The following is a 46,135-nucleotide window of genomic DNA, read 5'->3' as shown; positions in this document are numbered from 1 at the left end:
GTCCCGTACCAACTGTCCGGCGGAATCGCGGCGCTGATGTCGAACGCCTTCGTCTCCAGACCCGGCAGGAAGCGCGCCTCCTGCAGATCGTGGAAGCCGTACGCCAGCCTGGCGCCATCGAGCCCGCGACCCGCGCCGACGGCAGCAGCACCGACGTCACCAGCGGCTCGACGAAGACCTCGCCGTCGCTGGCGGCCAAGCGCTACCAGCTGTTCACGGGCCACCGCAGCGAGGGCAATCTGCGGCTCTACCGCAAGTACGGCTATGCGCCGGTCGCCACGGAGCAGGTGTCGCGCCGACTGAGCCTGATCACTCTGGAGAAGTCGGCGTCGGCCGACTGGCCCTTGACCACGGCGGCGGCGAGCTTCTGGGCGTCGGCGTTACGGCCGTCCTTCTGCTCTGTCTCGGCCATCTCGATGGCGCCGTTGTGGTGCTCGATCATCATGCGGGCGAACTCGCGGTCGAAGTCCGTGCCCTTGGCGGCCTCGAGCTTCTTCATGTCGTCGTCGGACATCATGCCGGGCATGCCCCCGCCGCCATGGCCCGCACCGTGGTCCATGTCGGCCGATTCCGGCTTGCCCCAGGCCTTGAGCCAGCCCTGCATGGTCTTGATCTCGGGGTCCTGGGCGTCCTCGATCTGCTGCACCAGCTTCTTGATCTCTGGGTCCGACGCCCGGCCGTCGGCCAGCTCGGACATCTCCAAGGCCTGCTGGTGGTGCGGGATCATGCCCTGGGCGAACGTCACATCGGCGTCGTTGAAGGCGCCGGCGCCGGTCGAGTCGCCGGACTCGGCGGGCGCGGAGGAGCTGCTGCCGTGGTTCATGCCCGGCATGCTGTCGTCGCCGCAGGCGGCGAGGAGGAGGGCTCCGGAGGCGACGACGCCGGCAACGGCGAGACGGCGCCGCGGGGCACGGCGGGACGTGCGCAGATACGCGTTCATGGTGGATGTACCTCGTGATGTCTGGTGTGCGGATTGATTGACTGCGTGATCGAGTCCGCGGACGGGCACGCCAGGCGCGTCCGCGGTGGCCGAGCGGCCTATATCCGCAGCACAGACAACTGAGCGAGGCTGGGCCCGCTGGGCCCGCGAGGCGGTGGCGCCTCGGGCCGGAGTGACGCGAGGACCGCAGCGGTCAGGTTCGTCCACCCGAGGCGCTCCCGCGCCAGGGCCAGGCGGAGAAGGACGGCCAGCAGCAGAGAGCTGAGCACCGCCAGGCACACCGACATCGAGTCCATTCCGTCGCTGGGCACCTGAGTGTTCAGCGACGCTGCCCCGTGCTCCCGCTCCTCCATGGTGAGGACGAACGAGTGAGCATCCCCGGTCTCGGTGGAGTGGTCCGGTCCCATCGCCTTGGGCTCGGCTGCGGCCGAGTGGGCGGAGAGGGCACCGGCATGTGCACCGGATTGGTCGTCGGGATGCCCGAGGGTGTGCATCGCGAAGACGGAGAACGCGAGCACGAGCATCAGCAGCAGGTGTCCCCAGGCACCTGCTGCTCTCGTGTTGCGCTTCGTTCTCACGCGTCGACCTCCGCCATCGACTGTAACGGCACTCCCGAGGACGCGGGGGACGAGTCGCCCGGCGGGCGGGTACAGGGCGGCGAAAGGTGCCGGCGCGGCGTGCACGATCGTGCGAGTGAGTGCGTCTTGCGTCGTCGACGTCAACGCACCAGGCACAACAACGACGTTATCGACGTTGGCCAATTCGCATACTGTTCAGCGAGCTGTGCGCGAGCCGTGGTCCGGGTGCGGTTAGGATCACGGCATGGTCACGGTCCGGCCGACATCCAGCCTGTCGCGGACCCGCCGCACGGCGGCGGGTCTGTTGCGCATGTCATGGCTGGCCGCGTTGTTGCTGGGCCTGTTGTACACGCACGGCGTCAGCGGTGAGAGCGCCGCCGCGCACATGGCCACCGGCCCGGCCTCGACGGCCGCTGCCGCCCCGCATGCCGTCCCCGCGCATCCGGTGGACGGCGGGACAGCGTCCGAGCACTCCGACGACCGTCACGAGCGTGCTCCCGCCCATCACGACGACGAGGCGGGGCATGCGGGGCCGAGCTGCCTGTCCGGGAAGCCCCAGCAGGGGGCCGACCTGCCGGTGCCCTGCACCACCCCGAGCGTCGTCCCCGCCACGCAGGCTCGGACCGGGGCGCTCGAGCGACCGGTCGAGACCGGGTCGGTGGTGCCACGACCCGAGAGAGCATCTGCGATTCTGCGGATCTAGAGGCCCGGCGTCTCCGAACTGGCCAGGGCCGAGTCGGCAGCACGCTGCGTCTGCCGGTCACTGATCGGGTGCGGCCAGTTCCGATGCCTGTCGGGCCGCCGTCCCATGCTCCTTGACGCGGAGCGAACGGCCCTTCCCGGCACCTTTCCGTTGCCCGTCTGCCTCCCCCAACTATCGCTGGGTGGGGGTACCCCCCGGGCGTTAGTCCCCCTGGGCCTGGCGGCCCGGGCGGGGGTCCCCCCGGCGGTAGCTGGGGAAGTGCCCCCAGGGGGAGTACCCCCAGCCCGCCGCGCGTCCGGGTCCACCCGCCGCGGCTGTCGTACGGAGCATCCGTGACGTCTACCTCCCTTGTTCCTTCCGGCCCCGCGGCCACTTGCATCCAGACCCCGCCGGCGCGGCCACAGAATCCGGCCGCACGAGATGAGCATCTGCACCTGCATCCCGTACAGACGACCGAGAGCGAATGATGCACTCACCTACCCCCACAACCTCCCCCGTCCGCTCGACCCGTTCCGGGTCCGCCGCACCCGCGTCCACGCAGTCCGGACACGGCATGTACGGCCTGTCCGGGCTGGTCGGCAACACCCCGCTCCTTCGGGTGTCCGAACCGCTCGCCCCTGCGGGACGCGGCTTCTGGGCGAAGCTGGAGGGCTTCAACCCCGGCGGCATAAAAGACCGTCCCGGCCTGCACATGGTCGAACGTGCCCGCGCGCGCGGCGACTTGCGCCCCGGCTGCCGGATCATCGAGTCCACCAGCGGCACCCTCGGCTTGGGGCTCGCCCTCGCCGGCATGGTCTACGGCCACCCGGTCACCCTGGTCACCGATCCCGGACTCGAGCGGTCCATGACCCAGCTTCTGACGGCGTACGGGGCCCAGGTCAACGTCGTCTCCGAGCCGCATCCCGCCGGCGGTTGGCAGCAGGCCCGATGCGACCGCGTGACGCAGTTGATGGCGCAGCACCCGGACTCCTGGTGCCCGGACCAGTACAACAACCCGGACAACGTAGCCGCGTACACCCCGCTCGCCCTGGAACTGGCGTCGGAACTCGGCCACATCGACGTCCTGGTGTGCAGTGTGGGCACCGGTGGGCACTCGGCGGGGGTCTCCCGCGTCCTGCAACAGCTGTATCCCGAGCTGAAGTTGGTCGGGGTGGACACCATCGGCTCGACGATCTTCGGGCAGCCGGCTCGTACGCGCCTGATGCGCGGGCTCGGCTCCAGCATCTACCCGCGCAACGTCGCGTACGACAACTTCTCCGAAGTGCACTGGGTCGCTCCGTCCGAGGCGGTGTGGACCTGCCGGCAACTCGCCGCCTCCCACTACGCCACCGGCGGGTGGAGCGTCGGCGCGGTCGCCCTGGTCGCCGGATGGCTGGCCCGCACCCTGCCCGCGGACACCCGGATCGCGGCGATCTTCCCCGACGGGCCGCAGCGCTATCTCGGGACGGTGTACGACAACGACTACTGCACCGCGTACGGGCTGCTCGACGTCCCGCCGCCCCTCGAACCAGAGGTGATAGGCCGCCTGGACGATAAGGAAGTCACCCGCTGGACCCGATGCAGCACCGTCGTCGACCCCCTCACGCTGTCCGATGTGCAGGTGGGAGAGACGGACGCGGTCGATCTGCTCGCCGAACCCGATGTCCCGGAAGAGATCGAAGCGGTCGAATCCTGCGCCCAGTCCGGTTCGGAGGAGGAGAACAAGTGAAGGGCACCATCGCGCAGGTGCGCTCCTACCCAGGCAGCGTCCAGCTGCTGATGGCGAACCAGTTCACGATCAACCTGGGCTTCTACATGCTGATGCCGTATCTGGCCGCCCACCTCGCGGGGACCCTGGGGCTGGCCGGATGGCTGGTCGGTCTCATCCTGGGCGTACGGAACTTCAGCCAGCAGGGCATGTTCCTGGTCGGCGGCACGCTGGCCGACCGGCTCGGCTACAAGCCAATGATCGTCGCCGGATGTGTGCTGCGCACCGCCGGCTTCGCGACCCTCGGCCTGGTGGACTCGACGCCCGCCCTGCTGGCCGCCTCCGCGGCCACGGGTCTGGCGGGGGCGCTGTTCAACCCGGCGGTGCGGGCCTATCTGGCGGCGGATTCCGGCGACCGGCGGGTCGAGGCGTTCGCGCTGTTCAACGTCTTCTACCAGGCCGGGATTCTGCTCGGCCCGCTGGTGGGCATGGTGCTGACGGGCGTCGACTTCCGCGTCACCTGCCTGGTTTCGGCCGGGATCTTCGCGCTGCTGAGCATCGTGCAGATCCGCGCCCTGCCCGCTCGCCGAGCCGACGACGCGCAGGACCGGAACGCCGGCGGGCGGGAGAGCGTGCTGTCCCAGTGGCGGAGCATCCTGGTCAACCGGCCGTTCCTGCTCTTCTCGGCAGCCATGATCGGCTCGTACGTCATGTCCTTCCAGGTGTACCTCGCCCTTCCCCTGGAGGTCCGACGGGTAGGCGGTGAGGGAGAGTTCGGCACGGCCGCGGTGGCGGTGCTCTTCGCCGTCTCGGGTCTGAGCACGATTCTCTTCCAGACCAAGGTGACCGCCTGGTGCAAGGCCCGCATGGCGCCGGGGCGTGCGCTCACCTGGGGGCTGGTCACGATGGGCGTCGCCTTCGTACCCCTGCTCGTGGCGACGGCGGTGCCCGTGCCGGACGGCGGAGCGGGCCGGTGGCTGCTCGCGGCGGTGCCGCCGACTCTCGCTGCGCTGCTGTTGGCGGTGGGCACGATGATCGCCTACCCCTTCGAGATGGACACCATCGTGCGGCTCTCCGGCGATCGCCTGGTCGCCACGCACTACGGGCTGTACAACACCATCTGCGGCATCGGCATCACCCTCGGCAACCTGCTGACCGGAGCCGCTCTGGACGCGGCCCGCGCGGCGGGCATGTCCGCAATGCCGTGGGTCGCGCTGCTCGCCCTCGGCCTCGTCTGCTCCGCCGCCCTGTACGGACTGCACCGCACGGGCCGTCTGGCGCCGCCGGCGGACAAGGTACGGCCGGAGCCGGAGTTGGCCGCGGCCTGACCCGACCGGTCCAGGGGCGGGCGTCGTGCCGACGCCCGCCCCTCCGGGGCCGCGCTGGGCGCCCACTCTCCAGAACAGCGCGGATCGCCGTCGGCGCCGATCCGCGCGGACCGCTCGTTCCCAGCGTCCATGTATCCGCGGCAGCTTGACGCTGCATCAGGCGGCGCTGATCGTCAGGTCGGAGGACGCGTCAGTAGTAGCCCTTTTCGCCGTCGAGGAGTTCCCGGATGGCATCCGCGTGACCGGCGTGCCGGGCGGTCTCCTCGATCATGTGGAGCAAGATCCACCGCAGGGTCGCGGCAGAAGCACCGAAGTCCGGGTGCCGGCCCACATCATCCAGCGAATGCTCCGCAATGAGCTCGTTCGACACCGCACACTGCCGTTCGTACTCCTTGAGGAGTTGCGCGAGCGGGACGCCTTCGACCCTCAGGTCGGCGTCCTCGGTCGTCTCGTCGAATTGCGGGCCCTTGGCCGGCCTGCCCAGCAAGATGACCTCGAACCAGGTGTGTTCCACCCACCGCATGTGGGAGACGAGGCCCGCCATCGTCATCAGGGGCGAGGCCGGAAGGACGGACCGGTGTGCGTCCGCATCTGACAACCCTGCACATTTCCAGTGGATGATCGCGCGCTGCATGTCCAGCCAGCCGAGCAGCTGAGTTCGCTCGTCGGCACGGTAAGGAGGGCGATTGCGGGGAGGGGTCATGAGCGCCGAAGCTACCGCAGCGGCCATCGTGGAGCACGGGAATTACCGGCCGGTGAAACGGGCGGGCGGGGTGTCGGCGCGAGGGGGACGCGGTCAGTGGGGCGCCGAGGGGGAACTGCCGCGCAGGCCGTGGCGCAGTCGGGCACCCTGCCGCCGCAGCTCGGCCTGGACCGAGGCATGCGGCACGTCCCGCGGGGCGCGCCCGAGGCGTAGGGCCAGGGCGGCGCAGACCCCCGCGGCATGGCCGGTCGCCATCGAGACGGGCATCACGCGGTACGACGAGTGGGCCACGTGCGTACCCGAGATGCAGCGGCCCGCGACGAGCAGACGATCGATGCCCCGGGGCAGCAGACAGCGCAGCGGAATGTCGTAGAAGGTGCCGGGGGGCAGGCGCCTGAGGAGAGTGCCGGTGCCCTGCGGGTTGTGGATGTCGATCGGGTACGCGCCGTGCGCGATGGCGTCCGGGAAGTGCCGGCCCGCCAGAATGTCGTTCCCGGTCAGCAGGTAGTCGCCCATGATGCGGCGGGTCTCCCGGACCCCGATCTGCGTACCGCTCTGCACGACGTAGGACTCCTCGAAGCCGGGTACGTGCGTGCGCAGGAAGCGGTCGATCTGCGCGAGTTGGCGGCGGGCGGTGCACTCGGCGCGGCTCAGGTCCCAGACGTTGGTCCCTACGGCCCTGGTGACGCGGGTGCTGTTGACGCTGACCTCGCCGGGGTGCGGGGTGGCGAAGAACAGGATGTCCTCGCGCGGCAGCTCCAGTTCACCGTCCGCCGTCGCCTCCCTGATGAGGTCCCACAGACCGTGGACGCCGCGCCACTGCTCCGGGTGCCCACGGACGTACTCGGCGAAGCGCGGCTGGAGGAAGTCGACGACCCGGAACATGAGCGTCATCGGCTGGACGAGTCCATCCTCGGGCCGGCCGATCTCGTACGGGGCCCCGGTGGCCGCTGCGATGTCGCCGTCGCCGGTGCAGTCCACGACCACATCGGAGTCGATCACCACCGGCCCCGACTTGGTCTCGAAGACCACCCGTCGGCCGTCGTCGAGCAGCAGCGCCGAGGAGGCGAAGGCGTGGAACAGGAGCCGCACTCCGGCCTCGTCCAGCATTTCCAGTGTGACCAGCTTGAAGATCTCCGGGTCGAACGGCACCGTGTAGCCGGTCTCGAGGGAGGGCGGCACGCAGCCGCCGCGCTCGGTGAGCCGGTCCAGCAGCCGCCACAGGACGCCGGCGACCACCGGGTCGCCCTCGCCGTGATCGGTGGGCAGCAGCCGGAGCTCGTCCCCGGGCAGGGCCTGCTTCTTCTCGTTGTGGAACGACATCAGGGGCATCACCAACGCCACGGTCGCGTTGCCGCCGACGAATCCGTAACGCTCGACGAGGACGACCTCGGCCCCGGCATCGGCGGCGCCGAGCGCGGCTCCGATGCCGGCGGGTCCGCCTCCGACGACGAGTACGTCGGTCCGCCCGCCGAACCGCGCCGACCGCGGTGGCAGCGTGACGGTGCGCTGTTCGTCCGGCGGGCCGAGGATGGGCATCTGCTCCGTCGCCTCCGCTCAGCGCGCCCCGCCCGGGACGGGGCGCAAGTGGGGCCGCCGCTCCTGGATGTCCGCCAGCAGCGCCCCACAGCGTTCGCCGGTCTCCAGGGCGAGCTCGCGCAGCGCCTGGACCCGGCAGTGCAGCTCGTCCCGTCGCTCGGGGTACTCGTCCCACAGCCGGTCCACCTCCGCCAGCAGCAGCCCGGCCTGTTCCCTGGCCACCCCGACGAGCGCGGGAGCGCCCACCCGGCGCGCGAAGTCGAAGACCTTCCCCGCGTAGGGAAGCGGCAGGAGCGGTACGCCGGAGACCGCCGCGAAGATCAGGAAGTGCAGCCGCATGCCGACGGCCAGGTCCACATGGCGCATGAAGCCGAGGATCTGCCCGGGGCTGTAGGCGCCGTTGAGGATCCGTCCCCGGTCCGGCGAGGTCATGTGCGAGAGGACCGCATGTGCGTGGCGCACATCCTGGCGCTCCATCGGCATGAACACCACGCAGGCGTCGAGACGGTGCACGAGGAAGTCCGCCACGTCCGCGAGCAGCGCGTGGTAGTCGCTCTCGTCCAGGCGCTCGGCCGCCCGGCCCGGTTCGCGTACCGACATGGCCACCAGCCGGGTCCCGGCCGGAATGCCCTCCTCCCGCATCATCCGGTCGGTGAACTGCTCCGCGGAGAGCAGCAGTGCGGGATCGGCGGTGACGGTGACCTCGCGCTCGACGCCGACGTCCTCCAGGACGAGCCGGGACTCCTCGTCCCTGACCACCACCTCGTCCATCTGCGGCAGCACCTTGCGCAGGGCCTCACGGTCGTCGGCGTCGTGCAGCGGGCCGACCCCGACCGCGTAGGCGAACGTCGGGATACCACGCGTGTGGGCGGCCCCCACCAATCGCAGGTAGCGGCGCGCCTGGCCGTCGTAGAGGACTCCGCCGCCGCCGAGAATCAGCAGGTCGAGGCCGGAGAGGGTGGCCAGCACCTGGTTCTGGCTCACGCCTTCCCAGTCCACCACCTCGTCGGCCCGGCGGTGGTTGGCCCGAGTGTGCCTGGCGTCCCGGCTGAAGACGACCACGTGCGCGTCCGCGCATCGGGCGCGCAGGCAGCCGAGCACGCAGGCGAGGATGGACTCGTCACCGATGTTGAAGCCGCCGTACGAGCCGAGCACGCCGACGCGCAGCCCGGGCCTGTCGGCGGGCGGGAACCGGTCGTCTGTAGCGATCACCGTGCCTCCCGGCGCATCGGAGTCGGTCCGAGGCGGCTCGCCGGTGCGGCCGAAGCCGGCACTCGGTGCGCCCCCGCCCGACTGCCCGAGCCCCGGCAGGGCAAACACCGAAGCCGCTCGTCGACGGCCGATCCGCGTGCCGGGCACGGTCCGCCGGGTTCCGGGTACCCGTCTGAAAGACCCGCGGGTATCGAGCCGAGGAGGCCGCTCATGGCGCAGGAGACCGATGTCGTGGTGGTCGGGATGGGAGTGGGCGGCGAGCACGTCTGCGAGCGGCTGGCCGAGGCCGGTCTTGGCGTCGTCGGGGTGGAGGCCGAGCTGGTGGGCGGGGAATGCGCGTACTGGGCCTGCATCCCGAGCAAGATGATGATCCGCGGCGGGAATCTGCTCGCCGAGGCCCGGCGGATCCCCGGCATGGCAGGGCAGGCCCAGGTCGCCCCGCACTTCGGGCCGGTCGCGGCGCGGATCCGGGACGAGGCGACCGACGACTGGAACGACCAGGTGGCCGTGGACCGATTCACCGGCAAGGGCGGGCACTTCGTGCGCGGGCGCGGGCGGCTGACCGGGCCCGGCCGGGTGGAGGTCGACGGTGCGGTGTTCACCGCCCGGCGGGGGGTGGTGCTGGCCACTGGCAGCCGTCCGCGGATCCCGCCGGTGCCGGGTCTTGACCGGGTGCCGTACTGGACGAACCGCGATGCGGTCGCGGCCAAGGAGCCGCCCGGCTCGCTGATCGTGCTCGGTGGCGGCGCGGTCGGCCTGGAGCTCGCCCAGGCGTTCGCCCGCTTCGGCTCCGCCGTGACCGTCGTCGAGGCGACGGAGCGGCTGCTGCCCGCTGAGGAGCCCGAGACCGGCGCGCTGCTCGGCGAGGTGCTGGGCGCGGAGGGGATCACCGTACGCACCGGGGCGCGGGCAGCCGGCGTACGCCATGCCGGGAACGCCTTCCTGGTCGCACTGGACGGTGGCGAGGAGGTCACCGCCGAGCAGCTGCTGGTGGCCACCGGGCGGCGCGCCGATCTGACCGGCCTCGGCCTGGAGACCGTCGGCCTGGACCCGGATGCCCGCGCTCTGGACGTCGACGGGCAGCTGCGGGCCGCGGCCGGTCTGTGGGGCGTCGGCGATCTGACCGGACGTGGCGCGTTCACGCATGTGGCGATGTACCAGGCCGAGATCGTGGTACGCGCCATCCTGGGAAAGCCCGGCCCGGACGCGGACTACCGGGCCCTGCCCAGGGTCACCTTCACCGACCCCGAGGTCGGCTCTGTCGGCCTGAGCGAGCAGGCCGCCCGGGAGCGAGGACTGCGGGTGCGCACCGGCACCGCGCAGGTGCCGTCCTCGGCGCGCGGCTGGATCCACAAGGCAGGCAACCAAGGCCTGATCAAACTGGTCGAGGACGCCGACCGCGGCGTGCTGGTCGGCGCCACCTCCGCCGGGCCGACGGGTGGCGAAGTGCTGTACGGGCTCGCGGTGGCGGTGCAGGCCGACGTCCCGGTCGACCGGCTGCGGCACATGATGTACGCCTACCCCACCTTCCACCGCGGCGTGGAGGACGCCCTCGCCGCGCTGGACCGGGACTGACACCACCTCAGGGCGGCCCGGCCAACGAAGCCAGGACAGATCCAGGCCGCTCGTCGGCGTCAGCTGCCGATGCCGAGGCCGCTCAGCAGCACCAGGACCACAGTGGTGACGCCCTCAGCCCGTGCGCCGCGACCACGGGCTGCCGGGTTGTTCGCGTACGCGGGGAAGTCCCGGCCAGTGCCGGAACGGCCACTGATGCAAGCCGCACGAGTGATTCCTGCCTGCCGGTCGGGTCGGGCTCAACGTGCCGCCGAAGGATCGATGCACCTTCTCGCTACGTTCCATCAGACGCCGATCATCAGGCGCCACCTTGTCCATGCAGTAACGAGGAGTTGATCATTCATGGCCGTGTGCGAGGTCTGCCACAACGACTATGAGATGGCGTTCGAGGTACACGCCGCGGGAGCCGTCCACGTTTTCGACAGCATCGAATGCGCCGCCCAGAGGATGGCGCCGATCTGTGAGAACTGTCAGTGCCGCATCCTGGGTCACGGACTTCAGGCGGACGGACAGTTCTTCTGCTGTGCGAACTGTGCGCGCCAGAGAGGTGTCGCGCAACTCGTGGATCACGCCTGAGCCGCACGTCCGCCGGACCTGAACTCGCACGGCGGGCATGAACCCGGCGGAAGCGGGTACCCCCGCGGCCGGAGGGCGATGCAGCGGCACCGCGCGACCGATCAGGTGTACCCGCGACCGCACCGAAGGCCGTATCGCCGTACGCGGAAGGACGGATCGTGACCACCCCGCAGCCGCCGGGGCGCCCCGGCCCCGCCGATCCGGATCCCGTACCGCCCACACCCGGCCCTACGCCTGGGCCCCCGGCGCCGGAGCCCGGTCCAGGGCCCGGACCGGTCCCGTCCCCCGGGCCCGACCCGGTGCCTCCGTCGCCGCCCGGACCAGGCCCCGATCCCGTACCTCCGAGCCCCCAGCCGCCCACTCCGGGACCCGGGCCCGGTCCCGCACCTGATCCCGTGCCGCCTCCTCAACCTGACGTGCGCCACCACGAACAGACCCGCGGGGCCCGCAGCCCGACGTAATCGCCGCCCGGGTCGCCGCCCGGTTTGTGGGCGCGCTCTGCGGAAACTCGCTGGACGCCGGCTGCTCGGACCGTCCAGGAGGAGAGCATCATGAGGCAGGTCGCCGATTTCGTGCTGGAGCGTCTGCGGGCCTGGGGGGTCCACCGGGTGTTCGGGTATCCGGGCGATGGCATCAACGGCTTGCTCGGGGCATTCGACCGGGCGGACGGAGATCCGGAATTCATCCAGGCGCGGCACGAGGAGACCGCGGCGTTCATGGCCTGCGGCCACGCCAAGTTCACCGGTGAGGTCGGCTGCTGCACGGCCACCTCAGGCCCCGGCGCGATCCATCTGCTCAACGGTCTGTACGACGCCAAGCTGGATCACCAGCCCGTGGTCGCGCTCGTGGGCCAGCAGAAGACGCTCTGTCTGGGCTCGCACTACCAGCAGGAAATCGCCCTGGAGCAACTGTTCGCCGATGTCTCCGAGTACTGCCAGATGGTGGTGCACCCCGGCCAGGCCCGGCACGTCATCGACCGTGCCTTCAAGACCGCGCTCACCACGCGCGGCGTCGCCACCGTCGTCATACCGGAGGACATCCAAGAGGCGAAAGCCCAGCCCTCACCGCCCAAGGCGCACGGCTCCGTGTTCTCCAGCGTCGGCTGGAGCCGGCCGCGGATTCTGCCCGACGAGGACGAGTTGCGCCGCGCGGCGGGCATCCTCAATCAGGGCGAGCGGGTCGCCATGCTGATCGGCCAGGGTGCCGCGGATGCCGAGAGCGAGGTCGTGGAGACCGCGGAGCTCCTCGGGGCCGGCGTCGCCAAGGCACTGCTGGGCCGAGCCGTGCTGCCCGACGATCTGCCGTGGGTCACCGGCCCGATCGGCCTGCTGGGCAGCAAGGCCAGCGACGAGATGATCCAGCACTGCGACACGCTCTTCATGATCGGCACCAGCTTCCCGTACGCCGAGTGGCTGCCGGACGAGGGGCAGGCCAGGGGAGTGGAGATCGACATCGACGGCCGGATGATCGGCATGCGCTACCCCATGGACGCCCACCTGGTCGGTGACGCCAAGGAGACGCTGCGCGCGCTCATCCCGCTGCTGCACCGCAAGGAGGACCGCAGCTGGCGGCGGCGGATCGAGAAGGACGTCCAGGAGTGGAACCGGATCTGCGACAAGCGTGCCGAGCAGCACTTCGGAGGGGTCATCAATCCGCAGGCGGTCGCGGCAGAGCTGTCCTCGCGGCTGCCCGACGGGGCCATCGTGACCGCGGACTCCGGGTCCGGCACCAACTGGTGGGCCCGCAACCTCAAGCTCCGTAAGGGCATGAGCGCCTCCCTCTCCGGCACGCTGGCCACCATGGGCCCGGCGGTGCCGTACGCCATCGCCGCCCGGCTCGCGCACCCCGACCGGCCGGTGATCGCCTTCGTCGGCGACGGCGCGTTCCAGATGAACGGCATGAACGAGATGATCACCGTCAAGCGGTATCTGGACCGCATGACCGGACGGGCACCGCTGATCTTCTGCGTCCTGAACAACCAGGACCTCAACCAGGTCACCTGGGAGCAACGCGCCATGGGAGGCGACCCCAAGTACCCGGCCTCCCAGGAGATTCCCGACGTCCCCTACGCCGCCTTCGCCGAGCTGATCGGTCTCGGCGGAATCCGGTGCGACTCCCCGAAGCGCGTCGGCAGCGCGTGGGACAAGGCGCTGGCGGCGGACCGACCCGTCGTCCTCGAGTTCGCCGTCGACCGGGAGATCGCTCCCATCCCCCCGCACATCACGCTGGAACAGGGCAGGAAGGCGGCGAAGGCCGCGGTACGCGACCCGGAGCGGGCCGGCGTCGCCGCACGGGGAGTGCGCCAGAAGCTCACGGAGTACGCCGAGCACCTGCCCGGCCGTACCCGTGCGAACGTATGATCCGCGCCAACCTCCGGCTCGGGAAGGGGCGAACGAGACGCATACGGCGGCGCCGGCGCGCCGGGCCGCGCGGTACGCGCGTCGGTACGGCGCGCAGCGCGGGCTGACCGGCGGCACCCGAGGAGCTCGTTCGTGACCCGTCACGGCGGAGGTGCGGGCCGTCGGCCGCAAGATCGTGTGTCGCGTCGTCAGACCGGCCTCGAACGAAAACACGGCGGTTCACACTCGCATACGAGGCTAGTTAGACTCCCCCCTCATGCGAACCACCCCCCACAGTAATAAGTTTCGCGTGCAGCACAACCGTCCGATATTCATGGAGAGTTCAGGTCGACGCAGAAAGTTCCTGCGGTTCGCGGCAGTGGCCCTGGGAGGCGCGTGCACCGGATATCTGCTGCTGGTCGCGGTACTGATCGGAGGGCTGCAACAGCCCTCCGGGAAGCAACCGCCGAATACGAAGGAGCCGCTGCAAACCGGACCCGCCCGACACGAGACCGGCGCCCCGACGGGTTCCGCCTCCCCTGATTCGGCTTCCCGTCCCGACACCGGTCGTCGCGGCTCCCCACCGTCCGCCCCTGGGCGGACGCCGCACGAACGCGCGGGCAGGTGAGTCCCCGGCACGCGCTGCGTCGTCCTCCACGCGGGCACTGGCTGCTGTTGGTGCTCATCCTTCCGGCGGTCACCGCTGCTCTGCTCTTCGAAGGCTGGATCACTCATGAGGTCGACGCCGCGCGGACGAAGCGTCCGTGCAGCAGACCCATACCGAAGTCCGCGGACACCGGAGAGCCGGTGCTGCGCCTCACCGCTGACCGGATCGAGACGGCGGGCATGCCTGCCCGTACCGCCGCGCTCACCTTCGACGGGGGCCCCGACCCCGTATGGACGCCGCGCCTGCTCGACCTGCTGCGCAAGTACCGGGCGCAGGCCACCTTCTTCGTCTACGGGGCCCAGGTCGCCCGCCATCCCGAGCTGGTGCGGCGGATCCGCGACGAAGGCCACGAGATCGGCTCGTACACCTACTCCGGTGGCGATCTGGGCGCGGCGTCGCTCATCCGCTCCCGGATGGAACTGTCGCTCACGCAGACGGCATTGGCGGGCACCGCGGGCGTCAACACCAGGCTGCTCCGGCTGCCGCACACCACCGCGGCCGACACGCTGTGCGGCGCCGAGTGGACGGCGGCGCGGCGCGCGGCCGCGCAGGGATACCTCATCGTCGCAGCCGACCGAAAGTCCCGCAGACCGTCAGAGGGTGTGGTGCGGCAGTACAGCCATACCGACCTCGGGTACCACGAGGCGGAGGCGCTGCTCCGCAACCGGAACGTCCATCGGTTCACCACGGTCACGGCCGGGCTCGGGCGGCTCTCCTTCGTCACTCCCGTTCCGCTGGCCCAGCGTCTGGAAGGCGAGGGGCTGATCTGGGCGCAGGCTCTCGGGCACGCCTTCACGCGCATGATGGCCTGGGCACTGGGGATCGTGGGCGCGTTGGGGGTGCTGCGGCTGGCCCTGCTCGCACTCTTCGCGCGCACGCATGTGCGGCGCCTGGCCAGCTATCGACCCGGTGCGCCCCGGCTGAGGGAGGTGACCGAGCCGGTGACGGTGCTGGTGCCCGCGTACAACGAGGAGGCGGGCATCGCCGCCACTGTGCACTCGCTCCTCGCATCCACGCACCGGTACCTCCAGATCGTCGTCATCGACGACGGGTCGACGGACCGTACGGCGGACATCGTCGACGCCATCGACGACCCGCGGGTCACGGTGGTGCGGCAGCCCAACGGCGGCAAGCCGAGAGCCCTCAACACCGGCCTGGCTCATGCGCGTTATGACATCGTCGTCATGGTCGATGCGGACACCGTCTTCGAACCGGAGGCGCTGTACCGGCTCATCCAACCGCTCGCCCACCCCGCGATCGGCGCGGTCAGTGGGAACACCAAGGTCGGCAACCGGCGCCGGCTGCTGGGCAGATGGCAGCATCTGGAGTACGTCGTCGGGTTCAACCTGGACCGGCGGATGTTCGACGTCCTCGAGTGCATGCCGACGGTCCCCGGCGCCATCGGCGCCTTCCGCCGGGACACGCTGATGGGTATCGGCGGCGTCAGCGACGACACCCTGGCCGAGGACACCGACCTCACCATGGCTCTGTGGCGGGCGGGCTGGCGGGTGGTCTACGAGGAGTCGGCGGTCGCCTGGACCGAAGTGCCCGGCAGCCTGCGTCAGTTGTGGCGGCAGCGGTACCGCTGGTGCTACGGCACCCTGCAGTCCATGTGGAAGCACCGGCGCGCCGTGATCGAACTGGGCCCGGCCGGGCGCTTCGGCCGCCGCGGGCTGGCCTATCTCGCCCTGTTCCAGGTCGTCCTGCCGCTGCTCGCTCCGGTGGTCGATGTCTTCGCCGTCTACGGGGTGTGCTTCCGCGATCCCACCCAGGCGATCGCGGTCTGGCTCGGCTTCCTCGCCGTGCAGCTGATCACGGCGGGGTACGCGCTGCGGCTGGACGGCGAGCGGCTGCGCGCGCTGTGGCCGTTGCCGCTCCAGCTGTTCGTCTTCCGGCAGTTGCTGTATCTGGTGGTCATTCAGTCCGTGGCCACCGCTCTGCTCGGCACCCGGCTGAAGTGGCACCGTATGCGCCGCTCCGGCATGGCCGACCCGAACCTGTTCGAGGAGCCGGACCCGCAGCGGAGCCTGTCGTCGAAGCAGCCGAAGGGAGTCGGATCGTGAGGGATCCGCTGAACCGGTGGGTCGAAGGTGACCCATACGACACCGCGGGGGCCGGATACGACGGGTTCGCGGTCTTTCAGTCCGGCTCTCCGGACCGCGCGGCGACCGGGGCCGGCCCGGACCCTGCGGACGCACTCGCTCCGCGACCCGGCAGCGACGCCGAGTACAGCGATCACGGCAACGCCTCCCGCTACGGCCCCAGGGGTTCTCGCGCCCGCCGGCCCAAGCGGCGCCGCCCCGTGCGGCGGACGGCGATCGCGCTGCTCACCGTGGTCCTGGGCACCTCCCTCGGCACGTATTCCTGGGCCGACACGAAGCTCGACCGCGACGTCGACCTCAACACGTTCGGTATCCGGCCCCCGGCCGGCGAAGGCACCAACTACCTCATCGTGGGCTCCGACAGCCGCGAAGGCCTCTCCGAGCAGGACAGGAAGGAGCTGCACACCGGCTCGCCGGGAGGCCGCCGTACCGACTCGATGATCGTGCTGCACACCGGCGCCCACGGCACCACCATGGTCAGCCTCCCGCGCGACTCCTGGATCACCATCCCCGGCTACACCAGCCCCGCCACCGGCAAGCGTTCGGCGCCGACGAAGGACAAGCTGAACGCGACCTTTGCGTACGGCGGTCCCCAACTGCTCGCCCGCACGGTCGAGCACAACACCGGGCTGAGGATCGACCACTACGCGGAGATCGGCTTCGCGGGCTTCGTGAACATCGTCAACGCCGTCGGTGGCGTCCCGATCTGCCTCGACAGGGACATCAAGGACGAGAAGTCGGGCTCCGACTTGAGGAAGGGCTGCCAGGTCCTCGACGGCACCGAGTCGCTCGCGTTCGTCCGCCAGCGTCACCAGGAGGCCCAGGGCGATCTGGGCCGCACCCGGAATCAGCGGAAGTTTCTGTCCGCCCTCGCTCACCGGGCCGCCGCACCGGACACCGCGCTCAACCCGTTCGAGCTCTACCCGGCCCTGAGCGCCGGTCTTGACACCCTCATCGTCGACCGCGGAATGAGCCTCAGGGACCTCATGTCGATGTTCCAGGCGGTCCAGAGCGCAACCGGCGGACGCGGACGGCAGGTCAGCGTGCCCGTGGCCGACCTCGGTTTCTCGACGCCCAAAGGCAGCGCCGTGCGGTGGAACATGGCACAGGCGAGAAAGCTCTTCGGTGAGCTGAAGCACGACCGGCCGGTGAGCCTCACCGAGAAGGGATCTGCCGGCCGGTCATTCGCCCATCACGCGGCGGAGTAGCCGTATGGAGGGGATGTCGGGGATGTCGCCCCAACGAGGTGTCAGGCGGAGGGCGGGGGCACCGGGGTGATGAGCGCGAAGGGCGCTCCCTGGGGGTCCTGAACCACGGCCATCCGTCCCGCCATCATGTCGAAGGCGGGCTTGAGCACCGTGCCGCCGAGGGAGGTCAGCTTCGCCACGGCGGCATCGGTGTCGTCGACGGCGAAGTAGACCATCCAGTGCGACGGGGTGCCGGGCGGTACCCCCTCGGGCATGTCCTGCATCCCGCCGACCGTACGGCCGTTCACGGTGAGGGCGAAGTAGCCTTCGGCGCCTTCCATGGGAGAGGTCTCGATGCCGAGTGCGCGGGAGTAGAACGGCATGGCCGTGCCGCGGTCGGTGGTGTTGAGCTCGTTCCAGACCATCGCACCGTTCTCGCCGGTGACTCCGGCGCCGGGGAAGTCCTTGGCCTCCCAGACGCCGAAGACGGCTCCTGCAGGGTCGATGGCCACCAGCATCCGCCCCAGGGTCATCACATCCATGACCGGCATCATCACGGTGCCGCCGTTGCGGTCGATCGCCTCTTGGGTGGCGCTCGCGTCCGAGGAGGCGAAGTAGGTGGTCCATACGGTCGGTGGGACGGGCTCGTCCTCGGGCATCGACTGCGCGGACATGATCCCGCCGACCGGCATGCCGCGCAGGGAACACACCGAGTATCCGCCGGTCTCGGGTGGTCCGATCTCACCGGTCCAGCCGAGCAACTGCCCGTAGAAGTCGAGGGCGGCCTGCTGGTCGGGGACGACGAGATCGACCCAGCAGGGTGTGCCGGGCTGGTAAGAGTCGGTGACTTCGGGCATCGGTGCCTCCGGGGCGCGTCACGGCTGTCGGGTCCGTCGTAAAGGAACCCCCTGCCGCCACCCTCTCCGTGAGAGCTCGCTCCCGCCACTCGGCAGCCCCCGCGCGGTACCCCTGCGGGGTCACATCTGCGGCGTCAGGCGCGTGCGGGAGCAGATCTTGATGTCGAACGCATGGCCTAATGCACTTCCGGTCTTTTACGTACTGAAGGCTGTTCGGCATACCCCGGCGGGGTATATGGCCAGATCAGATCCCGGCGGGAACCGGGGTTGGGGAAGCGGCTGGTCAACCCTTGGGCCCCGGTCGGCCGGTGCTCGCCAGCGCGTCGATCGGACTCCCGGCGCACCAACTGCAGGTCTAGACCTGGGCATTGGGGTCCACGAGAATGTCGCCGACCGCGAACCGAGTGAGAGGGTGACCATGAAGCGACTGAGCGCCATCCTCACGGCCCTGCTGGTGGTTCTGTTCTGCGTGCTGCATACGGCACCCGCCGGAGCGGCGGCGTCCAAGCGCGTCGTCACGTACTACCAAACGCAGTACTCCAACAACCAGTACGTCTCACCGCTGGGCCTGACCGAGCACAAGACCGGGGTCACCAACCTGATCGTGGGAGCGGTCCACCTCAACGACATCAACGGGCCGTACAAGCCGGTGCACCTCAACGACGACCCGCCGAACGCGCCGAAGTTCGACCAGATGTGGCGCGACCTGAAGACCATGCAAGGCCAGGGCGTCAAGGTACTGGCCATGGTCGGCGGCGCAGCGGCCGGCAGCTTCACCCGCCTGGACACCCAGTTCGACACCTACTATCCGCTGCTGCGGGACTTCATCCGGACCTACGGGTTGGACGGCGTGGATCTGGATGTGGAAGAGCGGATGTCGCTGGCCGGGGTCGAGCGGGTGATCGACAGCCTGCGTGCCGACTTCGGTGCGGGCTTCCTGATCACGCTCGCACCGGTGGGCACGGCGCTCAGCGGCGGCGGAAACCTGTCCGGCTTCGACTACGAGCAGCTCTACCGGGATCGTGGCCGGGACATCGCCTGGTTCAACGCCCAGTTCTACAACGGGTGGGGCAGCATGTCCTCGACCGCCAGCTATGACCGCATCGTCGGCCGCGGGCTGATCCCGGCGGACAAGGTGGTCGCCGGGGTACTGACCAATGCCGCCAACGGCGGCAGCGGCTATGTGGACCTCCCCACGCTCAAGTCGACCCTCGCCAACCTGGTCAAGAAGTACCCGGACTTCGGTGGGGTGGACGGGTGGGAGTATTTCAACTCCCAGCCCGGTGGCACCGCCGCGCCGTGGCGGTGGGCAGCCGAAGTCTCCGGCGCCATGGCGAGGTAGCGGGACGTCCCTCGCTCCTCAGACGCTGCCGGAAACCGAGCATCAGGACGGAGGCAACGGCTGCGCCACCACCACACCTTGGGCAGGGCGCTCGTCGCCGTGACGGCACCCCCGCGGACACCCCGTACCCCCTGCTGATGCCCACACCAGGCGTCCGCTCCGGACCGTGACTCCGAGGCCGCTGACCGCGTAGTCCGGGGTGACTTCCACTGGCTCGCACATCTTGGAACACGAGAGCATGTTCGGTACCGTGCGGGCCTGTTGATTCTGGAGCGCGATTCACGCCCGCAGAAGGGTGGACCACCAGATGCCCCGACTCCGCCGAACATTCCGTGGGCTTGCCGTGCTGGCCCTTGCCGCGGCGCTGGCGGCGCCCATCCCCTCAGCGGAGGCGATCGGCGCCGCGTCTCCTCCCGGGGACGTGTACAAGCTGCTGGAGGACCCCGAGGCGACCGGGATCGGACAGGAGCCGGCACACGCCGAGCTGACTCCGTACGCCGACACCAAGAGCGCGCTCGAGAGCGGGGCGGACAGCCCATGGACCGAGTCGCTCGACGGCACGTGGAAACTCCACCTCTCCGACCGCCCCGAGGACGTCCCCAAGGGATTCCCCGCGGAGGGCTACGACACGGGTGGGAGCGGTTGGCGCAGCGTCCGGGTACCGCACACATGGCAGTCCGACGGCCTCGACCACCCGATGTTCCGCAACATCCCAACTGAGATGTACCCGGACGACCCGCCGAAGGTCCCGCACGACGTCAATCCCACCGGGGCCTACGTCCGCACCTTCGAGCTACCCGAGAGCTGGCAGAAGCGGGAGACGTTCCTGCGCTTCGAGGGCGTCACCAGCGGCTACCTGGTCTGGGTCAACGGCGCGTACGTCGGCTACGACCAAGGTGGCTACACACCCGCCGAGTTCGACATCAGCGAGCACCTGCACCCCGGGAAGAACACCATCGCCCTTCAGGTCCACCGCTGGGGCTCGGGAGCCCACCTGGAGGACTACGACCAGTGGCGATTCGCGGGCATCTTCCGCTCGGTCGGTCTGTACTCGACTCCCGCGACCTACATACGCGATGTCACCATCAAGACCGATCTGGACGCCGAATACCGTGACGCCCGGCTCTCGGCGGACGTCGAGGTGGCTGCCAAGGGTGCGTCCGGAGACCGCAAGCGGAAGGTCACCGGCACGCTCTACGACCAGCGCGGACACAAGGTGACAACGATATCCGGCACGGTGGATCCCAGCGACGGTGCCGCGTCCGCCACTCTCAGCGGCAAGGTCACCGCGCCGGCCAAGTGGACCGACGAGACGCCCAACGTCTACACCCTGGTCGTCCAACTCGCCGATGCCGACGGCAAGGTCACCCACACGACCGCTCAGCCGGTCGGCTTCCGCGACATCGAGATCAAGAACGAGCAACTCCTCGTCAACGGCGAGCGCATCCTGATCAAGGGCACCAACCGCGCCGAGACGGACCCCAAGACCGGCCGTCACGCGACCCGCGAGCGCACCGCGTCCGACGTCTCCCTGATGAAGCAGCTCAACATCAACGCGGTGCGCACGTCCCACTACCCCTCGGACCCGTATCTGTACGAGCTGGCCGACAAGCAGGGCCTGTGGATCGACGACGAGGTGGACATCGAGACCCACCACCACGACGGCTGCCCGGACAATTGCCTGGCCGAACGGCCCGAGTGGCAGAAGGCGTTCATGGACCGCTTCACAGCGATGTACGAGCGGGACAAGAACCACCCCAGCGTGTTCATGTGGGACACCGGCAACGAGGCGGGGCTCGGCAAGGCGCACTACGCGATGGCCGACTTCCTCGAGAAGAACGACCCCGACCGTCCCGTCTACCACCAGCCCAACTCGCCGGACGGCGACGCCCCGTTCGCCGACGTGTGGGGTCCGCGCTACCCCTCGCCCACGGGTCTCGAGGACAAGGCGAAGTCCACCCGCAAGCCGATCATCATGGGCGAGTACGCCCACGCCATGGGCAACTCGCTCGGAAACTTCCGGGAATTCTGGGACGTGGTCCGCAAGTATCCTCAAGTCCAGGGCGGCTTCATCTGGGACTGGGCGGAGCAGAACATGGCCCAGCCGATCGTCACCACCCCCGACGCATCCGGTAACGACATCCTGGCGTCCGTCATGGGCAAGCCCGACCACGTGGACGGGGATGGCGGAGGCAAGGCGCTCGACCTGTCCGGGCTCGACGACTGGGTCGAGGTCTACCGGGACCCGAAGCTCGACGCGGTCTCCGACGCCCTCACCGTGGACGCCCGGGTCAAGCCTGGCGACTGGACCGGTATGTTCACCATCGTCGCCAAGGGTGACCACAACTATGCGCTGCAGATGAAGGACAAGGACACCCTGGAGTTCTTCGTCTACGGCGACGGCGGCTGGCACACCGCGTCCGCCGATGTGCCGGGCGACTGGTACGGGTCGTGGCACCGCGTCTCCGGCACCTTCGACGGCACGGCGGTGAAGCTGTTCATCGACGGCAAGGAGGCGGCCTCCACCGCCTGGAGCGGCACCATCAGCTACTCCGCCCAGCCGGTGAACATCGGCCGCGACGCCGAGAACGACCTGGAGAACATCCAAACCCGGATGTCGCACGGCACCATCGACCAGGTCCGCATCTACCACAGGGCGCTGACGCCCGATCGACTCGACGCCGATCCGAAGACCGACGCCGAGCTCGCGCTCGACTTCGACACGCTCAAGCAGGAGGGCGAGTACCTGTCCTTCGGGGCCGGGCCCGGCGGTGTCGACGGCGTGGTCTCCTCCGACCGCACCGTGCAGCCCGAGGCCCGCGCCATGGCCGCCGTGCACGCACCGCTGCGGATCTCGTCCGCCGTGCCCGCGACCGGCCGGATCAGCGTGCTCAACGAGCGCTCCTTCACCGGCACAGGCGACCTGCGGCTGCGCTGGCGGGTCACGGAAGGGGACAGGAAGCTGGCGGACGGCACCCGGGCGCTGGACATCGCACCCGGTGAGCGCAAGGAGATCGCCCTGCCCAGGCCGCCCGCCAACCCCAAGGACGCGGACCGGCAGCTGACCGTGGAGGCGGTGGCCGAGGACGGCGGGCACCTCGTCGCCGTCGAGCAGTTCGACCTCGGCGGCAGCCAGCTCGCGGGCGTGGTGCAGGCGCAGGCGCCCGGCAAGCTCACGACGAAGCAGGACGGGTCACGGCTCACCGTGTCCGGCGACGGCTTCTCGTACTCGTTCGACCGGGACAGCGGTGCGCTGGTGTCCGCGAAGGCCGCCGGGCGCGAGCTGATCTCCGCAGGTCCCGAGCTGGACGCCTGGCGGGCGCCGGTCAGCAACGAGATGTGGGGCGAGGGGGGCGAATGGCGGGCCGCCGGTCTCGACCGGCTCCGCACCAAGCCCGGCAGGGTGACGGTGGACGAGAACGGGCCCGGCCGCACTGTCGTCGTCACCGTGCCCGCCACCGTGGCGGCACGCGGTGTCGAGGGGTCCTCGTTCGAGCAGACCGTCCGCTACACCGTGGGCGGAGCCGGGGAACTGCAGGTCGACCACCGGGTCGAGGCGCAGGGCAAGGCCCGTGACGTCCCGTACCTCCCCAGGATTGGCCTCTCGCTCCAGGTGCCGGACCGCTACGACCGGTTCACCTGGTACGGGCGCGGCCCGCACGAGAACTACAACGACCGCGAGGACGGGGCACCGGCCGGGGTGTGGTCCACGGACGTGGACAAGCAGTTCTGGAAGTACACCCCGGTGCAGGACTTCGGGAACCACGAGGAGGTGCGCTGGGCGTCGCTGTCCGACGGCACGAGCGGGCTGCTGGTCTCGGCCTCCGAGCGCTTCTCGGCCTCGGTGACGCCGTTCGCCGACATCGACCGCGCCGCGTACCCGTTCGCCGTCCAGCAGAATCCCGACGGCAACACCCTGCACCTGGACCACGCGGTCAGCGGCGTCAGCGAGACGTTCCACACCGTGCTGCCCGAATACCAGGTGAAGCCGAACCGTGAGTACGCGTACTCGTTGCGGCTGCGCCCGCTGACCGCCGCCGAGGCGCGCAGCGGCAAGCCCGGGGGGCCGGTCGTGTGCGCCCCGGAGGCGAAGCTGACGGCCGAGGACACCAGCCTCGCCGCGGGCGATTCCACCCCGGCCGAGCTGACCGTCAGCAACCCGTGCGACACCCCGCTCAAGGGCGTCTCGGCGGCGGTCGACGCGCCTGCCGGCTGGACCGCGGAGCCCGGCTCCGCCACGCTCGGCGACCTGGCGGCCGGGGGGTCGAGGACCGTCAAGACCCGGATCACCCGGGGTGAGGGCACTCCGGACGGGCTGCGGCCCGTCGTCGCCCGGGTCTCGGCCTCGTCCACGGGCGGCGCCCGGGTGGGCACCCAGGCGAGGGCGGTCGTCGACGGCACTCCACCCCCGCCACGCGGAAACGTGCCTGTGTCCGGGCTGGACTTCATCACCGCCGACAACGGCTGGGGCCCGGTCGAACGGGACACCAGCAACGGCGAGTCCGCCGGCGGCGACGGCAAGACCCTCAGCATCGGTGGCAAGACCTACGAGCGGGGACTCGGCGTCCACGCCGACTCGACGGTGGAGGTCTACCTCGGGAGCAACTGCTCGACATTCACCGCCGAGATCGGCCTGGACGACGAAGTGGATCCGAACGGAAGCGTCGTCTTCGAGGTCTACGCCGACGCCAAAAAGGTCTACACCAGCAAGGTCCTCACAGGCCCGGACACCGCCGTGCCCATCGAGGCCGCGGTCACCGGCGCGCAGCGGCTCACGCTTCGCGTCACCGACGGTGGCGACGGCAACGCGCACGACCACGCAGACTGGGGGGCGGCCGTGGTGCATTGCGGAACGAGATGAAGCGGCGCTCGGGCCTCGCCCGCCGTGCGGACGGGGCCTGCGGTGACCGACCGAGGACCGGTGAGGCCGGCTGGGCCTAGGGCCTGTCCGGCCGCCACGTCAACTGGTCGTCGACCCAGTTCTCCTGAGGGTGCCCGACGGCCAGCGCGTGGAACGGGGCTCGCTCACGGGCCACGGACAGGGCCTCCCAGGAGTCGCGATCCCGTAACTACCTGGTGGACGCCTCTCGCGAGGGCATTGAGATCCGGGTCGCGCAGAGCCTGCCGCTGCGCCTCATGGTCTTCGATGAGAGCACCGCGCTCATGGCCATCGACCCCAAGGACAGCTCCGCCGGTGCCATCGCCATGTACGGCAAAGACCTCGTCCGGTCCTTCCAGGCCCTCTTCGACTTCTGCTGGTTCACGGCGGACCCCCTCGAGAGCCTGACGTGCGAACAGGAGGACCGGCCGGTGATTCATCTGACCCCGCAGCAGCACGTCATCCCGGATGCTGGCGGAAGGTGTCAAGGACGAGGCCATCGCGCGTCAGCTGGGGGTCTCCGCGCGCACCCTGAGCCGCATCACCTCCACGCTCCTGGAACAGCTCCAGGTGGAGACGCCCTTTCAGGCCGGAATGAAGATCGCCCAGTTGGGACTGCTCAATGGGTCCTCGCCCGCGGCTTCAGTGGCATCGGCGGCGTCGTCGGCAGTCCCGGCGCGGGCAGCGGGTCGGTGCCGTACCTCTTGATCTCGCCGAAGCGGGTCCCGGTCATCCCTTCCGAACCGGCCTAGTCGATCTCCTCGAGAGGGCCACGGATCCCGAAACGGGTGAGACGGGATGTCATGAGTAGCTCAGCTGCTCTTCCCAGTCGGTTCCACGCCCTTCCGGGGTGAGATCGAACAGGTTCCAGAGGGGTTCGAGCGTGCCGACGTGACGGGGATCCTGTCCGGGGTCCATGGGTGCGTACAGCAGCTCCGAGCCCCAGAAGTGGCGGATCTGTTCGCCATCGCGCCGGAAGACATTCAGCATCGGCATCGACAAACCCTCTGCCGTCTCGGCGAGGTAGTCGCGGCTGTAGGTGTTGTCTGCGGCGGACAGCAGGCGCAGTCGTCGCCAGCCACGCTCCTGGGCAAAGGTGAGGAGGCGCGGCAACGGCGCCCTGGCGACGACCGCGAAGTTGACATGCTGGACGACATGCTCTGCAGCGCCGTCGAGCTGATCGAGCAGCGTCGTGCACGACGGGCACGGGCCCTCTTCGAGCTTCAGCTCCGCCGTCCGACCACTCTTGGGCCCCGGCCGCTTGTCACCGGGGTGACGCGGGAACATGAAGCTGTAGATCACCAGAGAGTCCTTGCCGGGCGCGAAGAGCTCGGACAGCCGCACGTCGGTCGGGGTGCCGTCCGGCCCTGCTCCCTGGAACACGTAGTCCTCGGGGATCAACCCGCCCGGCGGCAGCCTGCGCCGGGCGGCAGCCACCGCCTCGGTGGCACGGCGCAACTCGATCTCCTGCTCGAGAAGCCGATTGCGCGCCGCCCGGTATTCCGCCGACTCTCCTGGAAAGGTCATGCTCACGGGTCCACTTCCCTCTCGGATTCGCCTACAGCGTGCGGCTTGCAGAGATCCCCGGGATCATGACCAGCCCTCCTGCCGCGGCGGATCTGCAGGCGCCGGTGGCGCCGTTATGCCGCGGCTGCGGCCGGCCGGAGGTCAGCCGCCGTCTTGGTCCTCGCCTTCGCCTTCACCGTCGCCTTCGACCTTGTTGCCGTCCGCGTTGAGCACGAACCACTCGGCGCCGAACTGGTCGAGCTCCTGGCCGGTGGTGTCGCCGGGTTTCTCGTCGCCCTGGTAGTAGTACAGCGGGTGGCCGTTGTAGGTCACTTCAGTGGTGCCGTCGTCGCGGGTGGTCATCCCGAGGAGGTCGGCCTTGACGCCTTCGCCCGCCTTCGGTTCGCCGGACGTGGTCAACGGAGGCCAGGCTCGCGCGCAGGCGTCGTTGCAGGTGGACTTCTCCGATGTATCGGCCTCGAACAGGTACAGCGTCCGGCCTTCCCCGTCGACCAGGACCTGGCCGAGGTTGCTTGAACGCACGGCCACGGTCGCCTGGCCCGCGGGCGCACGGGTGCCTGGTGCGGTGGTTGTGGGGGTCGGCGTCTTCTCGGTCGGGCTCGGGACCGCGGGTGGGGTCGTCTCCTCGTCGTCCCCGCATCCGGTGCAGACGGCGGCGAGCAGCGCGACAGTGACCGCGACGAAAGTCGCCTTGACGGTGTGATGCATGGCAGGGCTTCCAGTGGAGGGACCGACCGCCCTGCTGCGGGCAGAGCGTGAACACGGCCCGTCTGGACGGGCCGCCCTCCCTTTCACTACGGCGTAGCGCGCAGACCGCGGCAATCGGTGTGACCCGTCCGGCGTACGGGATGGCGCGGAATGGTGTATTGCGTCGTCCCGGGGCCCAGGGCGGCGGTGCCGCGCCCTATTACCGGGCGGGCCAGCGCGTTGGAGCCCTCCATCAGACAGTGGGGCACCGGTTCGCCCCTGGGGGGCCGCGAGGTGCGGCGGCCCCCAGAATCCGCCGCCTTGGGGGTGGCGGGCGGAGTGCGATCCGTCCTTGTCATGCCGAGGAGCTGCCTGTGTGGTCCTGGCGCATGACCTGGTGGATACAGGCGTAGGCAAGGCCCAGGAGCAGGCCGTAGACGAGGTGTCCGACCAAGCTCTTCCACGCCATCTCGTTCACCTCGAACACCGGCATGCCGAGCTTGGCGGGCATCAGCCACAGCGCGCCCACCACCCACCAGACGGCGCCGTAGACCAGACCGAGCGCTGCCGCGGGCAGCATCTTCGCGGCCCGATGGCCGGCGAGGAGCGCGAAGGTGATGCCGATGAAGGCGGAGATCGCCAGGTGGACCAGCCAGGCGACGCTGGTGGAGGTGGAGTCCACCAGCATGGCGACCATCGGCATCATGTCCCAGACCTGCATCATGATGCCTAAGGCGGCACCGCCGATCAGTCCGCCGGCCGCGCCGAACGTGGCTTGCGCGGGGATGGCGGCGGTGGCGCGGGAGGAAGCGTGTGCGCTGGTCATGGAACTGCCCTTCTGTGCGTGGACTGTTCCGCGTGACGCTAGGACCGGTGCATGGGGCCGGTATGTGATGGCGCTTACGTACGGGCCGGTGGACCGCGGGTTCACCGTGACCTTTCCGGCGACGAGCAGGGCATGGCCAGGCGTGCCGTCGGCGACAGCCCCGGGCAGCGGCCGGCACCGGACCGGCGGGCTATGGGCCACCGCCGAACAGCTCACCGGGGTGACGTACCGGGCGCTGGAGCCGCGCGCACCGCTACGACCTCGGTCTGTGCCGGAAGTATGGACACCCCGTTGGCACACCTCTAGCTTCTTGGTCTAGGCCAAGTGGGGCCAGTGGCGAGGTGATGTCATGTCCAGACGGCGACGGATGATGATTGCGGTGGCGGCAACGGTGCTCGGCCTGATGGCCGCCCTTGTCCCCGGCTGGTCCGCGTCCGCGGCGACATGCGCCACAGCGTGGAGCTCGACGACGGCGTACAACGGCGGCGCCGTCGTCTCGTACGGCGGGCACAACTGGTCCGCGAAGTGGTGGACGCAGGGCGAGACGCCCGGCACCACGGACGAGTGGGGCGTGTGGTCGGACCAGGGTGCCTGCGACAGCTCGACTGGCGGCGATCCGACCGACGGCTGGACGCAGCGGTCGTTCACGTACAACATGCAAAAGCCCTGGAACCTCAGCCTCAGTGAGCGTTACTCCTACGATTCGTCGACGGGCACGCACAGGATGTGGGTCTACGACACCGACGAACCCATGTCGGAAGGCAGCACCACCGACCCACGCACTGAGATGCGCTGGCTGCAGGAGTACAGCTCGGGCGAGCACATGTGGGACGCCGACGTGTACATCCCGGCCAGTACGGACGGGGCCACTGTCATGCAGATCCTGCGGATCAAGCGCCCTTCCGGCACCCCAGCCACCGACTTCATGGCGAACTCGTACAACCAGAACGGCGGCACGGTGAAGTACTACACCGGCACCGTCCTCAAGACCGGTGCCTACGACACCTGGTGGAACCTGAAGGTGGCGCACAACGCGTCCACCGGAAAGATCCAGGTCTACGTCGACAACCAACTGAAACTGACGGTCGACGACCGCGGCGCCGCCACCCGGCACTTCAAGAACGGCGTCTACCACCACGGCAGCGGCAAGGCGGAGGCCCGCTTCCGCAACATCCGCTACTGGACGAGGTAGGCGGGCCCTCCCGCGGCCTGGGGGCAGGGGCGTTCCGGGGCAAGCGGCACCAACCGCGGACTCAGTGGGAGGTGCGGTTTCGGGGGAGCGGGGGATTGAACCGGGACCGAGCAGCCAAGGTCCAGCGAAGAGCTGTCGCATGACGGATCTGCACCACGCGCTCGACATCGAACTCAACGACCCGCAAAGCGCCAGGCAGCGAAGCGCTTCGCTGTGTGTCCCAGTCGATCCGAGCCTTTCCGGTCAGCTGCAAGGTGTGCCCCTGCTCCCAGTCCAGGAAGAGGAGTCCACAGGACGGGTTGAGGTGGAGGTTTCCCAACGTCATATAGAAGGAGTTCCCGACGTAGTCCGGCCAGGAGAGCCGACGTGGACCGTCGACGGTCACGAAGCCCGGTTCGCCGCCGCGATGCGAGACATCGGCTCCGTGTTCCGGGGAGTGGCTGGCGATGAAGAACGTGTCCGCCTCTGTGACCCAGTGCTGCTGTTCCGGGCTGAGACCCCCGCGAGTCTCAGCGGTGGGCCGTACGGAATCCGGAGCATCCTCCAGAAGGACGCGCTGCTGAAGGTATTTAGGGCAATTGCCCAGTACTTGTTCGGTGCGGACGTGGAGGCTGCCCTCCTGCCGCCGTGCCACACCGTTCAGCCTGATGCGGCGCATGGTCGGCGGTTCGATCGCCAGCATGCCGACCGCGCGCTGGGTCTCGAATGCGTGCTCAAGGGGGTCACCCGTGACCGGTACGGCAGCCACCATGAGGTTGTGCCGGTCCGCGGGGTCGGCGAAGCCCGTGTCTCCCGTTACGGCGGAGGCCCACACGGCGTCCTCGACGTCGGCGGCGCCGAGGACGAGCATGCGTTGCCGCCTCAGGAAATGGGCGAAGCCCGGCTGGATCACATCGTCGAACATGGGAGAGCCCCAGCCCGCGCGCCCCTCACCCGCCTTCTTCTGCACGGCCTGTTCACCTTCGTGGTAGCGCGTCTTGATCACACCGACCTCCTCGTCTCCGAGCTGTCCGCTGCTGCTCTCGCTACGGGCGGGCGCCGATCAGGAGGGCGGTGTCCACCAGGCGGTTGGAGAAGCCCCATTCGTTGTCGTACCAGCCGACGACCTTCACCTGTCGTCCGTCCCCGATCACCTTCGTAAGCCCCGCGTCGAAGATGCACGAGGCGGGGTCGGAGACGATGTCCCCGGACACGATCGGGTCCTCGGTGTACCTGAGGATGTTCGCCAGCCGGCCTCGCGCGGCTTCGGCGAAGATGTGGTTGATCTCCTCCGCCGAAGTGGGGCGGCTGGCCGTGACGGTGAGGTCGGTCACGGAGCCGGCCGCCACGGGGACGCGCAGTGCGTATCCGTCCAGCTTGCCGGCGAGCTGAGGCAGGACGCGGCCGATGGCGTTCGCCGCCCCGGTCGTGGTGGGAATGGTGTTCGTGGCCGCGGCCCGGGCGCGACGTAGATCGCGATGGGGCGCGTCCTGCAGGTTCTGGTCCTGCGTGTAGGCATGGACCGTCGTCATGAGGCCGTGCTCGATGCCAACGGACCTGTCCAGCACATCCGCCATGGGTGCGAGGCAGTTCGTGGTGCACGAGGCGTTCGAAACGATGTCGTGCTGTTCGGCGTCATAACGGTGGTCATTGATACCAAAGGCGATGGTCAGGTCCTCGTTCTGAGCGGGGGCACTGATGATCACCTTCCGCGCGCCGCCCTGGAGATGCGCCTTCGCCCTCTCCGCGTCGGTGAACACGCCTGTCGACTCGATGACCACATCCACATCCAACTCGCTCCAGGCGAGCTTGGCCGGGTCCCCCTCGCCAGTGACACGGATGACGTGTCCGTCGACGCTGATGTCGTTGTCTGCGGACCGCACCGTACGGCCCAGGCGTCCAGCCGTGCTGTCGTACTTCAGCAAGTGCGCCAGAGTGCCGGCGTCGGTCAGGTCGTTGACGCCAACCACCTCGAGGTCGGCGCCCCGCGCGAGCGCAGCGCGGAAGAAGCTTCGTCCGATGCGGCCAAAGCCGTTGATGCCTACCCTTGTCGCCACGTGCCACGGTCCTTGTTCGGAGGTATGCGTCATGTCCGCCGGGAGGCGGACGGTGGTTCGGACGCTAGTGAGGGCGGCACGTCCTCGCTTGACGAATCGCGCACGCTCCCTGGCCGAGGCACGCCCTCTTGGCGGCTCGTGTTCGGCGGAGGCGTTCGGCTCGGTGCAGTGGCAGTGAGGCGCACCGGCGGAGACGGACGTGGCGTGGTGGGTGGTGCTGTCGCATGGTGCCAGTCGTGACAGCCATCGAAGCTTTCGATCACTGTAGAAAACCAGCACGAGGGTATGTTCCTATGGCTGGCGGACAAGCGGGGCGCAGGGCAACACCAGCCCATGGGGTACGACGGCCGTGCAGGAAACGGCCGCAGCAGTGGCCCGTAAGGAGACGGAAGCGCGTCCCGCGAGTCCTCGGCAGACGGGGGTTAGTCGATGCTGCATGTCGATGTGCGGAATGCACGTCAAATCGTTGTCCATCAGAAGATGGCTGCGCAGTCCCGAGGCTGCGTTCAAATTGTCCGTGATCACGACGGAGAGCTCGAGGGTACTACCGCAAGCAAGCGGTTCGGTGAAGTGCGGTTCTCTCTGGTGGAGGGCGGTCCGCGCGAGATGATCCGGCCCAGCCGGCTGATCGAGCGGAGTGCGGACAGATATCTGAGGGTATGCCGTCCGCTGGCCGGCGAGATATGGGTCTTCCAGGACGGACAGCATGCGGTGGCACGCGGTCCGCAGCTTGTCTGCTATGACAGTTCACGGCCCTACAAAGTCATCATGCCAGAGCGGTTTCGCATGGTGACGCTCTTACTGCCGCATCGCCTGATGGGGCTCACCTCGAAAGACACCGACCTGCTCACGGCCAAAGCGTGGCACGGATCGCAAGGTCTTGGTGCGCTGATGTCCAACCTGCTCGTCGGTCTTGAACAGCATGGCGAGGAAGTCAACACGGCGATCGATATCCTGGGTGGCAGCGTGGCAGGCTTGGCCGCCGCTTTCTTCGCGGAGCGGATGCGGTCGGTAGTCGCCGAACCCGGAGTGGGCAGACAGGCATTGATGCTGAGCATCCAGGCCTTCATACGCGAGCGGCTGGCCGACCCCGATCTCAGCCCGGTGGCCGTGGCCCAGCAGCACAATGTCTCGCTCCGCTACCTGCAGAAGATATTCCATGAGCACAACACCAGCCCCGCACGATGGATCCGGGACGAAAGACTGGCCCGCTGCCGGTCCGAATTAGCCGATCCTGGGCTTGACCATCTGTCCATTGCGGCGATCGGTGAACGGTCGGGTTTTTACGGGGCTTCCCACTTCAGCCGCCTCTTCCGGGATCGGTACGGCATCACGCCTCGGGAATACCGGAAGGGGAGAGGAGTGACTCTCGCCGGCTGAGGCACATCGCATGTGTTCCACAACTCGGACAGATTCCATCAGTCATGGGAAGGTAACACGTTGACTAGCTTTGAATTCCCCGGCGAGTACTACGAGATCATGCGCAGGGATTTTCGGAACCTCGCCGCGGAAACGGACTTTCTCGCTTCTCTCGCACCGGCCGGCGGACGGGTGCTCGATCTCGGCTGCGGGACTGGTACCAACCTCCGAGAGCTCGGCGCGCGTGGCTACTCCTGCGTCGGAGTGGACCAGAGCGCCAGTTTCATCGGCTATGCGCGGCGGGCCGGCGGGAGGAACGTCGAGTACGTTCGTGAACGGGTCGAGGAATTCGACTGCGATGACCGATTCGATCTGATCTACAGCATGTTCATGACGTTGAATTACCTGCCGCGAGCAGAGCTGCGACGAGTTCTGGAGAGGATGCGGGACCTTCTGCTGGCGGGCGGTCATGTCGTCCTGGAATTCGGCCACCTGCTGAACTTCGTGGAGAGCTACCAGCAGCACACGGTCGCTCATCACCGCGGTGACGGTGTGCTCATCACCCGGCTCGCCCGCCAGTCGCTCAACCCGCACGCAGCGAACTGGAGAAACGAGGAGACCCTTCTCGTGCGCGAGACCGACGGCCAAGTAGCCATGTACGACAACTTCTTCGACCAAGCCGTCCTCACCGGGCCGGAGGTGCGCGGCCTGTTGGCCGACGTCGGTCTGGCGGTAACGGCCGAGTACGGGGGCTTCCGGAAGGAGCAGGCGCCCGGCCACGGGCGTGGCCCGCTGGTGATCGTGGCGACCGCAGAGGGGGCCAGTGCGGTATGACGAACGCTGACATCTCCTTTCTCGACGGGGGTCCAGCCGTTCCGCCAGGCATCGCACATCTCGGCGAAACGCTGGTCCGCGCGGCACGGACCGGAAGTGTTGAAGGCATCCGCTTCATCCGGTCGGACGGCACCGAAACCGGGAAAACCTACCAGCAACTGCTGGACGATGCCGCGTGCATGCTCGCCGGAATCCGAGAGGCAGGCGTCCTCCCCGGAGAGACCATCATCCTTCAGGTGGGCGACGACCCAGAGCTGCTGGCCGCATTCTGGGCATGCGTCCTGGGCGGGTTCGTCCCGATGCCGGTCAACGCCGGTGCAACCGCGGAACAGAGGGCGGCAGCACCCGAGTTGTTGCAGCGTGTTTGGAACGGTTACGGGAAACCGAGGGTGATCACTGGTACCGGGCAGGAGGTGGCCCCCGCGGTCACGGCTGATCCGCGGTGGGACGCCGTATGGCTGGGGGACACCCGCCGATTGCTCTCACACGCTCCCGACCGTGCGTGGCACCAGGCCAAGTCCGACGACCCGGCCATGTACCTGCTCACCTCGGGCAGCACCGGCGTACCCAAAGCCGTGGTGCTCAGCCATCGGAACGTGCTGAGCCGCACCGCGGCCACGGCCCAGATGAACCGGCTGGGCAGCCAGACACGTACCTTCAACTGGATGCCTCTGGACCATGTGGGCGGCCTGGTCATGTTCCATGCTCGCGACGTCTACCTCGGCTGCTACCAGGTCCATGGCCGGTTCGAGTGGGTGATCGAGGACCCGCTGCGCTGGATCGCCGCAATAGATCGGCACCGCGCGGACACCACATGGGCACCCAACTTCGCCTTCGGACTCATCAACGACCAGGCGGAGCAGCTGAAACAGCAGTCCTGGGACCTCAGTTGCCTGGGCTACATCATGAATGGCGGTGAAGCCGTCCGGAGCGGTGTGGTCCGTCGTTTCCTGGAGCTGCTCGCCCCCTTCGGGCTTCCGCACGATGCGATGTACCCGGGCTGGGGCATGTCGGAGACCTCTGCCGGAGTGGCTGACTGCGAGTTCTCCGCCGTCGAAGCCGGGGATGAGCGGTACGTCCCCGTGGGACGGCCTCAGCCTGGTACGTCCATCCGCGTCGTCGACGAGCGCAACGAGCTCGTACCCGTCGGCGTCACTGGCAGACTGCAGGTCACCGGTGCCACGGTGACCGCCGGTTACTACCGGAACGCCGAGCAGAACCGGCAGTCGTTCACCGCCGACGGCTGGTTCAAGTCGGGTGATCTCGCTTACGTCCAGAACGGAATCCTCACGGTGACCGGCCGGGCCGACGACGTCATCCAGTTCGATGGCGTCACGTACCACGGCCACGAAATCGAAGCCAGGGTGGAGGAGCTCGATTTCGTCGTGCCCTCGTACACCGTGGCCTGCCTGATGACCGGCGAGGACGGAGAGACCGAAGAGCTCGCGGTCTTCTTCCACCCGCGCGACGCAGTGGAGGTCTCCGAGGCGGAACGCATGGTCCGCGGCCGGATAGCCGACACGCTCGGTGTCGACGTCACGTACGTCGTGCCGGTCACAAAGGAGGACATCCCCAAGACCGGTATCGGCAAGCTCCGCAGGGCGCAGCTGCGGGAGCGGTTCGAATCGTCACGCGGCGCCGGCCGCGCCGACGCGTTCGCGCTGCCTTCCTGACCGCCCGGCGGGCCGGGTTCTTGATCAGGACTGCGGCGCCATGACGGTTGATAACGCAGCGAGTTGCATGGTTGGTGCTGCCGGGCAGGACTTCCCGGCAGCACCTCCCGACACAGCGGAGGGGCACCGTGTCCGGACTGATCGACACTACGGAAATGTATCTCCGCACCATCCTGGAGCTCGAGGAGGAAGGTGTGGTTCCCATGCGCGCCCGGATCGCCGAGCGGCTCGAACAGAGCGGGCCGACGGTCAGCCAGACCGTGGCGCGGATGGAGCGCGACGGGCTCGTCCTGGTCGCTGGGGACCGGCACCTGGAGTTGACCGGCGAGGGCCGTCGGCTCGCCACCCGGGTGATGCGCAAGCACCGCCTCGCCGAATGCCTGCTTGTGGAGGTCATCGGCCTGGAGTGGGAGCGGGTCCACGCCGAGGCGTGCCGCTGGGAGCATGTGATGAGCGAGGCCGTCGAGTGCCGCGTGCTCGAGCTCCTGCGTCACCCGACCGAGTCGCCGTACGGCAATCCGATCCCGGGCCTGGACGAGCTGTGCGAGAAATCCGAGGCCGCGGTTTTCCTGGACGAGGGCCTGGTGAGCCTGATGGATCTGGACCCGGGTGCGGATGGCAAGATCGTCGTCATACGCCGCATCGGTGAGCCCATCCAGAGCGACGCGCGGCTGATGTACACGCTGCGGAGGGCCGGAGTGGAGCCGGGCGCGGTCGTGAGCGTGACGATGACGGCGACGGGTGTGCTGGTGGGCAGCGGTGGTGAGGCTGCCGAGCTGTCCAAGGAGTTCGCCGCGCGGGTCATCGTCGCAGAGACCAGCGCCCACCGCTGAGGCCGCGCATTCTTCAGGCCGTGCGGCCGCCGGCCGGATGCCGGCGGCCCGCGCCGGTGCCGGCGCTCATGAGGCGGAGTGCATTCCCCACGCGTGCCACGTGTCGATCTCGATCCAGCCGCTCACCCGCGGTCGTTCGCGGTCCGGGTACGGCCTGCCGATGTAATGACGGGCGATCCGGTCGATGTCTTCCAGGTTCTGGTCGTCTTCCAGCGACACCATGCGTCCCTGAAGGCTGATGTGGCGGTACCAGCTGTCGGCATCCAGCACGGTCAGTGAGACCCGAGGATCGGCGCGCAGGTGGTCCAGGCGTTTACGCCGGGCGTCCATGTTGACCAGCACCCTTCCGTCTTGCCACAGATACCAGGTGGCCACGGACACGGGCGCGCCGTCCGGGCGGACGGTGCTGATCACGCAGGGATTCGCGCGGGCGAGCGTCGTGGTGATGTGCTTGGGCAGCGCTGCACGGGGCATGAGCAGGAAGCCTTCCGTCGATATGAGGCGGTGAAGGGACCGTCAGGTGCTCGGTCGCCGTCTTTGTCCGGCGGCCGGTTCAGAGGCGAGCATCCCGGGTCCGTGCGTAATGCCGGGCGGCCTTGGCGCGGTTGCCGCACAGGGCCATGGAGCACCAGCGGCGGGTGCCGTTGCGGGACGTGTCGAAGAAATGGCGGATGCAGTCCGGCTGGTCACAGAGGCGGATCCGGTCCGGGGCCGTGGCGAGCAGGTGCAGGTAGTTGCGGGCGGCCGTCCACGCCACGCTCCATGCCGGGTCCTCGAACTCTGCCGTTTCACCAGGTCCGTTGGCGGTCAGGGTGGGCCTGATGCGGCCGTGCGAGAGAACGTCGTCGACTTGTCGGGCGGCGGTGGAGGAGCCCGGATCGGCGAGGGCGGCGGCCAGTGCTTCGCGTGCGCGGAGCACCGCTTTCAGCGATGCGTCATCGGCGGGGAACTGGTCCACCAGGCCGCGGCCGGCCAGCCAAACGCGCAGGCCGGACGGCGAGTCCAGCAAGTCGTGGAGCCGGCCGTGCTCTTTCCAGCGGGTGTTCAGCAGGTCAAGGGCGAGGGGTTCGCCGACGAACGGGCGCGGGTCGGCCTCAGTCATCGCGCCATCCTCCATCCGTTACCGGTCCTAACCCCTCAAGCATACGTGACCGGTTGCACGAGGAAGCCTCTAACCCCTAAAATCTATTGCGATGGTTAGATCCGAGAGAGTGCCTGAGCGTCCACGAGAGGGGGCGAGTCGCTGCCGGCCGGACGGGCCTGCATGGACGGCGGGGCGATCGCGCCCAGCATGTGCGGACGTGCCAGATCACATGCGCGTTCAGGCGAGAGGCGAGAAGCCACCGTTCATAGCGTGAGGGCCAGTGCAAGAGCGGCCGGGACTGTCGGACCGTCCCGATTTCGGGCGTCGGCTGCCTGGAATCACGAGCGGACAGCAGCCCGTCATCGCGCCCGAACCAGAGACGAATACACAGGCACAGGAGACTTTCAATGACTATTTCGGAGACTCTGAGTCCCGCGGCAGGACGCGAGCAGGCCCCTGCTTCTCCGGAGGAGATTCTGGCGCGTGCGCGGGCAGCGGCCCGGTTGCTGCGCGAGCGCTCCGAGGAGATCGAGCGCACCAGGCGCCTTCCCGAGGATGTCGTCCAGCTGATGCGCGACACCGGCGTCTTCCGCATCGGTATGCCGAAGGAATGGGGAGGACCGGAACTCACCTTCGCGCAGCAGACCGAAGTGATCGAGGCGCTCTCCTACGGTGACGCGGCGGCGGGCTGGTGTGCCATGATCGGCATGGACACCTGGATCTATGCGGGATACCTGGATGAGCCGGTCGTCAAGGAAATGCTCACCCAGCCCGACGCGATCACTGCCGGCCTGATCTTCCCGACCGGCCGCGCCGAGCGGGTGCCGGGTGGCTACCGCGTCACCGGCCGCTGGCCGTTCGGCAGTGGCGTCACGCACGCCGACTGGGTCGTCGGAGGCTGCTTCGTCTACCGCGACGGCGAGCCCGAACCGGGGCCTGACGGCGCGCCGATGAACTGGCGCCTGATGCTGGCCCGCAGCGAGGAATTCGAGACGGTGGACACCTGGCACACCACCGGTCTGGCGGGCAGCGGCAGCATGGACTATCAGGTCACGGACCTGTTCGTCCCCGAAGAGCGTTCCTTCAACTTCATGAATCCGCACGGGTCGGGACCCCTGGCCGCCCCGGATGCCTTCCTTGGCAATGTGCCCGGTGTGCCTCTCGGAGTCGCCCGTGCGGCCCTCGATCACGTACGTGAGCTGGCGGCCGACCGCGTCGAGCGGACCACAGGCACTGCCTGGTCGGACAGTTACCGCGTGCAGACGACCATTGGCCAGGCAGAGATGGAGCTCACCGCGGCGCGCTACGCGGTCTACGGCACCCTGAACGAGCTGTGGCGGCGGCTGGAAACCGGTACCCAACCGACCCCCGACCAGCAAGTCTCCTCGGCGCTCGCCCGTGTCAACGCCTTCCGGACGGCGCGGTCGATCGTCTCCCGGCTTTCCGACCTCGTCGGAACGGCCTCGATCTACCGGACTTCTCCTCTGGACCGCTGGCTTCGCGATCTGCACACCATGTGCCAGCACATTCTCGCCCAGGAGCAGATTGTGCAGTCGGCAGGAGCACATCTCCTCGGCGGAACACCTCAGGCGCCCTTCCCGCTGGGACTCAAGGGATAACCGGCACGGTGACGGCGGCCAAAGGACGCGGGCCGGAGGTTCCTTCGCCCTTGGCCGCACCGCCGGCATCGGACGCAAGCGGCAAAGCCTTCGCTCCAGGCACGGGAACGGTGATCTCCTCACCCTTTACGTGCGGCGGCAGCGACACAATGACCGGCATCTGACTAGTGAATTGGGACAGTTCATGGCAACTTCCAGCGAAGTAGAAGTCGAGACAGTAGTCGAAGGCGAGAGGAAAGCGGACAACACCAAGAAGTCCTGGGGGTTCCGCGAGTGGGGCCTGCTCGTCAGCGTCTGTGCCGCATTCTTCCTGGACGCCCTCGACAACATCATGGTCGGGATCGCGGTCCCGCCGATCCAGTCGGACCTCGGGATGACCACCGAGTCCGTGCAATGGGTCGTGAGCTCCTACGTCCTCGGATTCGGCGGTTTCCTGCTGCTTGGCGGGCGCATGGCGGACTTGCTGGGCCGGCGCCGCATGTTCCTGATAGGTGTGGCCGTCTTCGCCATCGGCTCGCTGGTCGGCGGCGTGACCAATGACGGACTGGTCGTGATCGCTGCCCGGTTCGTCATGGGTGTCGGTGCCGCATTCACCGCTCCGGCCAGTCTGTCCATCATCATCACCAATTTCCCCGAAGGCGCGCAGCGCAATCGCGCGGTCGGCATCTACACCGCCTGCGGCGCGGTCGGCTACTCCACCGGCGTCATCGCCGGTGGTGCGCTCACCGAGATCAGCTGGCGCTGGACTTTCCTGCTCCCGGTCGCCGTGGCGCTCATCGCGCTCATCGGTGCCTTGGCGCTGGTGCCGCGTGACATCAAGCCGGACCGCGGCTCGGGCAAGTTCGACGTAGCCGGCGCCGTCACCGTCACCGTCGCAATGCTGCTCCTCGTATACAGCATCGTCGAGGCGCCCAATGCGGGCTGGGTCTCGCCGCGTACCCTGGGGACGTTCGCCGCATCGGTGGTTCTCCTCGCGGCCTTCGTCGTCATCGAGCGCCGGGCAGCCCAGCCCCTGCTGCGCCTGGGCCTGCTGCGCAACCGCGCACTGGTGGGGGCGAGCCTGGTCGCCGCGGCGATTCTCGGCACCTACATGAGCTTCCAGTTCATCGGCGGTCTCTATCTGCAGACCATGCGCGCATGGTCGCCGATGGAGATGGCCCTGGCCTTCCTCCCCATCGGTCTGCTCATCGCGACGATCGCTCCGCGGGCCGGCAAGCTGATTTCGCGATTCGGCGTCCAATGGATGATCTTCGCGGGGTTCGTCGCCTACACCGCTTCGTACCTCCTCTTCCTGCGGATCGACGAGGCATCTTCCTACGCTTGGGTGATCCTGCCGAGCATCCTGCTCATCGGTGTGGCCTTCCCCTTCTCCTTCCCTGCCGCCAACGTCCAGGCGACCACCGGCGTGGACGAGTCCGAACAGGGGCTGGCAGCCGGCGTGCTGCAGACGGGTTACCAGGTCGGCGCGGCGATCGTACTCGCCATCGTGACCGCCACGATGGCGGCCGAAGGCCCGGCGAACGACGCGGCCGGAACGCTGTCCGGCTATCACAACGGCCTCTACGTCGTCACCGGCATCTCTGTCATCACCACGTTGCTCACGCTCGTCGCGGCGCTCCGTGCCTCTGCACGGCGCCGGGTGGCAGGTTCGGCAGCGGCCGCGAGCCAGTCGTAGGCGTACGCCCACCGTTCGACGGACCGGGGGTCCACCCGCACCCATCTCGGGGGGACGGGTGGAGCCCCGGTTTTCCTGCGGAAACCAGAATTCCTCATGCCGACGAATGACCGTTCCGGGGAACGGTGCGCCAACGCTCCCATCATCCCTTTTCCCAGGGCGGATTGGGCGAGTTGTTGCAACGTCGGGCGAGTAAGCTCTCGCAAGGACTGACCAATTGTCGGCAGGGCTTGCCCCGGTCAGTCAACAAGCCGAGTCGCAGGCATCGTCTTTCATCTCCCGAGTGGCGATGCTGAGGTGGCGCGCCCCAAGCCGGCCGCGGTATACCGCCTTGATGGATCACCTGGCAGTGCATGCCGGTTGAGCGACGGCCACGGCGACGCATGTCCGAGCAGACCACGTCAACATGCAACACGGCTGACGTGTTCGGTCGCGTCAACTGCACGGAGAGGTCCCCCGGTTGAGCAAAGGATACACGCGTGGCGGTATTCTTTGAGGTAGTCAACGATGAAACGGGGGGTAACGGCCACCGTGCGGCGTCTCAACGACGTACCGCCGTGAAGGGGATGATGTTCGTGGCGCAGCAGGAGCGTGCGATCAGAACTCGGGAGATGATCCTGGAGGCGGCGGGCGCGGTGTTCGCCGAGCGGGGATACGGCGGGGCCACCATCTGCGATGTCTACTCACGTGCGGGGCTGACCAAAGGGGCGTTCTACTTCCACTTCTCCTCCAAGGAGGAGTTGGCCGAGGCGATCCTCGAGCTGCAGGTTGATCCGCAGAGCTTCCCAGTCGTGCAACGGCCGGTGAAGCTCCAGGAGCTGGTGGACGCGGGGTTCGTCTTCGCGCACCGCCTCATGCATGACCGAATGCTGCAAGGCAGCATCAGCCTGTCGCTGGAACCGGGCGCGCACCCCTTTGACCGTCGGCAGCCGTTCCTGGCCTGGATTGCACACAACCTGGCGGGTCTGACCGAAGCGCGCGAACACGGAGAGCTGTACCCGCACGTCGACCTGGAGGAGACAGCCGAACTGCTTGTCGCTTCCTTCTCCGGAATCCAGCTGTTGTCACGCGTGTTGTCGGACCGCACGGACCTGGCACACCGGGTGTCGGTGCTCATGGAGCATCTGCTTCCGGCCATCGCCGTGCCCGCCGTCCTTACGAAGCTGGACATGACCGCCGGGCGTGGGGAGCGGGTGCTGGCCGAAGCGGAGGCCATGGCCGTCGCCTCGCAGAGTGCCAACTCCCGCTCTGGCAACGCGCTGCCTGAACAGGCTTCGGGTAAACCGTAGTTGTCATGGTGGCCAACTGCTGCCGACCGTCCCGCCTCGACTGAGCCATTTGTATGCTGCAGGACCGGATAACCCCCTGAGTAAACCAGCAAGCTGGTATTTTTTATCCACAGGTGGCGAGAATGCCTAAGGATGAAGGGGGGCCTGCTGTGAACTTGCAGCAGTTGCGCACGTTCCGCGAGGTGGCAGCCGAGCTGAGCTTTACGAGGGCGGCCGAGAAACTGCACTACGCCCAGTCCAGTGTTACGTCCCAGATCAGAAACCTCGAAGAAGCCGTCGGAGCGCCCCTGTTCGATCGGAGCGGCCGTCGGATCTCCTTAACCGATGCGGGCATGCGCCTTCTGCCTTACGCGGACGAAATACTCCATATCGTGGAGGCAGCCCAAAAGGAAGTGGACGAAACCGTCATCGAGGCCTCCTGAGTACACGTCTCTGGGCGCCGACCGGGCGAAGGGTGGTCATGGCCACACGGGGAGCGAAACCCTCCTCGCTGTGGTCGGGCGCCTCCGGAGGTCTGTCGCAGGCCTCTGCTGCGATGCGGACCGACAACGGCTGGGGCAACTGCAGTGCCATGAGCGCCCGTCCGGCTCCGATTCAGCCGGTCCAGAAATCCCACCAGCGGGTCAGGATCAGCATGCCGATCACACCCATCCACAGGACTGGCGGCACCCAGTGGAACTCCGTCAGCCCGTCCCGCAGGCCCTCCGGCGCTGGGATGATGCGGTGCCCGATGTTGTGCACGGTGACGTAGCAGAACATCACGATGGTGGCGACCCATGCCAGACAGCACCACAGGCACAGCGAGTTGATGACGTACAGCGACTGGTACTGCAGCCAGGTGCAGAAGCCGACGCCGAAGAGCGTGCCGGCGTTCAGGCCCAGCCAGAACCAGCGGCGGTAGCGGGCACCGGTGAGCAAGCCCATACCGATGGCGATGACGACGCCGTACGTGACCAGGCCCAGCATCGGGTTGGGGAACCCGAAGGCCGAGGCCTGGTCACTCTCCAGGATATTGCCGCAGGAGACGACGGGGTTGAGGCTGCAGCCGGGTGTGAAGGTCCTGCCCTCGACCTTCGCCTCGAGGGTCTTGAACTTATCGATCGTGATCACCCACGCGGCCAGCAGCCCGGCGGCGCCGCTGATCACTAGCATCAGGGCGAAGGCGCGACTGCTGCCCACCGTATGATGCCCGCTCTTCCCCCCTTCGTCCGACGTTCCGTCGGCGGCCCTCTGCGGTTCTCCTGCCACAGCTTCGTCACTCCTGTCGTTTTGTTCCGTCGAGCGGGCTCCCTGCCAGGACGGATTGGATCCATGCGAGCAAAACCCGGCCGATGCGCCGCATCGCTGGTCCCCAAACGCCTCGCAGCACACTAAGGGCACGTACGAAATACCTCTTGCGCGGCAGCGCATGCGTTTTCCAGAGAACGCGCAGGGCGGATGCGATTCTCCCGGGCCACGTCTGCCTGAATCCGTCGCGATGCCGCCCCGCGGCTCTGTGGTATTGCGCGCGTGCGGCTGCGCGCCAGATAGGTGCGATTCGACGGCAACCAGGAAGGCGTGTACCGGCAATTGTCTGTGCGCGCCACGGCAAATCCTTCACCTACCCGCTCTGTAGTGTCGCCAACATCGAACTGAGTTTCCTTTGCTGTCGAGGTGCTCGAGGCGCTGCCCGAGATGCCCCTTGCGGCTTCAAGTCCACGACCCGAGGCCGTAGCCGCGGGGTTGCCGAGCGCGTATCAGACACTCCCCGAGAGGATCACTGATGGGTGAGGTACCAGCCGCGAATCAGACGGCGGTTGCCGTGAAGGACGACCTGCGTTCCGTCATGCGCAATTTCGCCACTGGCGTGTGCGTGGTGAGTACATTCTCTGACCGGGCATCGCCTCGAAGGCACAATGCCCTTACCGTCAACTCGCTGACCTCCGTTTCGTTGGACCCGCCGCTGGTATCGCTGAACATCCGCCGTGATTCAACGTTCCTGGACGACCTGATGGAGTCCCAGGTGTGGGCGATTTCCATCCTCGACGCCGAAGCGGAGGATCTTGCGCGGATCTTCTCCCGTCCCGAGCAGGACAGGAGGAAGGCGCTGTGCACCTTGCCCGCCGAGCCGGGCAAGGAGACCGGTGCACTTCTGCTCGACTCCGTGGCCTGGATGGAATGTCGATACCGGAATCATGTTGTGGCCGGCGATCACCTTCTGATCATCGGGGAGGTCGTCGGACTCGGCGTGAATGACTCCCGTTCGCCGCTCATATTCCTGCAGGGGGGATTTCACCGGATCGGGCTGGATCAGGTGTGAGCGGATAGCGCATCGGCGCATTCGTAAACGCCGCCTGAGAAGTTCAACCAGCGTGACGCGGCGTGTCCATGTGCGGTTCACAGCGAACCGCACATCGTCTCTTCCCGTCATGCCCCCATGCCGGAGGGCGTACGCCCCATGAATTTTGCAGAAGGTGAGGACCGGCCCAGTGATCGCGAAAAGAGTTACTGATGCGGAACGCCTTTCCTTTCGTATATCGATAGGTGACTGACATATGTCTGGAATCTCAATCGGTGTGGTCGGAGGCGGCGCGTCTGCGGTCTGCCTCATCGACGCATTGGCCCGGGCGCAGGGCAGACCGGGCAGCATCACAGTGTTCGAGCCGTCGCCCCATCTGTGGCGCGGCCGCGCATACCAGGTCGACGCCGAGACCATCAAGGTCAATGCGACCCCCGACGATATGTCCGTACGCGTGGGCGACCTCGGCCACTTCGAGCGCTGGTTGGAGATTCGGGAGCGCATTGTCGAAGACCGCGGCAGCATTGACGTCTATTCCGGTGCACACTTCGCGCCGCGAACCGTCTACGGCGAGTACCTGGAGCAGACGGCCTACGCGGCACTGGGTGAACTGCGCAGGCAGGGCTGGCGGGTGGACCTCGTGGGCGCCGCGGTCACCGCGGCTCGGCGGACCGCCGAACGCGTGCTGCTGAGTACGAGGAACGGCATCGCCGGCGCATTCGACTATGCCGTTCTGTGCGTAGGCGGTGACAGCCCCAAGGACACCTACGGACTCACCGGCGCACCCGGATTCGTAGCGGATCCGTATCCCGTAGCGCACAAACTCCGCGACATCGACGAGCAGCAGAATGTAGCCGTGATCGGCAGCGGCCTGACGGCCGTTGACATCATCATCTCTCTCGCCGAGCAGGGCCATCATGGACGGATCAGCCTGCTGTCCAGGCGGGGCGTGCTCCCCGGTGTCCGACAGCGTCCGGTCGCCTTCAAACTGCGTCATCTCACCCAGGACCGGATGCGGTCCCTCGCCCGTCGACAACGCGAGATATCCATCAAGGACGTCGCGAGAATCGTCAAGGCCGAACTCCACGATGCCGGCGCGGATCTCAACTCCGTACACTCCGAGATCGCCGGCGTCGACGTGGAAGCCCCGGTGGATCGCCTGCGACGTCAGTTCGCCGCCGTGAGCTCACCGGACATGGGGCTGCGCATCCTGCAGCGTGCGGTCCCCGAGATCGGCCCCGACGTATGGCCGCTGCTAAGGGAGCAGGACAAGGCCGAGGTGCTTCGTTCCCACTACCGCACCATCATGAGTCTGTGCTGCCCCATGCCGCCGAGCAGCGCGGCCCTGCTGCTGAGCCTCGTCGACGCCGGCCAGCTGGAAATCCGCGCCGGGCTGCAGAAGGTCGCCGCACGCCCTGGTGGCGGCTTCGAGATCGCCACCTCGGACGGGACGGCCTTCGGCTCGGACAAGGTGATCAACGCGGTCAACGCTTCTGAGGACCGAATCCCCACCAGCGCTCTACCGCTGGTGACCACACTCACGCGCAGTCGGGCCGCGAGCCGTCATCCGCACGGCGGGCTGCACCTCGCTCGGGCGACCAGTCGGCTCATCTCCAACGGCACGCCGGATCCGCGCCTGTACGGACTCGGCAACATCGGCGCCGGGGCGCTCTTCTTCACGTTCGGAATCCCGTCCCTGGTGGACCGCAGCGAGGACATTGTCGCGGCCATCCTTCAGCACGCCGAGGCCGCAAGTGCTGCCCGGTCCGAGGAGGTTCTGCTCCCCGCATAGCGATGCCCGGACCGTCCACCTGTCAATTCCTTTGTCAACCCAGAGCAGAGAGACGGAGTCACCATGACCACGATGACCGACACAACCACCGATCCCCGCGCGGAATTTCTCGCGGACACCGCAACCGGTCTGCCGATTCCCGGCGAGCCGGCCTTTGACAGCTCGGAGGAGGCCCGGCGCCATCGGAAGCAGCGCCTGGCCGCAGCCCTCCGCCTGTTCGGTAAGTACGGCTTCGGAGAGGGCATTTCCGGGCACATCTCCGTCCGCGACCCGGAGTATCCGGATCAGTTTTGGGTCAACCCTTTCGGCATCTCCTTCAAGCACGTCCGCGTGGCCGATCTGATCTGTGTGGACTCCACTGGCCGCGTCGTCCACGGCAAGCACCGCGTCAACCCCAGTGCCTTCGTCATCCACTCCCAGATCCACGAACTCCAGCCCGAGGCCACCGCGGCGGCCCACGGCCACACGGCACACTCGCGTGCTCTTGGCGCACTCGGCCGTCTGCTGGAGCCCATCGACCAGGAGTCGGCCGCTTTCTACGGACGGCAGACCCTGTACGAAGCTTACGAAGGGCCCTCCGTCTCCCTTGAGCAGGGCCGGGACATCGCAGAGAAGCTCGGTGACAACCGCGCCATTCTGCTGCGTCACCATGGCCTGATCACGGTGGGCGGTTCGTTGGACGAGGCCGTGCACTGGTTCTTCACCTATGACAGCTGCGCCCAGGTCCAGCTGCTCGCCCAGGCGGCCGGTACGCCGCAAAAGTTCACGCACGAGCAGGCCATGGCCGCGGGTGCAGGATTCGGCGACGCACAGCTCGGCTGGTTCAGTTTCCAGCTGCTCTGGGACGAGATCGTCGCCGAGCAGCCTGATCTGCTCGAGGAGTAAGCAGCCTGTCGACGCCCCCCACACACACGCATCGGCACCGAGAAGTACGGACGATCTCGTCCCCCAGCCGGAAGATGTCACATCCATGAATTCTCAGCAGAGTGTCTCGGCGGGCTCGTCGTGGCGAGGCCTTCCCGCCGCTCAGCAACCGACATGGCCCGATGAGCAGGCCCTCAACGCCGTGCTGTCCGACCTCGCAACCTACCCTCCGCTGGTTTTCGCGGGCGAGTGCGACCAGCTGCGTGCCCGTCTGGGAGCCGTCGCGATGGGCGAGGCGTTCCTGTTGCAGGGTGGCGACTGTGCCGAGGCCTTCGACGCCGTGGGCGCTGACC

General features: G+C 68.2%; 38 protein-coding genes and 1 pseudogene. 23 read left to right on the top strand and 16 right to left on the bottom strand.

Going from position 1 to position 46,135, the window contains the following annotated elements:
- From ACTWQI_RS28465 to ACTWQI_RS28455, 3 genes and pseudogenes are all read right to left on the bottom strand, one after another.
- Positions 1–107: pseudogene (locus ACTWQI_RS28465) on the bottom strand (iron transporter); the annotation flags it as partial.
- A 155-nt stretch (positions 108–262) separates the two neighbouring features.
- Complete coding sequence (locus ACTWQI_RS28460) at positions 263–940, bottom strand: DUF305 domain-containing protein (protein WP_443274774.1); 678 nt, start codon at positions 938–940, stop codon at positions 263–265.
- 98 nt (positions 941–1,038) lie between these two features.
- Positions 1,039–1,518 carry a DUF6153 family protein gene (locus ACTWQI_RS28455; RefSeq protein ID WP_443274773.1) on the bottom strand — a complete coding sequence of 160 codons (480 nt, stop codon included), beginning with the start codon at positions 1,516–1,518 and terminating at the stop codon, positions 1,039–1,041.
- Positions 1,519–1,762: 244 nt separating this feature from the next.
- Between ACTWQI_RS28455 and ACTWQI_RS28450 the strand changes: the two genes are divergently transcribed.
- The 3 genes from ACTWQI_RS28450 to ACTWQI_RS28440 all read left to right on the top strand — a co-directional run bounded on the left by ACTWQI_RS28450 (position 1,763) and on the right by ACTWQI_RS28440 (position 5,236).
- Entirely contained in the window at positions 1,763–2,221 is a 459-nt protein-coding gene (locus ACTWQI_RS28450) for a hypothetical protein (RefSeq protein ID WP_443274771.1), read from the top strand.
- Positions 2,222–2,774: 553 nt separating this feature from the next.
- Positions 2,775–3,929: a PLP-dependent cysteine synthase family protein gene (locus ACTWQI_RS28445; RefSeq protein WP_443274769.1), complete on the top strand. Its 1,155-nt coding sequence runs from the start codon at positions 2,775–2,777 to the stop codon at positions 3,927–3,929.
- Positions 3,926–5,236, top strand: coding sequence for an MDR family MFS transporter (locus ACTWQI_RS28440; protein ID WP_443274768.1), 1,311 nt, complete (start codon positions 3,926–3,928; stop codon positions 5,234–5,236). The genes ACTWQI_RS28445 and ACTWQI_RS28440 overlap by 4 nt, the downstream gene beginning before the upstream one ends.
- A gap of 190 nt (positions 5,237–5,426) precedes the next feature.
- Here the strand turns inward: ACTWQI_RS28440 and ACTWQI_RS28435 are convergent, their stop codons facing one another.
- The 3 genes from ACTWQI_RS28435 to ACTWQI_RS28425 form a co-directional block, all read right to left on the bottom strand.
- Positions 5,427–5,939: a DinB family protein gene (locus ACTWQI_RS28435; RefSeq protein WP_443274767.1), complete on the bottom strand. Its 513-nt coding sequence runs from the start codon at positions 5,937–5,939 to the stop codon at positions 5,427–5,429.
- 93 nt (positions 5,940–6,032) lie between these two features.
- Entirely contained in the window at positions 6,033–7,478 is a 1,446-nt protein-coding gene (locus ACTWQI_RS28430) for an FAD-dependent oxidoreductase (protein WP_443274765.1), read from the bottom strand.
- An 18-nt stretch (positions 7,479–7,496) separates the two neighbouring features.
- The gene (locus ACTWQI_RS28425; RefSeq protein ID WP_443274763.1) at positions 7,497–8,690 is read right to left on the bottom strand and encodes a polysaccharide pyruvyl transferase family protein; all 1,194 of its coding nucleotides are present in this window, start codon (positions 8,688–8,690) and stop codon (positions 7,497–7,499) included.
- A gap of 210 nt (positions 8,691–8,900) precedes the next feature.
- Here ACTWQI_RS28425 and ACTWQI_RS28420 point away from each other — a divergent pair, with 210 nt between their 5' ends.
- The 5 genes from ACTWQI_RS28420 (at position 8,901) to ACTWQI_RS28400 (ending at position 17,157) form a co-directional block, all read left to right on the top strand.
- On the top strand, positions 8,901–10,265 hold the full coding sequence (locus tag ACTWQI_RS28420; RefSeq protein ID WP_443274761.1) for a dihydrolipoyl dehydrogenase family protein: 1,365 nt from the start codon (positions 8,901–8,903) through the stop codon (positions 10,263–10,265).
- Positions 10,266–10,607: 342 nt separating this feature from the next.
- Positions 10,608–10,841: a hypothetical protein gene (locus ACTWQI_RS28415; RefSeq protein ID WP_443274759.1), complete on the top strand. Its 234-nt coding sequence runs from the start codon at positions 10,608–10,610 to the stop codon at positions 10,839–10,841.
- Between the two features lie 551 nt (positions 10,842–11,392).
- Complete coding sequence (locus ACTWQI_RS28410) at positions 11,393–13,201, top strand: thiamine pyrophosphate-requiring protein (protein WP_443274757.1); 1,809 nt, start codon at positions 11,393–11,395, stop codon at positions 13,199–13,201.
- A 603-nt stretch (positions 13,202–13,804) separates the two neighbouring features.
- On the top strand, positions 13,805–15,910 hold the full coding sequence (locus tag ACTWQI_RS28405) for a bifunctional polysaccharide deacetylase/glycosyltransferase family 2 protein (protein WP_443274755.1): 2,106 nt from the start codon (positions 13,805–13,807) through the stop codon (positions 15,908–15,910).
- Entirely contained in the window at positions 15,904–17,157 is a 1,254-nt protein-coding gene (locus ACTWQI_RS28400) for an LCP family protein (protein ID WP_443274776.1), read from the top strand. The genes ACTWQI_RS28405 and ACTWQI_RS28400 overlap by 7 nt, the downstream gene beginning before the upstream one ends.
- A gap of 41 nt (positions 17,158–17,198) precedes the next feature.
- Here the strand turns inward: ACTWQI_RS28400 and ACTWQI_RS28395 are convergent, their stop codons facing one another.
- Complete coding sequence (locus ACTWQI_RS28395; protein WP_443274753.1) at positions 17,199–17,993, bottom strand: VOC family protein; 795 nt, start codon at positions 17,991–17,993, stop codon at positions 17,199–17,201.
- A 418-nt stretch (positions 17,994–18,411) separates the two neighbouring features.
- On the opposite strand from ACTWQI_RS28395, the gene ACTWQI_RS28390 reads away from it, so the two are divergent.
- Together ACTWQI_RS28390 and ACTWQI_RS28385 are read left to right on the top strand one after the other, a co-directional pair.
- A complete protein-coding gene (locus ACTWQI_RS28390) occupies positions 18,412–19,335 on the top strand; it encodes a glycosyl hydrolase family 18 protein (RefSeq protein WP_443274751.1) in 924 nt (307 codons plus the stop codon).
- Positions 19,336–19,642: 307 nt separating this feature from the next.
- Positions 19,643–24,196 (top strand): glycoside hydrolase family 2 TIM barrel-domain containing protein, encoded by a 4,554-nt coding sequence (locus tag ACTWQI_RS28385; RefSeq protein WP_443274749.1) that lies wholly within the window; start codon positions 19,643–19,645, stop codon positions 24,194–24,196.
- An 819-nt stretch (positions 24,197–25,015) separates the two neighbouring features.
- On the opposite strand, the gene ACTWQI_RS28380 is transcribed toward ACTWQI_RS28385, so the two are convergent.
- The 3 genes from ACTWQI_RS28380 to ACTWQI_RS28370 all read right to left on the bottom strand — a co-directional run bounded on the left by ACTWQI_RS28380 (position 25,016) and on the right by ACTWQI_RS28370 (position 27,254).
- Positions 25,016–25,741: a DUF899 family protein gene (locus ACTWQI_RS28380; RefSeq protein WP_443274775.1), complete on the bottom strand. Its 726-nt coding sequence runs from the start codon at positions 25,739–25,741 to the stop codon at positions 25,016–25,018.
- Between the two features lie 141 nt (positions 25,742–25,882).
- Positions 25,883–26,449, bottom strand: coding sequence for a COG4315 family predicted lipoprotein (locus tag ACTWQI_RS28375; RefSeq protein WP_443274748.1), 567 nt, complete (start codon positions 26,447–26,449; stop codon positions 25,883–25,885).
- A 334-nt stretch (positions 26,450–26,783) separates the two neighbouring features.
- A complete protein-coding gene (locus ACTWQI_RS28370) occupies positions 26,784–27,254 on the bottom strand; it encodes a hypothetical protein (RefSeq protein WP_443274747.1) in 471 nt (156 codons plus the stop codon).
- A 349-nt stretch (positions 27,255–27,603) separates the two neighbouring features.
- Between ACTWQI_RS28370 and ACTWQI_RS28365 the strand changes: the two genes are divergently transcribed.
- Positions 27,604–28,446: a carbohydrate-binding protein gene (locus ACTWQI_RS28365; RefSeq protein ID WP_443274746.1), complete on the top strand. Its 843-nt coding sequence runs from the start codon at positions 27,604–27,606 to the stop codon at positions 28,444–28,446.
- A gap of 61 nt (positions 28,447–28,507) precedes the next feature.
- On the opposite strand, the gene ACTWQI_RS28360 is transcribed toward ACTWQI_RS28365, so the two are convergent.
- Positions 28,508–29,431: a pyridoxamine 5'-phosphate oxidase family protein gene (locus tag ACTWQI_RS28360; protein WP_443274745.1), complete on the bottom strand. Its 924-nt coding sequence runs from the start codon at positions 29,429–29,431 to the stop codon at positions 28,508–28,510.
- 40 nt (positions 29,432–29,471) lie between these two features.
- Positions 29,472–30,482: a type I glyceraldehyde-3-phosphate dehydrogenase gene (gap, locus tag ACTWQI_RS28355; protein ID WP_443274743.1), complete on the bottom strand. Its 1,011-nt coding sequence runs from the start codon at positions 30,480–30,482 to the stop codon at positions 29,472–29,474.
- A gap of 429 nt (positions 30,483–30,911) precedes the next feature.
- On the opposite strand from gap, the gene ACTWQI_RS28350 reads away from it, so the two are divergent.
- From ACTWQI_RS28350 to ACTWQI_RS28335, 4 genes are all read left to right on the top strand, one after another.
- Complete coding sequence (locus ACTWQI_RS28350) at positions 30,912–31,862, top strand: helix-turn-helix domain-containing protein (RefSeq protein WP_443274741.1); 951 nt, start codon at positions 30,912–30,914, stop codon at positions 31,860–31,862.
- 12 nt (positions 31,863–31,874) lie between these two features.
- A complete protein-coding gene (locus ACTWQI_RS28345; protein WP_443274739.1) occupies positions 31,875–32,675 on the top strand; it encodes a class I SAM-dependent methyltransferase in 801 nt (266 codons plus the stop codon).
- Positions 32,672–34,348 carry an AMP-binding protein gene (locus ACTWQI_RS28340; RefSeq protein WP_443274738.1) on the top strand — a complete coding sequence of 559 codons (1,677 nt, stop codon included), beginning with the start codon at positions 32,672–32,674 and terminating at the stop codon, positions 34,346–34,348. The genes ACTWQI_RS28345 and ACTWQI_RS28340 overlap by 4 nt, the downstream gene beginning before the upstream one ends.
- A 128-nt stretch (positions 34,349–34,476) precedes the next feature.
- Entirely contained in the window at positions 34,477–35,181 is a 705-nt protein-coding gene (locus ACTWQI_RS28335) for a metal-dependent transcriptional regulator (protein ID WP_443274737.1), read from the top strand.
- Between the two features lie 66 nt (positions 35,182–35,247).
- Here ACTWQI_RS28335 and ACTWQI_RS28330 read toward each other — a convergent pair whose 3' ends face one another.
- Both ACTWQI_RS28330 and ACTWQI_RS28325 read right to left on the bottom strand, forming a co-directional pair.
- Complete coding sequence (locus ACTWQI_RS28330; protein WP_443274735.1) at positions 35,248–35,655, bottom strand: TIGR03618 family F420-dependent PPOX class oxidoreductase; 408 nt, start codon at positions 35,653–35,655, stop codon at positions 35,248–35,250.
- 79 nt (positions 35,656–35,734) lie between these two features.
- Positions 35,735–36,283, bottom strand: coding sequence for a CGNR zinc finger domain-containing protein (locus tag ACTWQI_RS28325; RefSeq protein ID WP_443274733.1), 549 nt, complete (start codon positions 36,281–36,283; stop codon positions 35,735–35,737).
- A gap of 389 nt (positions 36,284–36,672) precedes the next feature.
- On the opposite strand from ACTWQI_RS28325, the gene ACTWQI_RS28320 reads away from it, so the two are divergent.
- Positions 36,673–37,884, top strand: coding sequence for an acyl-CoA dehydrogenase family protein (locus ACTWQI_RS28320; protein ID WP_443274731.1), 1,212 nt, complete (start codon positions 36,673–36,675; stop codon positions 37,882–37,884).
- Here ACTWQI_RS28320 and ACTWQI_RS28315 read toward each other — a convergent pair.
- Positions 37,874–38,044 (bottom strand): hypothetical protein, encoded by a 171-nt coding sequence (locus ACTWQI_RS28315; protein WP_443274729.1) that lies wholly within the window; start codon positions 38,042–38,044, stop codon positions 37,874–37,876. The genes ACTWQI_RS28320 and ACTWQI_RS28315 overlap by 11 nt on opposite strands.
- A 24-nt stretch (positions 38,045–38,068) precedes the next feature.
- Here ACTWQI_RS28315 and ACTWQI_RS28310 point away from each other — a divergent pair, with 24 nt between their 5' ends.
- From ACTWQI_RS28310 to ACTWQI_RS28300, 3 genes are all read left to right on the top strand, one after another.
- Positions 38,069–39,559 carry an MFS transporter gene (locus ACTWQI_RS28310; RefSeq protein WP_443274727.1) on the top strand — a complete coding sequence of 497 codons (1,491 nt, stop codon included), beginning with the start codon at positions 38,069–38,071 and terminating at the stop codon, positions 39,557–39,559.
- Between the two features lie 479 nt (positions 39,560–40,038).
- Entirely contained in the window at positions 40,039–40,848 is an 810-nt protein-coding gene (locus ACTWQI_RS28305; protein WP_443274725.1) for a ScbR family autoregulator-binding transcription factor, read from the top strand.
- 149 nt (positions 40,849–40,997) lie between these two features.
- Complete coding sequence (locus tag ACTWQI_RS28300) at positions 40,998–41,270, top strand: LysR family transcriptional regulator (RefSeq protein WP_443274723.1); 273 nt, start codon at positions 40,998–41,000, stop codon at positions 41,268–41,270.
- A 172-nt stretch (positions 41,271–41,442) separates the two neighbouring features.
- Here ACTWQI_RS28300 and ACTWQI_RS28295 read toward each other — a convergent pair whose 3' ends face one another.
- Positions 41,443–42,096 (bottom strand): vitamin K epoxide reductase family protein, encoded by a 654-nt coding sequence (locus ACTWQI_RS28295; RefSeq protein WP_443274722.1) that lies wholly within the window; start codon positions 42,094–42,096, stop codon positions 41,443–41,445.
- A 514-nt stretch (positions 42,097–42,610) separates the two neighbouring features.
- Here ACTWQI_RS28295 and ACTWQI_RS28290 point away from each other — a divergent pair.
- The 4 genes from ACTWQI_RS28290 to ACTWQI_RS28275 form a co-directional block, all read left to right on the top strand.
- A complete protein-coding gene (locus ACTWQI_RS28290) occupies positions 42,611–43,147 on the top strand; it encodes a flavin reductase family protein (RefSeq protein WP_443274720.1) in 537 nt (178 codons plus the stop codon).
- Positions 43,148–43,382: 235 nt separating this feature from the next.
- Positions 43,383–44,918, top strand: coding sequence for an FAD/NAD(P)-binding protein (locus ACTWQI_RS28285; RefSeq protein WP_443274718.1), 1,536 nt, complete (start codon positions 43,383–43,385; stop codon positions 44,916–44,918).
- Between the two features lie 72 nt (positions 44,919–44,990).
- A complete protein-coding gene (locus ACTWQI_RS28280) occupies positions 44,991–45,803 on the top strand; it encodes a class II aldolase/adducin family protein (RefSeq protein WP_443274716.1) in 813 nt (270 codons plus the stop codon).
- Positions 45,804–45,888: 85 nt separating this feature from the next.
- A partial coding sequence (locus ACTWQI_RS28275; RefSeq protein WP_443274715.1) for a 3-deoxy-7-phosphoheptulonate synthase occupies positions 45,889–46,135 on the top strand: 247 nt, incomplete at its 3' end.

Source organism: Streptomyces sp. KR80 (genome assembly GCF_052245555.1).
Taxonomy (GTDB): Bacteria; Actinomycetota; Actinomycetes; order Streptomycetales; family Streptomycetaceae; genus Streptomyces.
Note: the sequence above shows the minus strand (reverse complement) of the source record. Positions and strands in the feature narration are given on the sequence as shown.

What these genes read in the sequence shown, in the direction of transcription:
- ACTWQI_RS28460 (WP_443274774.1), bottom strand. Translation starts at nt 940, where the DNA reads ATGAACGCGTATCTGCGCACGTCCCGCCGTGCCCCGCGGCGCCGTCTC.
- ACTWQI_RS28450 (WP_443274771.1), top strand. Translation starts at nt 1,763, where the DNA reads ATGGTCACGGTCCGGCCGACATCCAGCCTGTCGCGGACCCGCCGCACG.
- ACTWQI_RS28445 (WP_443274769.1), top strand. Translation starts at nt 2,775, where the DNA reads ATGTACGGCCTGTCCGGGCTGGTCGGCAACACCCCGCTCCTTCGGGTG.
- ACTWQI_RS28435 (WP_443274767.1), bottom strand. Translation starts at nt 5,939, where the DNA reads ATGACCCCTCCCCGCAATCGCCCTCCTTACCGTGCCGACGAGCGAACT.
- ACTWQI_RS28430 (WP_443274765.1), bottom strand. Translation starts at nt 7,478, where the DNA reads ATGCCCATCCTCGGCCCGCCGGACGAACAGCGCACCGTCACGCTGCCA.
- ACTWQI_RS28420 (WP_443274761.1), top strand. Translation starts at nt 8,901, where the DNA reads ATGGCGCAGGAGACCGATGTCGTGGTGGTCGGGATGGGAGTGGGCGGC.
- ACTWQI_RS28415 (WP_443274759.1), top strand. Translation starts at nt 10,608, where the DNA reads ATGGCCGTGTGCGAGGTCTGCCACAACGACTATGAGATGGCGTTCGAG.
- ACTWQI_RS28410 (WP_443274757.1), top strand. Translation starts at nt 11,393, where the DNA reads ATGAGGCAGGTCGCCGATTTCGTGCTGGAGCGTCTGCGGGCCTGGGGG.
- ACTWQI_RS28395 (WP_443274753.1), bottom strand. Translation starts at nt 17,993, where the DNA reads ATGCCCGAAGTCACCGACTCTTACCAGCCCGGCACACCCTGCTGGGTC.
- ACTWQI_RS28390 (WP_443274751.1), top strand. Translation starts at nt 18,412, where the DNA reads ATGAAGCGACTGAGCGCCATCCTCACGGCCCTGCTGGTGGTTCTGTTC.
- ACTWQI_RS28385 (WP_443274749.1), top strand. Translation starts at nt 19,643, where the DNA reads ATGCCCCGACTCCGCCGAACATTCCGTGGGCTTGCCGTGCTGGCCCTT.
- ACTWQI_RS28380 (WP_443274775.1), bottom strand. Translation starts at nt 25,741, where the DNA reads ATGACCTTTCCAGGAGAGTCGGCGGAATACCGGGCGGCGCGCAATCGG.
- ACTWQI_RS28375 (WP_443274748.1), bottom strand. Translation starts at nt 26,449, where the DNA reads ATGCATCACACCGTCAAGGCGACTTTCGTCGCGGTCACTGTCGCGCTG.
- ACTWQI_RS28370 (WP_443274747.1), bottom strand. Translation starts at nt 27,254, where the DNA reads ATGACCAGCGCACACGCTTCCTCCCGCGCCACCGCCGCCATCCCCGCG.
- ACTWQI_RS28365 (WP_443274746.1), top strand. Translation starts at nt 27,604, where the DNA reads ATGTCCAGACGGCGACGGATGATGATTGCGGTGGCGGCAACGGTGCTC.
- ACTWQI_RS28350 (WP_443274741.1), top strand. Translation starts at nt 30,912, where the DNA reads ATGCTGCATGTCGATGTGCGGAATGCACGTCAAATCGTTGTCCATCAG.
- ACTWQI_RS28340 (WP_443274738.1), top strand. Translation starts at nt 32,672, where the DNA reads ATGACGAACGCTGACATCTCCTTTCTCGACGGGGGTCCAGCCGTTCCG.
- ACTWQI_RS28330 (WP_443274735.1), bottom strand. Translation starts at nt 35,655, where the DNA reads ATGCCCCGTGCAGCGCTGCCCAAGCACATCACCACGACGCTCGCCCGC.
- ACTWQI_RS28325 (WP_443274733.1), bottom strand. Translation starts at nt 36,283, where the DNA reads ATGACTGAGGCCGACCCGCGCCCGTTCGTCGGCGAACCCCTCGCCCTT.
- ACTWQI_RS28320 (WP_443274731.1), top strand. Translation starts at nt 36,673, where the DNA reads ATGACTATTTCGGAGACTCTGAGTCCCGCGGCAGGACGCGAGCAGGCC.
- ACTWQI_RS28315 (WP_443274729.1), bottom strand. Translation starts at nt 38,044, where the DNA reads ATGCCGGTCATTGTGTCGCTGCCGCCGCACGTAAAGGGTGAGGAGATC.
- ACTWQI_RS28310 (WP_443274727.1), top strand. Translation starts at nt 38,069, where the DNA reads ATGGCAACTTCCAGCGAAGTAGAAGTCGAGACAGTAGTCGAAGGCGAG.
- ACTWQI_RS28290 (WP_443274720.1), top strand. Translation starts at nt 42,611, where the DNA reads ATGGGTGAGGTACCAGCCGCGAATCAGACGGCGGTTGCCGTGAAGGAC.
- ACTWQI_RS28285 (WP_443274718.1), top strand. Translation starts at nt 43,383, where the DNA reads ATGTCTGGAATCTCAATCGGTGTGGTCGGAGGCGGCGCGTCTGCGGTC.
- ACTWQI_RS28280 (WP_443274716.1), top strand. Translation starts at nt 44,991, where the DNA reads ATGACCGACACAACCACCGATCCCCGCGCGGAATTTCTCGCGGACACC.